Annotated in this window: 47 protein-coding genes (1 of these 47 cut by a window edge); 25 read left to right on the forward strand and 22 right to left on the reverse strand. The window is 70.5% G+C overall.

Going from position 1 to position 55,065, the window contains the following annotated elements; translation table 11 throughout:
• The 6 genes from AC06FD_RS19130 to AC06FD_RS19155 form a co-directional block, all read right to left on the reverse strand.
• Nucleotides 1-685, reverse strand: partial view of an MlaA family lipoprotein gene (locus AC06FD_RS19130; protein ID WP_259208114.1) — the 5' portion only. 317 nt of this gene lie to the left of the window's left edge; only the first 685 of its 1,002 coding nucleotides appear in the window; it begins with the start codon at nt 683-685; its stop codon lies beyond the left edge, outside the window.
• A gap of 1 nt (nt 686) precedes the next feature.
• Complete coding sequence (locus tag AC06FD_RS19135) at nt 687-998, reverse strand: STAS domain-containing protein (RefSeq protein ID WP_478078654.1); 312 nt, start codon at nt 996-998, stop codon at nt 687-689.
• Nucleotides 988-1,644, reverse strand: coding sequence for an MlaC/ttg2D family ABC transporter substrate-binding protein (locus tag AC06FD_RS19140; RefSeq protein ID WP_478048627.1), 657 nt, complete (start codon nt 1,642-1,644; stop codon nt 988-990). The genes AC06FD_RS19135 and AC06FD_RS19140 overlap by 11 nt, the downstream gene beginning before the upstream one ends.
• On the reverse strand, nt 1,644-2,168 hold the full coding sequence (gene mlaD, locus AC06FD_RS19145; RefSeq protein ID WP_259208120.1) for an outer membrane lipid asymmetry maintenance protein MlaD: 525 nt from the start codon (nt 2,166-2,168) through the stop codon (nt 1,644-1,646). The genes AC06FD_RS19140 and mlaD overlap by 1 nt, the downstream gene beginning before the upstream one ends.
• Before the next feature lie 95 nt (nt 2,169-2,263).
• On the reverse strand, nt 2,264-3,013 hold the full coding sequence (locus tag AC06FD_RS19150; protein ID WP_259208123.1) for an MlaE family lipid ABC transporter permease subunit: 750 nt from the start codon (nt 3,011-3,013) through the stop codon (nt 2,264-2,266).
• On the reverse strand, nt 3,013-3,801 hold the full coding sequence (locus AC06FD_RS19155) for an ABC transporter ATP-binding protein (protein WP_259208125.1): 789 nt from the start codon (nt 3,799-3,801) through the stop codon (nt 3,013-3,015). Before AC06FD_RS19155 ends, AC06FD_RS19150 begins: the two co-directional genes overlap by 1 nt.
• A 215-nt stretch (nt 3,802-4,016) precedes the next feature.
• Here AC06FD_RS19155 and recC point away from each other — a divergent pair, with 215 nt between their 5' ends.
• The 3 genes from recC to recD are packed head-to-tail and all read left to right on the forward strand — an operon-like array spanning nt 4,017 to nt 12,921.
• Entirely contained in the window at nt 4,017-7,364 is a 3,348-nt protein-coding gene (recC, locus tag AC06FD_RS19160; RefSeq protein ID WP_478078675.1) for an exodeoxyribonuclease V subunit gamma, read from the forward strand.
• The gene (gene recB / locus AC06FD_RS19165; protein WP_478078655.1) at nt 7,361-11,014 is read left to right on the forward strand and encodes an exodeoxyribonuclease V subunit beta; all 3,654 of its coding nucleotides are present in this window, start codon (nt 7,361-7,363) and stop codon (nt 11,012-11,014) included. The genes recC and recB overlap by 4 nt, the downstream gene beginning before the upstream one ends.
• Nucleotides 11,011-12,921: an exodeoxyribonuclease V subunit alpha gene (recD, locus tag AC06FD_RS19170; RefSeq protein ID WP_478048630.1), complete on the forward strand. Its 1,911-nt coding sequence runs from the start codon at nt 11,011-11,013 to the stop codon at nt 12,919-12,921. Before recB ends, recD begins: the two co-directional genes overlap by 4 nt.
• Before the next feature lie 13 nt (nt 12,922-12,934).
• Here the strand turns inward: recD and AC06FD_RS19175 are convergent, their stop codons facing one another.
• Nucleotides 12,935-13,330: a hypothetical protein gene (locus AC06FD_RS19175; RefSeq protein ID WP_259208133.1), complete on the reverse strand. Its 396-nt coding sequence runs from the start codon at nt 13,328-13,330 to the stop codon at nt 12,935-12,937.
• A 473-nt stretch (nt 13,331-13,803) separates the two neighbouring features.
• Between AC06FD_RS19175 and AC06FD_RS19180 the strand changes: the two genes are divergently transcribed.
• The 7 genes from AC06FD_RS19180 (at nt 13,804) to AC06FD_RS19210 (ending at nt 17,507) form a co-directional block, all read left to right on the forward strand.
• On the forward strand, nt 13,804-14,361 hold the full coding sequence (locus AC06FD_RS19180) for a helix-turn-helix domain-containing protein (protein WP_394164725.1): 558 nt from the start codon (nt 13,804-13,806) through the stop codon (nt 14,359-14,361).
• A gap of 135 nt (nt 14,362-14,496) precedes the next feature.
• A complete protein-coding gene (locus AC06FD_RS19185) occupies nt 14,497-14,991 on the forward strand; it encodes a DUF2589 domain-containing protein (RefSeq protein ID WP_259208135.1) in 495 nt (164 codons plus the stop codon).
• Between the two features lie 68 nt (nt 14,992-15,059).
• A complete protein-coding gene (locus tag AC06FD_RS19190; RefSeq protein WP_259208137.1) occupies nt 15,060-15,698 on the forward strand; it encodes a DUF2589 domain-containing protein in 639 nt (212 codons plus the stop codon).
• A 100-nt stretch (nt 15,699-15,798) separates the two neighbouring features.
• Entirely contained in the window at nt 15,799-16,056 is a 258-nt protein-coding gene (locus AC06FD_RS19195) for a hypothetical protein (protein ID WP_259208138.1), read from the forward strand.
• A gap of 19 nt (nt 16,057-16,075) precedes the next feature.
• Complete coding sequence (locus AC06FD_RS19200) at nt 16,076-16,501, forward strand: hypothetical protein (RefSeq protein ID WP_259208141.1); 426 nt, start codon at nt 16,076-16,078, stop codon at nt 16,499-16,501.
• Nucleotide 16,502: 1 nt separating this feature from the next.
• A complete protein-coding gene (locus tag AC06FD_RS19205) occupies nt 16,503-16,694 on the forward strand; it encodes a hypothetical protein (protein WP_259208143.1) in 192 nt (63 codons plus the stop codon).
• A 54-nt stretch (nt 16,695-16,748) separates the two neighbouring features.
• Nucleotides 16,749-17,507, forward strand: a complete 759-nt coding sequence (locus AC06FD_RS19210; protein WP_478078656.1) for a hypothetical protein — start codon at nt 16,749-16,751, stop codon at nt 17,505-17,507.
• Nucleotides 17,508-17,570: 63 nt separating this feature from the next.
• Here the strand turns inward: AC06FD_RS19210 and AC06FD_RS19215 are convergent, their stop codons facing one another.
• The 11 genes from AC06FD_RS19215 to AC06FD_RS19265 form a co-directional block, all read right to left on the reverse strand.
• Complete coding sequence (locus tag AC06FD_RS19215) at nt 17,571-18,071, reverse strand: lysozyme (protein WP_259208146.1); 501 nt, start codon at nt 18,069-18,071, stop codon at nt 17,571-17,573.
• A gap of 63 nt (nt 18,072-18,134) precedes the next feature.
• Entirely contained in the window at nt 18,135-19,343 is a 1,209-nt protein-coding gene (locus AC06FD_RS19220) for a hypothetical protein (RefSeq protein ID WP_478078657.1), read from the reverse strand.
• A 91-nt stretch (nt 19,344-19,434) separates the two neighbouring features.
• Nucleotides 19,435-20,241, reverse strand: a complete 807-nt coding sequence (locus AC06FD_RS19225; RefSeq protein ID WP_478078658.1) for a hypothetical protein — start codon at nt 20,239-20,241, stop codon at nt 19,435-19,437.
• On the reverse strand, nt 20,238-21,170 hold the full coding sequence (locus AC06FD_RS19230) for a 2OG-Fe dioxygenase family protein (protein ID WP_478078659.1): 933 nt from the start codon (nt 21,168-21,170) through the stop codon (nt 20,238-20,240). The genes AC06FD_RS19225 and AC06FD_RS19230 overlap by 4 nt, the downstream gene beginning before the upstream one ends.
• Nucleotides 21,171-21,402: 232 nt before the next feature.
• Nucleotides 21,403-21,597, reverse strand: a complete 195-nt coding sequence (locus AC06FD_RS19235) for a hypothetical protein (RefSeq protein ID WP_259208160.1) — start codon at nt 21,595-21,597, stop codon at nt 21,403-21,405.
• A gap of 37 nt (nt 21,598-21,634) precedes the next feature.
• The gene (locus tag AC06FD_RS19240) at nt 21,635-22,069 is read right to left on the reverse strand and encodes a hypothetical protein (RefSeq protein ID WP_478078660.1); all 435 of its coding nucleotides are present in this window, start codon (nt 22,067-22,069) and stop codon (nt 21,635-21,637) included.
• A 187-nt stretch (nt 22,070-22,256) separates the two neighbouring features.
• Nucleotides 22,257-24,299 carry an FUSC family protein gene (locus AC06FD_RS19245; RefSeq protein WP_259208164.1) on the reverse strand — a complete coding sequence of 681 codons (2,043 nt, stop codon included), beginning with the start codon at nt 24,297-24,299 and terminating at the stop codon, nt 22,257-22,259.
• Between the two features lie 3 nt (nt 24,300-24,302).
• The gene (locus AC06FD_RS19250; protein WP_449335597.1) at nt 24,303-25,760 is read right to left on the reverse strand and encodes an efflux transporter outer membrane subunit; all 1,458 of its coding nucleotides are present in this window, start codon (nt 25,758-25,760) and stop codon (nt 24,303-24,305) included.
• Nucleotides 25,757-26,671, reverse strand: a complete 915-nt coding sequence (locus AC06FD_RS19255) for an efflux RND transporter periplasmic adaptor subunit (protein ID WP_394164719.1) — start codon at nt 26,669-26,671, stop codon at nt 25,757-25,759. Before AC06FD_RS19255 ends, AC06FD_RS19250 begins: the two co-directional genes overlap by 4 nt.
• Nucleotides 26,668-26,877, reverse strand: a complete 210-nt coding sequence (locus AC06FD_RS19260; RefSeq protein ID WP_259208170.1) for a DUF1656 domain-containing protein — start codon at nt 26,875-26,877, stop codon at nt 26,668-26,670. The genes AC06FD_RS19255 and AC06FD_RS19260 overlap by 4 nt, the downstream gene beginning before the upstream one ends.
• A gap of 84 nt (nt 26,878-26,961) precedes the next feature.
• Nucleotides 26,962-27,417 (reverse strand): MarR family winged helix-turn-helix transcriptional regulator, encoded by a 456-nt coding sequence (locus AC06FD_RS19265; protein ID WP_259208173.1) that lies wholly within the window; start codon nt 27,415-27,417, stop codon nt 26,962-26,964.
• A gap of 161 nt (nt 27,418-27,578) precedes the next feature.
• Between AC06FD_RS19265 and folE the strand changes: the two genes are divergently transcribed.
• From folE to AC06FD_RS19285, 4 genes are all read left to right on the forward strand, one after another.
• On the forward strand, nt 27,579-28,181 hold the full coding sequence (gene folE, locus AC06FD_RS19270; protein ID WP_228884867.1) for a GTP cyclohydrolase I FolE: 603 nt from the start codon (nt 27,579-27,581) through the stop codon (nt 28,179-28,181).
• Between the two features lie 94 nt (nt 28,182-28,275).
• Entirely contained in the window at nt 28,276-29,745 is a 1,470-nt protein-coding gene (locus AC06FD_RS19275; protein WP_259208178.1) for a DUF3375 domain-containing protein, read from the forward strand.
• The gene (locus AC06FD_RS19280; protein WP_449335601.1) at nt 29,732-30,433 is read left to right on the forward strand and encodes a DUF4194 domain-containing protein; all 702 of its coding nucleotides are present in this window, start codon (nt 29,732-29,734) and stop codon (nt 30,431-30,433) included. The genes AC06FD_RS19275 and AC06FD_RS19280 overlap by 14 nt, the downstream gene beginning before the upstream one ends.
• An 18-nt stretch (nt 30,434-30,451) precedes the next feature.
• Entirely contained in the window at nt 30,452-33,823 is a 3,372-nt protein-coding gene (locus tag AC06FD_RS19285) for an ATP-binding protein (protein ID WP_478048636.1), read from the forward strand.
• A 416-nt stretch (nt 33,824-34,239) separates the two neighbouring features.
• Here the strand turns inward: AC06FD_RS19285 and AC06FD_RS19290 are convergent, their stop codons facing one another.
• Nucleotides 34,240-35,016 (reverse strand): sulfite exporter TauE/SafE family protein, encoded by a 777-nt coding sequence (locus AC06FD_RS19290; protein WP_259208184.1) that lies wholly within the window; start codon nt 35,014-35,016, stop codon nt 34,240-34,242.
• 116 nt (nt 35,017-35,132) lie between these two features.
• On the opposite strand from AC06FD_RS19290, the gene AC06FD_RS19295 reads away from it, so the two are divergent.
• The gene (locus AC06FD_RS19295) at nt 35,133-35,522 is read left to right on the forward strand and encodes a YchJ family metal-binding protein (RefSeq protein WP_478078661.1); all 390 of its coding nucleotides are present in this window, start codon (nt 35,133-35,135) and stop codon (nt 35,520-35,522) included.
• Here the strand turns inward: AC06FD_RS19295 and AC06FD_RS19300 are convergent.
• On the reverse strand, nt 35,501-36,754 hold the full coding sequence (locus tag AC06FD_RS19300; RefSeq protein ID WP_394164742.1) for a GGDEF domain-containing protein: 1,254 nt from the start codon (nt 36,752-36,754) through the stop codon (nt 35,501-35,503). The two genes, AC06FD_RS19295 and AC06FD_RS19300, sit on opposite strands and share 22 nt — an antisense overlap.
• Nucleotides 36,755-36,977: 223 nt before the next feature.
• Between AC06FD_RS19300 and egtB the strand changes: the two genes are divergently transcribed.
• The 10 genes from egtB to AC06FD_RS19350 all read left to right on the forward strand — a co-directional run bounded on the left by egtB (nt 36,978) and on the right by AC06FD_RS19350 (nt 53,569).
• The gene (gene egtB / locus AC06FD_RS19305) at nt 36,978-38,279 is read left to right on the forward strand and encodes an ergothioneine biosynthesis protein EgtB (protein WP_478078662.1); all 1,302 of its coding nucleotides are present in this window, start codon (nt 36,978-36,980) and stop codon (nt 38,277-38,279) included.
• The gene (gene egtD, locus AC06FD_RS19310; protein WP_478078663.1) at nt 38,276-39,250 is read left to right on the forward strand and encodes an L-histidine N(alpha)-methyltransferase; all 975 of its coding nucleotides are present in this window, start codon (nt 38,276-38,278) and stop codon (nt 39,248-39,250) included. The genes egtB and egtD overlap by 4 nt, the downstream gene beginning before the upstream one ends.
• 60 nt (nt 39,251-39,310) lie before the next feature.
• Nucleotides 39,311-39,472 (forward strand): hypothetical protein, encoded by a 162-nt coding sequence (locus AC06FD_RS19315; protein ID WP_478078664.1) that lies wholly within the window; start codon nt 39,311-39,313, stop codon nt 39,470-39,472.
• A 138-nt stretch (nt 39,473-39,610) separates the two neighbouring features.
• On the forward strand, nt 39,611-43,735 hold the full coding sequence (locus AC06FD_RS19320) for a DUF4132 domain-containing protein (protein ID WP_478078665.1): 4,125 nt from the start codon (nt 39,611-39,613) through the stop codon (nt 43,733-43,735).
• An 82-nt stretch (nt 43,736-43,817) separates the two neighbouring features.
• Complete coding sequence (locus tag AC06FD_RS19325; RefSeq protein WP_478078666.1) at nt 43,818-44,939, forward strand: ATP-binding protein; 1,122 nt, start codon at nt 43,818-43,820, stop codon at nt 44,937-44,939.
• Entirely contained in the window at nt 44,936-47,317 is a 2,382-nt protein-coding gene (locus AC06FD_RS19330; RefSeq protein ID WP_478078667.1) for a DUF5682 family protein, read from the forward strand. The genes AC06FD_RS19325 and AC06FD_RS19330 overlap by 4 nt, the downstream gene beginning before the upstream one ends.
• Complete coding sequence (locus tag AC06FD_RS19335) at nt 47,314-48,438, forward strand: VWA domain-containing protein (RefSeq protein WP_478078668.1); 1,125 nt, start codon at nt 47,314-47,316, stop codon at nt 48,436-48,438. Before AC06FD_RS19330 ends, AC06FD_RS19335 begins: the two co-directional genes overlap by 4 nt.
• Nucleotides 48,435-50,483 (forward strand): hypothetical protein, encoded by a 2,049-nt coding sequence (locus AC06FD_RS19340; RefSeq protein WP_478078669.1) that lies wholly within the window; start codon nt 48,435-48,437, stop codon nt 50,481-50,483. The genes AC06FD_RS19335 and AC06FD_RS19340 overlap by 4 nt, the downstream gene beginning before the upstream one ends.
• A 65-nt stretch (nt 50,484-50,548) precedes the next feature.
• On the forward strand, nt 50,549-52,765 hold the full coding sequence (locus tag AC06FD_RS19345) for a lytic murein transglycosylase (RefSeq protein ID WP_478078670.1): 2,217 nt from the start codon (nt 50,549-50,551) through the stop codon (nt 52,763-52,765).
• A 30-nt stretch (nt 52,766-52,795) separates the two neighbouring features.
• Entirely contained in the window at nt 52,796-53,569 is a 774-nt protein-coding gene (locus tag AC06FD_RS19350; protein ID WP_478078671.1) for a GYF domain-containing protein, read from the forward strand.
• Nucleotides 53,570-53,576: 7 nt separating this feature from the next.
• Here AC06FD_RS19350 and AC06FD_RS19355 read toward each other — a convergent pair whose 3' ends face one another.
• Complete coding sequence (locus AC06FD_RS19355; RefSeq protein WP_478078672.1) at nt 53,577-54,767, reverse strand: benzoate/H(+) symporter BenE family transporter; 1,191 nt, start codon at nt 54,765-54,767, stop codon at nt 53,577-53,579.
• A gap of 32 nt (nt 54,768-54,799) precedes the next feature.
• Nucleotides 54,800-55,065, reverse strand: a 266-nt coding sequence (locus AC06FD_RS19360; protein WP_478078673.1) for a hypothetical protein, incomplete at its 5' end; no start/stop codon positions are given.

Genomic DNA, 55,065 nt, shown 5'->3' on the forward strand with positions numbered 1-55,065 from the left:
CGAAGAACGGCAGTTCCACGTAACGCGAGCCGCGCCAGCCCCAGGCACCCAGGGTCTGGCCGAAGTCCTCACTGCGACGCGGCACCATCGCCTTGCTGGCCGGGTCGAACAGGCCGCCCACGCCCAGCGTGGAGTTCATCAGGAACCGGCCCAGGCTGTCCCAGGCATCGCCAGGGCGACCCTGCAGCAGCTGGTTGGTGATGGTCACCGGCGCACGCAGGTTGCTGAAGAAGTTGGTCACCCCGGTACGCGCGAAGCGCGGCACCACGTGGGTGTAGGCAGTGGCCAGCGGGCGGGCCACGGCACGGTCGACCACGTTGTTGAAGCTGTGCACCTTGCGGTTGAACGGTTCCCACGGATCGTAGGCAGGACGGCCGGGTTCGCTGCCGGTGGCACCGGGCGCGGGGCCACCGTACAACGCGGCGAAGTCGTCTTCGGCATCGGTCGGCGCCGACTCGCCAGCGGCCTGCGCCACCGGCGCGGCAGTGCCGTCGGTGGCCACGGCCGCGGCGGGTGCCGCCGCGCCGTCATCGACCGGGGGCACGGTGGCGGCGGGCGCGTCCTCGACCGGGGTCGAGGCGTCCACCGCAACGCTGGCCGGGGCGGCTTCACGCGCGGGTTTGCCGGCGCAGGCGGTGAGCGCCAGGGCCAGCACGAGGAAGGGGAGGGTGCGTATGACGTTCATGTCAGCTCGCCGCAGTAGAGGCATTGAAATCCAGGGAGGGCGCCAACCGGTAGGCCGCGCCGAGTTCGTTGAAGCCGGCGGGGGCGCCGTTGAAACGGGGGTCGCTGCCCTGCGCACGCAGCCGCGCGGCCAGCTCGGCGAGCAGCGCCAGGCCGGCACTGTCCACCCGCGGTACCGCGGTCAGGTCCAGCACCTGCACGCCGCTGCTGGCCTGCAGCGCCGGCCACAGCGCGGTCACCGCCGCGCGGTCGAGCACCCCGCTGAAGACCAGCGCGGTGTCCTGCCGGCGGACGCTGGCCGGGTTACTTGCCACTCGGGGCGGCCTGCATGCTGCCGTTGCGCAGCTCGGCGGCCACCTGCTGGATCGACTTCTGGCGCAGCGGGGCGTCGAACTGGGTCTTGAAGGTCTGCACGTAGGAGATGCCTTCGATGGCGACATCGAAGATCTTCCACTGGCCGTTGACGTTGCGCATCAGGTAATCGACCGGGGTTGCTTCGCTGCCGGCGCGCACCAGTTCGGTGGACACCTTGACGCCGCGGTTGCCCGGCAGCGGGGCTTCGGACTTCAGGCGGAAGCTGGGCTTGCCCTGGATGTCCAGCAGCGCCGAACCGTAGCGCTGCATCAGGTTGTCGGCCATGGCGTCGGCGAACAGCTTCACATCGGCGTCGGAGGCCCCGCGGCCGTGCACGCCCAGCACCAGGCGGGCGGCGTAGTCGCGGTCGAAGGTCTTGGTCAGCTCACCGTTGATGAAGCTGCGCAGCGCGGCCGGATTGCTGCGGAACTCGCCGCGACGCTGCTGCAGCGTGGACAGGATGCGGGTGCTGGCATCCAGCACGACCGTGCCGGCCTGGCCCTGCGAGGCGCTGGCGGCGGCCGGTGCGGCCTGGGCGAAGCTGAGCGAAGGGACGCTGGCGAGCAGGGCCGAGGCCAGCAGGACCGGGATCAGTTTGGTTTTCATTAGTGGGCTTCCGTAGCCGGTGCTTCCGCACCGGGAGCATCCTGGGGAGCGGCGCCGCCGGCATTGGCCGGGCCACTGAACATGTACTTGCCGACCAGCTGCAGCAGATCCACCGCCGGCTGGGTGAACACGATCTCGTCGCCGGACTTGAGCACGTCCGGATCACCGCCGGGCTGTAGTCCGATATAGCTCTCGCCGAGCAAACCGCTGGTGAATATGCCCGCGGAGGTGTCGGCCGGCAGGTCCTTGAACTTGCCGTCCAGCGTCAGGGTGACGATGGAGTCGAACTTGGTCGGGTCCAGCTCGATGCTGGAGACCTGGCCGACCACCACGCCGCCGATCTTGACCGGGGCCTGCTTGCGCAGCTGCCCGATCTGGGTGAAGCGCGCCTTCAGCTCATAGCCGTCGCCGCCCAGGCCCCACCGTTGGTTGGTGGAAGCCATGGCGAGCACCAGCAGCGAGGCCAGCGCCAGCAGCAGGAAGGCGCCGACGGAAAATTCGAGTCTGGGACCGCGGATGGCCATGGGGTTATCTCACTGTTCTTTGTCAGGTGCCCGGACAGGTGCCCGGGCGGGGAGTCGTTGCGAACCGATGGCGTGCACCGGCCTGCGCCAGGCGGTTACCGGAACATCATGGCCGACAGCACGAAGTTGAACATCAGCACCAGCAGCGAGGCGTTGACCACCGCGCGGGTGGTTGCCACCGAGGTGCCCTCGATGGTGGGTTCGGCGTGGAAACCCACGTACGAGGCCACCAGTGCCGCGGTACCACCGAAAATGGCCGACTTCAGCATCGCCACGCCGAAATCGTCCCAGAAATCCACGCTGTTGCTCAGCGCCGACCAGAACACGCCGTTGTCCAGCCCCAGCACGTGCACGGCTTCGAAGTAACTGGCGCTGATCGCCAGCGAGCAGAAGATGCCGGTCAGCAGTGGCACGGTCAGCACCGCCGCCCAGAAGCGCGGCGCGACGACCTTGGCGACCGGGTCGATGGCCATCAGCTCCAGTGCCTTGATCTGGTCGGTGGCGCGCATCAGGCCCAGTTCGGCGGCGATCGAGCTGCCGGCCCGGCCGATGAACAGCAGCGCGGTCAGCACCGGGGCCAGTTCGCGGTACAGCGACAGGCCGAGCAGGGTGGACAGCGCGTCGGCCGCACCGAAGGTGGTCAGCGTGCGGTAGCCCTGCAGGGTCAGCACCAGGCCGACGAACGCGCCGCCGACGGCGATGATCGGCAGCGAGCGCGCGCCCACCTTGTAGATCTCGCGGGTGAGCTCGGCCAGGAAGTCGGCGGTGGGCAGCGAGCCGCGCAGCACCGTCAACGAGAACAGGCCGGCGCGGCCCAGCGAGCGGGTGGCGTCAACGAACGGCATCAGGCAACCCTCGCGCGCGGCGCGGCATCGAACGGAATCGGACCATCCGGCTGGCCATGCAGGAACTGACGCAGCAGCGGGTCCTGGCTGGATTCCAGCGCGGCCGGGCTGCCCTGGAAGACCACCCCGCCATTGGCGATCGCAATCACCTGGTCGCAGATCGGCAGGGTCTCGTGCACGTGGTGGCTGACGATGATGCTGGTCAGGCCCAGGCTGTGGTTGAGACGCTGGATGAGGCTCATGATCACCCCCGAGGCGATCGGGTCCAGCCCGGTCAGCGGCTCGTCGTAGATCATCAGCGGCGGGTCCAGGGCCAGCGCGCGGGCCAGCGCCACGCGCCGCGCCATGCCGCCGGACAGCTCGCGCGGCCAGGCATCGGCGGCGGCCAGCAGGCCCACCGCGTGCAGCTTCATCTGTACCAGCCGGCGCAGCACCGGCGCCGGCAGGCGGGTATGGGTGCGCAGCGGCAGCGCGACATTCTCGGCCACGGTCAGGTCGGTGAGCAGGCCATTGCCCTGCAGCAGCACGCCCACGCTCTTGCGCATCTCCAGCAGCGCGCTGCTGCCGGTGGGGATCGGCTTGCCGAACAGGGTGACCTGGCCGGCGACCGGGCGCAGTTCGCCGGTGAGCGCGGCCAGCAGCGTGGACTTGCCGCTGCCCGACGGGCCCAGCACGGCGGTGATGCTGCCGCGCGGCACCTGCAGCGAAACGTCGCGCAGGATGCTGCGACCGCCGCGATCGATGCGCACGTTGGTCAACTGCACCAGAGGTTCTTCGGAAGCCGTCATGGACGCCATTAACAAAATTCCAACGTTGTAAGATCGTGGTGAACGGCTGAACATAACCGAACTGGACCGTGCAGTATTGTCGCACGTCGCCAACCGCCGGCCTGCGACGCCGCTCGCAACACACCGTGTCGAGCGCCGACATGCCTGCCCTGCGCAGCCACCCCCGGTGCCTGGCCGCCCTCGTGATCGACCGCCCGCTGCGGCACACTGGCGCGATGACCGATGCTGCATCCGACTTCCGCCTGTACCACTCCAACTCCCTCGACGTGCTGGCCGCCCTGCTCGCCAGCGCCGTGCGCACGCCCGTGCCGGGCCAGTCGATCCTGGTCCCGGAGGTGGTGCTGATCCCGCAGGTGGCGATGCGGCGCTGGCTGCAGTCCAGCCTGGCGGTCGAGTATGGCATTGCGGCCAACCTGGACTTCCTCACCCCCGGCGAGTTCGTCGCGCGGGCGCTCAATGCCAACGTGCCTGGCGAGCATGACGACCTCACCGCCGCCGCGCTGCGCTGGAAGCTGTATGCGGCACTGACCGACCCGGACCTGCTGGCGCAGGCGCCGATGCGCGCGCTGCAGGCCTACCTGTCCGTGGCCGATCCGCTCAAGCCGTGGGCGTTGGCGGGCGAGCTGGCCGCGGTCTTCGAGAAGTACCAGGCCTGGCGTCGCGACTGGCTGCTGCGCTGGGAGGCCGGCGCCGACGCGCACGACCCACAGGCGATCCTGTGGCGGCACATCGCCAGCGGCCACCAGTACCGGGCACGCCGCATCGATGCCTACCTGTCGCGTTTCGAAGGTGCCGGCCAGCCGCTGCCACAGGGCCTGCCGGCGCGGGTATTCGCCTTCGCCACGCTCAACATCTCCCCGGACGTGCTGCGGGTGATGGCCACCCAGGCGCGGGTGGGCACGCTGCACTTCTACCTGCCCACGCCCACCCAGGCCTACTGGGGCGACCTGCAGACCCTGGGCGAAAAGCTGCGCAGCGGTGCGCCGGACCCGTTCGGCGAGGCGGCGGGCGAGAACCGCCTGCTGCAGGCCTGGGGCGCGGCCGGCCGCGACTTCATGGCGGTGCTGGGCAGCTACGAAGTGGTGCACCCCTCCGGCGAGATCGCCGCCTACGACGATCCCGAAGACGATGTGCGCCCGGACATGGCCCACGGCGGGCTCGCCGACAGCCTGTTGCACCGCCTGCAGCGCGATCTGTTCCACCGCCGCGGGCAACCCGCCGGCGCGCGCCGCGACAGCCTGCGGCGCGACGATCCCAGCCTGCAGGTGCATGCCTGCCACACCCGCCTGCGCGAACTGCAGGTGCTGCACGACCAGCTGCGCGGCCTGCTCCAGGACCCGCGCTTCGATCCACCGCTGCAGGCGCGCGAGATCGCGGTGCTGGCCCCGGACATCGACCCGTACGTGCCGTACCTGGAAGCGGTGTTCGGCGGCCGCAGCGGTGGCGATGAACACATTCCCTATGCGCTGGCCGACACCAGCCCGCTGGCCGGCGAGCCGCTGGCCGACGTGTTCGTGCACCTGCTCGGCCTGCCGGTGTCGCGCTTCGGCTTGAACGAAGTGCTCGACCTGCTGGCCAGCGCGCCACTGGCCGATGCGGCCGGGCTGGACGCAGCGGCCTTCGACCGCCTGCACGACTGGCTGCAGGCCGCCGGCGCGCGCTGGGGGCTGGATGCCCAGCATCGCCAGCAGCACCAGGCGCCGCGCGATGACGCGTTCACCTGGCAGTTCGCGCTGGACCGCCTGCTGCTCGGCCATGCCAGCGGCGGCGAGGGTGACATCGCCGGGGTGGCGCCGTGGCCGGAACTGGAGGGCAGCGCGCTGGATGCGCTGGACCGCCTGCTCGCGCTGCTGCGGGTGCTGGCCCGCTACCAGCAGGCGCTGGGCAAGGCATTGCCGCCGGCGCAGTGGCGCACCCGCCTGCTGGGCATGCTGGATGCGCTGTTGCCCGAACCGCCGCAGGCGGCCAACAGCCAGCGCGCGCTGGAGCGCCTGCGCAAGTTGATCAACGAATTCGCGCGCGACGCGGCGCAGGCCGGTTTCGCCGGCGACGTGGCGCCGGAGGTGGTGCGCGCGCATTTCGCCGGGGTGCTGGCCGAAGCCGACACCCGCGCGCCGCTGCTCACCGGCGGCATCAGCTTCGGGCGCATGGTGCCGATGCGACTGCTGCCGTTCCGGGTGATCTGCGTGCTGGGCCTGAACGATGGCGACTTCCCGCGCCGCGATCCGGCCGCCGGGCTCAACCAGCTCACCGCCGAACTGGGCACCGACAAGCGCCGGCATGGCGACCGTTCGCTGCGCGAGGATGATCGTTTCCTGTTCCTGCAGCTGTTCGCATCGGCGCAGGACGTGTTCTACCTGAGCTATCTCGGCGCCGATCCACGCGACGGCAGCGTGCGTGAGCCGTCGGTGCTGGTCAGCGAATTGATCGACGCGGCGGCGGCCTATCACCAGGTGCCGGCCGATGCGGCCCGGCAACTGACCGTGCGGCATTCGCTGCAGCCGTTCGCCCCGGCGGCCTTTGGCGGCGGCGACGAACCACGGCGCTTCAGCTACCGCCAGCAATGGCACCCGGCCGCCGGCTCGCTGGGCGGGCAACGACGCGCGCTGGCGGCGTGGTTCGATGCGCCGCTGCCGGTCCCGGAGACGCTGCTGGACGAGGCCGAACTGAGCCTGGATGCGCTGCGCCGCTTCCTCACCGACCCGGCCAGCCAGTTTCTTTCGCAGCGTCTCGGCCTGCGCCTGCCCGAGGATCTTGGCGATGCCGATGACGTGGAGCCGTTGGTGATGGCCACGCGCGGCAGCGACACCCTGTTGCTGCAGCAGGCGGTGATCCAGGCCACCCTCGAGGACGACGCCACGCCGCTGTATCCGCGCCTGCGCGCCCGCGCCCTGCTGCCGTCCGGTGCCCTGGGCGAGCGCCAGTTCGAGGTACTGCAGGCACAGACCCGCCCGTATGCGCAGGCGCTGGCGCAGTGGCAGGCCGGCACCCGCGCCGACAGCCGCCGCTACGAGGTGGAGATCGACGGGGTGCGCCTGCATGGCCGGGTCGAGGGCGTGCATCCACAGGGGCTGGTGCGGTTGCGCCCCGGCCCGCTCAATGCCCGCGCGGCGATCCGCCACGGGCTGGACTGGCTGCTGGCCAACGCGGCCGGGGATGCGCTGCCGCTGGTGCAGTTCCACGATGCCGGCGACAACGGCCTGGGCCCACACGAACGCGCGCCGCTGGGCAGTGCGCAGGCCCAGCAGGTACTGCGCCGGCTGCTGCAGCTGCGCCACGAAGGGCTGCGTGCCCCGTTGCTGTATGCGCCGTCCACCGGCTGGGCGCTGTATACCGCCGTGGAGGCCAAGCGCGACGCGGAGGGGCGCGCGAAGTGGTACGGCAGCGACCGCAGCTGGGGCGAATCCAGCGGCGCTGCCTACCAGTTGGCGCTGCGCGGGCGCGATCCGTTCGCCACCTCGGACACCTATCAACAGCTCCTGCACAACAGCCTGGTGGTGTTCACCGCGGTGTGCGAAGGCCGCGTCTTCGCCGGCCTGGAACCACAAGGCCTCGCACGATGAACACACCCGACCTGCTGGATGACCCCTACCTGGCGCTGCCGCTGGAGGGCGTGCGCCTGATCGAGGCCAGCGCCGGCACCGGCAAGACCTTCACCTTGGCCACGCTGTTCACCCGCCTGGTGGTGGAAAAGGGGATGCGCATCGGCCAGATCCTGGCGGTGACCTTCACCGACGCGGCCACCCAGGAACTGCGCAAGCGCATCCGCGAGCGGTTGGCGCTGGCCGCGCAGCTGGTTGAACGCGCACCCGGCGAGGACGACAGCCCGGAGGTGGCGCTGACCCGGTTGATCCTGCAACGGCAGCTCGGGTTGGGCGAGGAACGCCCGGCCGCGCTGGCACGCCGCCTGCAGACCGCCGCCGATGAAATCGACCTGGCCTCGATCTTCACCATCCACGGCTTCTGCACCCGCGTGCTGCGCGAGCACGCGCTGGAGAGCGGGCATACGTTCGATCCGCCGACCCTGCTGCCCAGCGAACGCGCGCTGCACGATGAACTGGCCGCCGACCTGTGGCGCGTGCATGCCAACGATGCGGCCACCGTGGATGCGCTGACCCGGTTGTGGTCCTCGCCGGAGGCGCTGGCCGCCGATATGGGCACGCTCATCAAGCCACTGCCGCTGTTGCCGGCGATCCCCGCCGGGCTCGACCACGACCCGCGCCCGGCACACGCCCAGGCCGCGCACCAGCTCGCCGCGGCCTACCGCGACCATGGCGAGGCCTTCATGGGCGAGCTCTGCGCGGCGGTGGAGAACAAGGTGCTCAACGGCAACAGCTACAAGCTGGCCTGGCTGGAGCCGTTGGCGGTGCAGCTGCATCGCTGGGCCGGGGCGGCCGACCCGGGCACGCCGCTGGAGGCCGACGTGGAGCGGCTGCGCCGGCTGGGCGTGGAGGAACTGGCCGCGCGCACCAACAAGGCGCACGCCGGCAAGGCGCCGCAGTCGCCGCTGCAGCACGCGCTGGCGGTGTACGTGGCGACCGCCGATACGCTGGCGCAATGGCAACGTGGGCAGGCCATCGCGTTCCTGCACGCGTTGCGCGACGAGGCCCGGACGCGGCTGGACGAACTGAAGCGGATCGGCCGCGTGCAGACCTATGACGACCTGATCGATGGCGTTGCCGATGCGCTGGAAGGGCCGCACCGCGCGGTGCTGGTGCAGCAGCTGCGCGCGCAGTACGCGATCGCGCTGGTGGATGAGTTCCAGGACACCGACGATCGCCAGTGGGGCATCTTCCAGCGCGTGTTCGGCGATTCGCCGGAAACCCGCGCGGCCGGCCTGGCCCCGGCGCTGTTCCTGATCGGCGACCCGAAGCAGGCCATCTACGGTTTCCGCGGTGGCGACATCCACACCTATCTCAAGGCCAAGCACCAGGCCGATGCGGCGCCCCCGCTGGACCGCAACTTCCGCTCGCGCCCGGCGGTGCTGCAGGCCATCCAGGCGCTGTACGCCAACGCCGGCGCCGACGCCTTCCTCGAGGCGGACATCGGTTTCGAGCCGGTGCAGCCGGGCAGCACGCGCATGGACGCCGATTTCCTGCGCGATGGGGTGCCCGCGCCCGGCTTGACCGTGCGCGTGCTGCACAACCCCGACGGCGGCGCACTCAAGGCCGATCCGTCCCGCGCCCAGGCCGGCGATGCCTGCGTGGCCGCCATCCACCAGCTGCTCAGCGAAGCCCGCCAGGGCCGTGCGCTGTTGCGCGGGCAACCGGTGCAGCCGGGCGACATCGCCGTGCTGGTGCGCTCGCACCGCGAGGCCACGCGTATCCAGCAGGCGCTCAGCGCGGTGGGTATCCCGGCTGTGGCCGCCGGCAAGCAGAGCCTGTATGCCACCGCCGAGGCGCACGACCTGCGCCTGCTGCTGCTGGCCCTGCTGCAGCCGGCCGACGAAGGCCGCCTGCGCGCAGCGCTGTCCACGGTGCTGCTGGGCGAGGATGCGGCGGCCATCGATGCGATGGAGCGCGAAGGCGATGCGCAGCGCAGTTTCCAGATCCGCCTGCTGCTGTGGCGCGAGCGCTGGCAGCGCGGCGGCCCGTTCGCGGTGATCGCCGACCTGTGTGCCGAGCATGCCGAGCGCCTGCTGGGCCTGCTCGATGGCGAGCGCCGGCTGACCAACTACCTGCAGCTGGGGGAACTGCTGCAACAGGCCGCCGCGCAGACGCTGGGCATGCACGGCCTGCTGGACTGGCTGCAGGTGCAGATGGCGCACGCCGACCAGGACGACGAGCAGCAGCTGCTGCGGCTGGAGTCGGATGCACGCCGCGTGCAGATCATCACCCTGCACAAGAGCAAGGGCCTGGAGTATCCGCTGGTGTTCCTGCCGTTCGTGGGCATCGGCGGCCAGGGCCCCAACACCGACGCCCATTGCACGGTGTATGCCCACGGCCGCCGCGAGCTGCACTGGAAGCTGGACAAGGACCCCGCCTGGGAGGAGGCCAGCACGCGCAACACGCAGGAGCAGCAGGCCGAAGACGCGCGCCTGCTCTACGTGGGCCTGACCCGCGCCGAGCACGCGCTGTGGATCGCCGCGGGCGACCTGGCCGGGCTGGCGAAGACCCGTTTGGCGCCCATGCTGGCCGACCTGGAGGCGCTGCGTGCGCACCCGGCAGTCGCCGTGGTCGAGACGCCGCTGGAGCCGCGCCCGCCGCAACTGGCGGTCGAGCGCGACGGCGAACTGCCGCCGGTCCGCGCGCTCACCCGGCGCATCCCGCACGACTGGTGGGTGTACAGCTTCACCCAGCTGGCGCATGCCGACGCCGGCCACGATACCGACGCGGCGGCCACCGAAGTCCCCGCGCCGGCGGCCGACGAACCGGCCGGGGTGGACCTCAGCCTGGAGGCGGATCCGGCGGTGCCGGTGAGCGAAGAAGAGATCGACCCGCGCTTCATGGGCAGCCGCTTCGGCAACGTGCTGCACGATGCGCTGGAGAACACCGACTTCGCGTGCTGGGCAGGCTGGCAGCCGGGACAACCGGCGCCGGAGGAGCAGGCGCAGGTGCTGCGCACCTCGCTGGCCGAGGAGGGCTACCCGGATGAGGACCTGGAGGATGGCGTGGCCGTGCTCACCGCGCTGGTCGGGCAGACCCTGACCGTGCCATTGCCCGAAGGCGGCGCACTGCATGCGCTGCCGCCGACCGCGCGCCGGGCCGAGATCGAATTCCACTTTGCGATGCAGCCCACCGCGGTGCCGCAGCTGCTGGAGCTGCTGCACGCCTACGGCCTGGTCGGCGACCGCCGCGGCTTTGGTACGCGGCGCAGGCTGGAAGGCCTGATGACCGGCAAGATCGACCTCACCTACTGCAGCGGCGAGCGCTGGTACGTGCTCGACTACAAGTCCAACCGCCTGCCGGGCTACGACCCGGCGCGGCTGGAGAGCGCCATGCGGCACAGCGAGTACGACCTGCAGGCGCTCATCTATACCGTTGCGCTGCACCGCTGGCTGCGCTTCCGGCTGGGGGCCGGCTACGACTACGCGCGCGACATGGGCGGGATCCGCTACCTGTTCTGCCGTGGCCTGGATGCAACGCGGCAGGACAGCCCCGGGCTGTACAGCCAGCGCTTCGATCCCGCCCTGGTCGACGCCATGGATGCGCTGTTCGCCGGCGGCGAACACGCCCAGGCCCGCATGGCTGCACGCGCACGGGGGGAGGCATGAGCCTGCTTGCCGCGCTGAAACAGCGCAACGCCCTGCGTACCCTCGACCACGCGCTGGCGCTGAGCCTGCGCCGGCTGCGGCCGGACACGCCCGATGCGGTGCTGGCCGCCGCCGCACTGGCCTCGCTGGCGGTGTCCCAGGGCCATGCCGGGCTGGACCCGTGCCAGCCGCAACGCCTGGTCGAAGGCGACGCCGACTGGCCCGCACCGGCGGACTGGCTGGCGCAGCTGCGTGCGTCACCGTGGGTGGACGTGCCCGACAGCCGCACCGCGCCGGCTGCCGATGCACCGCTGGTGCTGGAGAACGGCCTGCTCTACCTGCGCCGTTACCGCGAATACGAGCGCCGCCTGGCCGAAGGCCTGCAGCGCATCGCCAGCCAGCCACTGCCCGCGGCCGACCCGGATGCATTGGCGGCATTGTTCGCGCAGCTGTTCCCGCAAGCCCGCGAAGGCATCGACCACCAGGCCCGTGCCGCTGCCGTGGCGCTGCGTCACCCACTGGTGCTGGTCACCGGCGGCCCCGGCACCGGCAAGACCACCACCATCGCGCGGCTGCTGGTGCTGCTGGCCGCGCAGGCGGCACAGGCCGATACGCCGTTGCCCCGGGTGGCGCTGGCCGCGCCCACCGGCCGCGCCGCCGAACGCATGGCCGAAAGCCTGCGCCTGGCCGTGCAACGGCTGCGCCTGCTCGGCATTGCGCCGGCCCTGTGCGACGCCATGCCCACCACCGGAACCACCCTGCACCGGCTGCTGGGGGTGATTCCCGATGCGCCGCGCTTCCGCCATCACGGCGACAACCCGCTGCCGTTCGAGGTGGTGGTGGTGGACGAAGCGTCGATGATCGACCTGCCGCTGATGACCAAACTGGTCGAGGCGATCGCCTCGGGCACCCGGCTGGTGTTGCTGGGCGACCCGGACCAGCTGCCGTCGGTGGAGGCTGGCGACGTGCTCAGCGCGGTCCTGCGCGCCAGCGGCGACGGCCTGGGCACCCGCGCCGATGATGCGCAGGCACTGCGCACGCTGTTGGCCCCCGCCAGCCTGCAGCCCGTGGCCGCGGCGACCCGGTTCGACGGCCGGCGCGTGCAGTTGCAGCGCGGCTACCGGCAGACCGATGCGCTGGACCTGGCACCGCTGGCGCATGCGGTGCGCCACGGCGACGCCGATACCGCGCTGGCGTTGCTGCGGGGTGGCACGCTGGCAGGCGTGCACTTCCACGAGGACCAGAGCGACCCGCTGCAGCAGCACCGCGCGCCGCTGCTCGCGCACTGGCGCGGGTTGGGCGAGGCCGCCGACCCGGGCCAGGCCCTGGCCAACGCAGGGCGCATCCGCCTGCTCACCGCCGTGCGCGAAGGGCCGCAGGGCGCACGCGGACTCAACGCGCGCATCGAAGCATTGCTGGCCGGCGTGCCGCGCCCGGGCATGGCGCCGGGCTATTTCCACGGCCGGCTGTTGCTGGTCACCGAAAACAGCTACCGCCACCGCCTGTTCAACGGGGATATCGGCATCTGCCTGGCCGACCGCCACGGCGCGGTGACGGCCTGGTTCCCCGGCGATACGCCGGACCAGCCGCGGGGCTTCCATCCCGGTGCGCTGCCCGCGCATGAAAGCGCGTTCGCGATGACCGTGCACAAGGCCCAGGGCTCGGAATTCGACACGGTCTGGTTGCAGTTGCCGCGCCGCGACAACCGGGTGCTGTCGCGCGAGCTGGTGTACACCGGCATGACCCGGGCCCGCCAGTCGCTGCATGTACTGGGCAGCGCCGAGGTGATCGGCGCGGCCCTGAAGCGGCACGCCAGCCGGTTGTCCGGGCTGGCGGCGCGATTGGGCGAGGACACCGGCGAGGCCGGCGAGGCCGCGCCTGACGCTGCCCCGGCGGCGCCGACGCCGGCCCAGGGCCAGCTGTTCTAGCCCCGCATCCGGTTTACTCCGGGATCACCACGGTGCCATCGGGGAACACGATGGCGCCGTCACCGCTGACATCGAAGAAGCCCAACTGGTGGGTATGGGCCAGCACCTGCACCAGGCCATGCGCGTTCTCGGCCACTTCATCGGCGAAGGAGGCGTAGATCACGTGCTGGCCGACGCTGTAGTCGGTCACTTCCGGGCGGTCGTCCTCGTCATCGGCCAGCGGCCCGTCCATCGGCGGGAAGTGCTCGACGAGCGCGGCGAAGAACGCCTGCAACGCCGGCACCGACACCGCCGGATCGTCGTACTCGTGGGTTTCGTTCCATTCGGTCTGCGCGTCGTACCACTGCAGGAACGCCTCCGCATCGCGCGGGGCCACGGCGGGGTCGAACACCATCAGGTCATAGCTCATAGGGATCTGGTCGAACATCACGCAGGAAAGAGGGCATCAGCATAGCCCCGATCCGGTGGCGATGAGCGCAGGCAGCGCGCCGTGGCCCAGTCAGCCATGTGATCGACAGCAAATCCGTACTGAGTAGCGCGCCTCACATTGTGAGTGCGGGCGGTCACACATCATCGCCGGTCGCTGCAGTTTCACACGCATGCGTCGATCCAGTATCGCCACTTGCACGCCGGTGCGAAAGCGCCCTGCAACGCTGTGACAAGCATCTGCAACGCAGCGCCAAGTCCACCGGCAACGCTCCGGTTACACCGGTAGTGGAGGAACTGCGGTGTCGTACTCGACGCGCTTTGCAGGGGAAATCCAGTGCGATCACGCCTGACCGGTTCGTGCCTGGGGACGCCTGCGGCTGGCTTCGTCGATGCACCGACTCGGCTTATCAGCAGAAGGAAGGGGGCAGGGCTATGGACGTTTTCGAGCGAGGTTTGGAGGTTTTCGTCAGTCCGCCTGGCGCGGGCAGTGGCGATGTCGACGATGGTGATGGACAGAGCCTGGCGTGGAGCCTGGCATTGCTGTCGCACATGTGCCAGTGCACGTGCCAGCCCGGTGCCACGGTGGCCGACGGCGACCTGGCCTGGGAGGCGCTGCTGGCACGCACGCGGATCCGCCCGCACGGTACCGCCGCCACGCGGCTGGTGGAGCGGGCGCGGGAGTGGATAGAACAGCATGCCGATGACGAGGAGGTTTCCGTCGATCGGCTGGCCGCAGCGTTGAACATGTCGCGCACCAGCCTGCATCGCAAGCTGGTGGCAAGCATCGGCCACCCGCCCGGCGAGTTGATCCGGCTGGTGCGCCTGCGCCTGGCGCGGCGCCTGCTGCGCGAGGGCGAGGGCAATGTGTCGGACGTGGCCTACGCCGTGGGCTTCGTCAGCCTGTCCGGCTTCAGCCGCGCGTATCGGCACCACTACGGCGAGCCGCCGTCGAGCATGCGCGGTGCGTGCTGCGCACCGCCGCCGCGGCGCTCGCCTGCAACGCGCGGCTAAGCGGTCGCAACGCATCGCCGCACGCGCGCACGGCGCGGCGGGTATCACTAACCCCGTGGAAGCAACACCAACCGACATCGACCCGTATCGATGGCAGGTCCCACGACCAGGAGCGAAGGTGAGATGAGCGGAACCATGTCATTCCACACGTTGATCGAAGCATTGGCCGGGGCGGTCATCGAAGCCCAGGACAGCATCGAGATGCACCAGATTTCCCACCTGCGCGATTTCTTCGACGAAGACAACCGGCCCAGGAGCGTCACCATCCGCATGCCCTCCCTGCACCCGCAGGCCGAGGAAGGCGATGAGGACCTCTACCGCGCGCCGCTGTTGCCGCTGGTGTCCACCAACAACCTGCGCATCCGGGAGGTGGAGATCAGCTTCAACGCGGACCTGGCGGAACTGGGCCCCGAGGATCTGGATGTGCCTGCGCCGGGCGCTCCGGATGCCTGGGAGACGCCGCGGCCGGCGGCGCGACACGTAGGACTGGATACCGGCCGCGGCAAGGGCGTGGGCAACGTACACGTGCAGTTGCGCGTGGAGGGAACCGAGCCGACCGATGGCGCGGCGCGGTTGATGAACCACCTGGCGCAGAGCCAGGGGGTGTTCAAGACCATCAAAGCCACCTGATCCACCACCACGGCGGCGTCCACGCGCTACGGCCGTCGCTGCCTGCCAACCACTAGGAGTGCATCACCATGCCTGACGAACTCGTCAATATCTCCAGCCAGTTCAAGGGTCTGCCCATGGCCGACCTGATCGGCGGCCCGCTCACCGCAGCGTGCGATTCGCAGATCAAACTGGCCCAGGCCACCGCCAGCTTCATCCGCTCGGTCGGCTTCCTGCCGCCGGACCCGGCCAACACCGATCCCAACGCGGTCGGCGGCACCCGCACCGCGCTGTTCCGCTTCAAGCGCCCGGTCGACAACCTCGACCCGGCCACCAAGGAGGCCCAGCCGTTCTCCGAGGAAGAAGTGGAGCTGGAAGTGCCGCTGCTGGCCATCGTCAAGGTGCCCAACCTGAGCATCTACAGCGTGGACATCAACTTCGAGATGGAAGTGAAGTCGTCGTTCTCGGCCAAGGACAGCCAGGACTACTCGGCGGCGATGCAGGCGGAAATGAAGGTGGGCTGGGGCGTGTTCTCGGCCAAGGTGAACATCCAGGGCTCGGTGGCCTCGCACAAGGAGAACACCCGCACGTCGGACAATTCGGCCAAGTACACCGTGGCCGTGCACGCCGAGGACAAGGGCATGCCCGAAGGCCTGGCCCGGGTGATGGACATCCTGCAGACCGCCTCGGCCCCGCGCAAGATCGGCGCCCCGGTACCGGTGGCCTGACATGGGCGTTGCGCCCATCGCGGTGAACGCAATCGTGGAATGACCCGTCGCGTCGCCAAGACGCGGCGGGTCCGGCATGTCCAACGCAGGGAAGACCGCCATGTTCGATCTGAATGATGTCAAGTTCGTCAAACGCATCGTGGTAGGCAGCAACAACCCCACCCAGATGCTCACCGATGCCGACCTGGGCCAGGCCCAGGACCTGCTCAACCGCTGCCTCAGCGATACGCCGAAGGGCGCGATCCTGGGGATCGAACGCAGCTTCACCATCCTGCAGATCGGCGAGCACCAGGTCGTGCTGCAGTGGCTGGCCTACCACGTCGGCTTTCCGCGCCGTCCGGTGTGGTTGGCCGAATGAGCGGCACGGGAGCCTGTCGATGGCCGACCATCCGCTCGATGACCTGATCCATACCCTCGCCCGGGCATTGGCGGACAGCCGCCACCGCTGCGCGCATGCGCACCTGCAGCGCCTGCAGGCCCGCCTCGGCGCGGGCCAGACGCTGGTGGTGCGCAGCCTCGTCGATGGGCAATGGCTGCAGCACGACGTACCGCTGGCCGAGTTGATCGTGCCGCGCGGCATCCTGGCCACCACGCTGGAAGTGCAGCTGGATTGCGAGGTCGAAGAAGTGGCCGGCGCCGATGGCCTGCCGGCGAGGATCGCGCTGCACCCGTGCACCGGAGAGGCCGAACACCGCTTGACCATCTGCCTGCATGGCGGCACCCCGCTGCACGGCGAACTGCTGCTGGACGGCCAGAGCCTGCGCCGTTTCAGCCTCGATCCCCCCTCGACCGCGGAGGCATGACATGGCCCGACCCGACCGCCTGCGCCTGTTGCTGTCCGACGACGACGCCCACCAGGTACGCCAATGGCTGGGCCCGCTGCTGGCCCGCAAGCGCGCCGCGGCCGCCGCGCGTGCCCGTCGTCGCCGCCAGCGGCTGCTGGCCACGCTGTGGCTGATCGCGCTCGGCGTGGCGTTGATGACGCGTTATTTCTGAGCCGGGTGCGGGCAGCTGCCCGCGCCTGGCGTTTCAACCACCAAGGAGTACACGATGAGGACATACGATTGCCGCCGGGCGTTGGGGTGGCTGGTTCTGCTGGCCCCGCTGTTCGCCCATGCACAGGCCCATCCCGACGCCGCAACGGCGGCCACGTGGGTGGGGGTGGATACCGCCGATGGGCGGCCGTCATCGGTGCGCCTGGCCTTGCAGCCGGCCAGCGACACGGCCCAGATCGTGTTCGGCGAGCCGCGCAACTGCCGTCTCGACGCACGCCTGTCCCACCAGGGCGACGGCCAGTTGCAGTACGACCTGGTCGGCGCCAACGGCGGGCGCTGGTGCAACCGGCTGTATCCGGGCCGCGTGCAGCTGCAGGTGGGCGAAGGCCAGGCCACGCTGCAGGTGCGCAGCGACGCGGCAGCCTCGGAGGTGTCGCTGTGGGCCGGTGGCCAGGTCCCCGCCGCGGCCCGCCTGCCGGCAGCGCTGGCAGGGCGCTGGGCCACCCAGGTGCAGGGCGCGGCGAACCTGCCGGTGAGCCTGCAACTGACGCTGGCGGGCAGCGAGCCGGGCGACCTGGGCAGCAGCCTGGCCTACGCCAGTCCGCGCAACTGCCGGGTGCCGCTGCGCCTGGAAGGGCGCACCGCGGAGGGCGCGTGGTACTCGGTGCGGCCCGGCAACGGCGGTGCCGCCTGCGATCGCCTGGTGGGGCGCTGGATCGTGGTGCAGACCCTCGATGACACCCCCCGCCTGCGCATCGAGCCGGCGATCGGCGAATGCGCGCCAGGCTGCGTCCTGCAGCGCGTGACGCCCTGAGCCCACCTGCAGGCGCACCCGATACGCCGCGGCACCCCATCGGGTGCCGCGGCGTTCTGCCGTTTACCAGTGTGCGTAGGTGCCGCTGCTGTACATGCGCCACTCGGCGCCGCGGCGGTTGACCAGGCCCTTCATCACCTTGCCCTGCGACCGCGTCCACGCCATCCAGGCCGCCTCCAGCGTGGCAAAGGTGGTGCTGGCCTGGGGGTTGTTGACCAGCTTGAGCACCGAGGAGCGGGCGAAGTTGCCCACCCCGATGTTGAAGCTGAGGATCACCAGTGCATCGAACTGGCACTGCGACACCGTCGCGGTCACGCCACGGTTCACGGCCTGCTCGAACGGCGCCAGGTCCTTGCGCAGCAGCGCCTCGGCCTGTTCCAGGGTGATCCCGCGGGCAAGCCCGTCCCACTCGGCGCGGGCGATCAGGTGCCCGTAGCCGACGGTGGCGCCGGCCACCCAGTGGTCGACCGGCTTGCCGGTCTGGTCGTCGTAGGGTTGCAGGCGCTGGCCTTCCACCTGCTTGAGCCATTCGATCCCTTGCGGGCTCAACGTCATGCTGTTCATTGCGGATCCTCGTTGGTCTGGGCGCATCCAGGAGAGGGCGCCACGCCGTGGGCCGGCGTGGGGTCAGCTGCGGTTGGGCAGCTTGAAACCGATATAGGTGCCCGAGCTGAGGCCCATCAGCCCCAGCAGGGTGGGACTGAGCTCGGGCATGCTCAGGTTGTTGTAGACATCGGACAGGAAGATCACGCCCAGGATCAGCGTGAAGGCGAAGATCTGGAAACGATCGAAACGGTAGCCCTGCGCATCCGAGAGCAGGTCATGCAGCAGTCCGCGCGACGCCATCTCCGGCGCAGGGGCCTGCAGCGCGCGCAGCTCGCGGTCGATCTGCATCACCCGTTGCCGCGCGGCCTGCTGGCGCTCGCGCGGGTCGCCGCCCGCGCCCTCGTTGCCGTCCTGCCACATGCCGCGCGTGCCGATCTCGCGCACCCGCTGCTGGCGTTCGTCCAGCAACGCGTGCTGGCGTGGCTCCGGCGCGGGCGCGCCGCCGGCATCGATCACCGCCTCGCTCAGTGCGGTGCCGGCACTGATGCCCAGCAGCGCCAGCAGCGATGGGTGGATCGTGTCGGTGGCATCGGTGATCAGCCAGATGGCGGTGTAGGACAGGTAGATCAGGAAGAACCACACCGCCATCTGGAAGCGGCCCAGGTCATACGGCCCCAGACCGCCTTCGGCCGGCTTGCGGATGATGCTGGTGGTGCGTGCCAGTTGCACGAACACGGCCAGCGTCACCACCACCAGCAGCAGCGCGATGCCGCCGTACACCGGCGAAATCACCGTGAGCATCACCCGCCGTCCGTCGCCGTACACGGTGTCGAACGGCGCGCCATCGACCGGGCCCACGCTGAAGGTGACCGGCCGGCGCAATCCCTCGGGCGCGCCGAGCAGGTCGGTCCACACCGCGCGGCTGTCCTCGTTGACGCGCAGGTGGAACAACAGCCGGCCGCGGGTCACGTCGATCGCTTCGGGTGGATTGCCCGGCAGCGCGCGCCCATCGATGAACGGCACCAGCCGGCGCGGATCGTTGTCGGCGGCCCAGTCGGCCAGCCCCTCCACGCGCACTTCCACGCTGTAGTCCAGCTCCAGGTGACCCTGCAGCTGGGTCACCTGCGGGCCGTTGGCGGCGTGGGCCGGCGCATGCGGCGCACACAGGCCCAGCAGCACCGCACCGAGCATCGCCAGGATGCGCAGCACCGCCAGGCGCAGGAAGCCGCGGTAGCGGCGTTGGTGGTGGTCCGCGACAGCCGCGGACGTTGGATCGACGGGCAAGGCCATGAGCGTGCTCCATGCGGAGGGGACGCACGCCGCGGCGCGCCGTGCAGCACAGGTATAGGGCCAGCCCGGGACGCCGGTTGGTTGGCGTGTTTCAGGGGTTTGCCGGCGCGTTCCAGCGACGCGGCGTCGGTCGGCGGGGCGACGCCGCGTGCCGGCTGCGTGGCGGCGTGGGCGCGGCCACGATCACCATGCTGGCCGCGCTGTACGGGAACACGCCCAGGTCGGAGACATCGTCCGGCCCCGACTCGGGAAACACATGGCGACGACGGCCGGCGATCACCCGTTCCACCGTGATCTGGTCTTCCAGCGCGCCCATGCGCAGCGGTTGGGTGAACACCTCCACGCTCACCCCCATCCGGCCATGGCCCTGCACCGGCTGCGCGAACACCAGGTCGACCGATCGCCCCGGGTCGATCACATGCCAGCCGGAGGCGTCCTGGGCGAACGCGAAGCGCGCGCTGCGGCCATCGCGGGCTGCCTCCAGGTGGAACGGCTGCAGCCCGATCGGGAGCGCCACCGGTCGCGCCTGCAGCAGCGTGTTCTGCAGCCATGGCGCCTGCAGCCCGTCGTCCAGCGCCAGGTCGACCTGCACGTCGAGTACCGCGAAGCTGAGTTCACCGACGTTGCTGATGGTGACGGTGTGGCGGCTGTCGATGCCGTCGGCCGTGGTGCCCTCCAGGTCGCTGGCGATGCTCAGCGAGGCCAGTGCGCGCTGGTGTTCCCACAGCACCGGGCGGGCCGACAGCCACGCGTCCAGGGCGATCACGAACGAGACCCCGGCGATGGTCAGTGGCAAGGCCTGCTCGGCGACCAGGTGCAACAACCGCAGCAGGCGCGTGCGCCATACCGAGGCTGGCCGCACCGGGCGCGCGCGGCTGCGCGGGGCGCGGGCGCTCATGCCGGTCGCTCGGACAGCACGTGCGCATCGATGCCCAGGATCATGCGCTGGCCTTCGCCATGCGGGTCCTCGGCATGCAGCGCCGACACCTCGTGCCACAGCGGCGAGCCGGCATCGGGCTGGAACAGCCCCTCGCCTTCGCCCAGCGTGTGCTCCAGCAGCAAGGGGCCGGCACTGCCGCGGTAGACGCGGGAGGCACCGCCATGCACGCCACGCCGACGGATCACCAATGCCGACAGGATGTAGTCCGCGCCATCCTGGTGCAGGCCATCGGGCGCCGGCTCGGCGGCGCCAGGCCCGCGCGCGATCGTCAGCATCTGGTGCAACACCAGCTGCAGGCGCGTGGCCGCGCAGCGCTGGTGGATGGTTTCGGCGATGCCGGCGACCAGCCGCAGCGTGTCCGGATGGTAGGTCAGCGCCGCTGCGATCGGCGCGAACACCCGGTGCGGTGCACGGGCCGCCGCAGTGGGCTGCGCGAAATGCGGGTCGTCCAGCGGCTGCAGCTGCCAGCAGGCGGTGGAGACCCGCCGTGCGTCGTACTTGCGCATCGCCCGCCGGCGGTGCGGCTGGATGCGCTCCAGCGCGGCGCGCAGCACCGAGGGCAGGTGGTCGCGCACGGCGTTCCATACCGCGTCGGGCGCGGCGTCGTCGTCCTCCAGCAGCGCGCGCTGCGCAGGCGCGAGGATGCTGGCGTGCCGCTGCAGCACCTGGCGGCGACGCCGGGCCACGTCGTAGGCATCCCACGGCAACTGCGCGGCGTAGGCGGCCACGCTGTCCAGGAACCCGCGCTGCAGGCCCAGCTGCTCCATGCGGAACAGCTGCGGCAGCATTGCGTGCCGGCGTGGACGCGCCAGCGTGCAGGCCAGGCAATGCACGGCGCGCAGCGCCGGTGCACGGGAGGAGGGAACAGCATCGGCGTCGGCGTGCATGCGCGGTCTCCGCAGGGGAAGGGCACCGCGGTCGCGGATCGGCCGGATGCACCTGCTGTATAGCGATCGCCCCGCGCCGGCAACGCGCGCGCCGTTGCAGCGTTTTGTCAGCCGCTGCCAATGCGCTGCGCGCACGCCGCACACGCAGACGCCACCGTGCACGCGCGCGGTGGCGAGGGGGTCTGCATCAGGGGGGGCCGGGCGACGCGCGCGTGCTCAGCACCGCCGGCGCTCAGGGCACCGTGCTGTCGCCACGGTGGGCCAGGTGCAGCCGCGCGTGCAGGGCCTGCACGCGGTCCTGGTCCAGGCCGGTCACGGTATGGCAGGTATCGGCATCGACGCCGAAGCCGAAATAGTTGAGCGCGTTGAGGACGCCGATCGCCTCGTCATGCTCCAGCAGCAGGGAAAAATGCCCGGTGTCTCGCATGATGGCTCCCATGGCCCCCGGCGACGGAGGCAGGCGGTCAGTTCTGGTTATTGTAGTAGGTGATCCCGCCCGTGGGCCGGAATGCCGTGCCGCAGTCGGCGACCGCGTTGTTGAAGATGACGATCGTGCCGCTGGCGGCATGCCAGTACTTGGTGCGAGCGCCACCGGCCAGCGCGACCCCGGCGGTGCCGGTCAGGATGGCCTGTACGAAGCCCTCCAGCGCGGCGGCATCGACCAGGGTCGGGCCGGGAAAGGCCAGTCCGGCCTTGATGTTGCCGGTGACGAACTCGGCCTGGTGCCCGGCGAAGGCATGCGCGGCGATCGCGGCGGACGCCTGCTGGGCATCGGCTGCCGTGGCGGTGGTTGCCACCACGCACTGTGCCTGCGCGGGCAGGATCGCTGCCAGGCACAGGATCAGGCCGAACCACAGGGACAGCGCGCGGCGTTGCAGGACGTGCAGTGGACGGTGCATGGGCGTACTCCTGGACAGGACAACCGGTGCGGCAACGACCATCGTGGGCGTTGCCGGCAGTGTCTGCCGGCGTGGTCCACGCGCGGCGATGCACTGCGTCTCCTGTATAGGCGCGCACCCGCAGGCGCCTTGCGCGGTGTGTTGCGCCGGCACCACCGCGCGTTGCGGATCGCGATGGCGCCTGGCGTCAGCCGGCGGCGATGGCGCCGTCGGGTGCGGCGCTGGCCACCACTGGCGCCTCGGGGAACAACGCAAAGCGCAACCCCATCACGCCCATCAACGCCTCGTCGCGGGCCTTGCCCGGCGCGACCGTCTGCACCCGCTTCAGCGAGGCCTCCAGCTTGGCCTGCAGAGCGGTCGGTGCCGGCAGCGGCCCCCGATGGGCCACCTGTGCACGGTAGTGCGTGGCCACATCGTCCAGGATCGATTCGATCGCCGCCATGCTGGTGGGTGGCAGGTCGTGCCGGGCGCGCCGCAGCTGCAGGATGTTCAAGCCGATGCGGGCTTCGGTGAGCATGTCCACCGAGGCGATGTCGCTGCCTTGCGGGGTGGCCGCCAGGCGCGGGGCAAGCAGGCCGAGCAGGTCCAGCATGCGCGCGGCGAACTGCTGCCGGTCCTGCTGGCCATGGCCTTCGGCGGCCTCGGCCAGCGTGGTCCAGCCCTGTCGCACCAGCCGGCGCGCGGTCCATTCGGCGCCCACCGAACGGAACAAGCGGGTCATCACCACGGCAAAACCGATGCCGATGAACATCGCCACCGAGGAGTTGATGAAGGTCTGGATGTTGGCGCTGTAGGTGTTCTGCACATTGAGCAGGGCCACCAGGTTGACCATCAGCGGCAGCCCGATCAGCGCGGTCTGCGGCTTGTGCAGCAGCAGGCCCACCGGCAGGAACACCACCGCCAGCACCAGCGCCAGGCTGCCGACATCATGCACCGCGGGGAACACGCCGAACAGGTACACAGCGGCCACCAGGCTGGCCACGATCGCCCACAGCAGGAAGGACAGCATGCTCGGCGCCGGGTCGTCCTGGGCGGCGAAGAATGCCGCGGCCACGGCGGCCATCATCGCGCCATTGCCGCCGCCTTCCCAACCGAGCGCGATCCACAGCGCGCAGTAGGTCATCAATGCGACGCCGGCGCTGGCGGCGGAGAACAGCGCCATGCCGTAGTCCACGTGGCGTGCGTCGCCCACGCGCTTGGCGCGGATGCGGTAATGGGCGATGTCGCGCGGGGCACTGCCGTGTTCGATCGCGTCCTGCAGGGTGGCGCAGTCCTGCCAGAGGTCCACCAGCTCCTCCAGGCGCAGCAGCAGGGTGACCAGCAACAGGTGGTCCAGTTCGCCATCCACCGCCGGCTTCAATGCCAGGATGCGCTCGCGCAGCGCCGCATACGCACTGGCGCTTGAGCGGCCCGGCGTGTCCAGCCAGTCGGCGATGTCGGCCACCAGCGCCTCGAGCCCTGGCGGCAGCGCACGGCCTCCGGCCCGCAACGCGCCCAGGCGGTCGGCGATCGAGGACAGCACCGGCAGCATCAGCAGCATCCGCTCGCGCAGTCGTTCCATCGAGATCGCCGCACCGGCATGGCGCGGGTCGTCGCGGCGCAGGAATTCGATCAAGGCCTCGAACTGCACCAGGTCGGCTGCCAGACGGTTGCGCGGGGCATGCGCCTGGCCGCGCAGCAGGATCTGCCGGCACCACTGCGCCGCATCGCCCATCCAGTTGCCGATCCGCGAGCGCAGCATCGGTCGCACCGAGGCAGGGAAGAACAGCGAGGCAAACAGCACCGCCACCACCGTGCCCAGGATGATCTCCTCGCTGCGCGCCACCACCGTGTCGAAGATGGTGTCCGGCGAGGTCACCGCCGGGAAGCCGATGAAGGCGGTGGTATAGCCGGCCAGCAGGAACGCGTAGCCGCGCGGGCCGCGGTTGAGCAGGGCGATGAACAGGCAGGCGGACAACCACAGCGACATCGCCGCGCTCAGCAGCAACGGCGTTTCCACCAGGTGCGGCAGCATCCACAGCGTGGCCGCGCCGGCGAGCAGCGTGCCCAGGATGCGGTAGACGCCCTTGGCGCGGGTGGGGCCGAGCATCGGCTGGGTGACGATGTAGACGGTGGCCATCGCCCAATACGGGCGTGACAGGTTGCCGGCCAGGCCGATGTACAGCGCAGCCAGCGCGGCCAGGAAGGTCTTGACCGAAAACAGCCATGCCTGGCGATCCAGCAGCAGCATGGCTTACCTCGCTGCCGCGCGCGGGGCCACGGCGTCGGCGTTCCAGCCGCCGCCAAGCGCCAGGAACAGCTGGATCTGGTCACGCGACACCTGCGCCTGCGCGGCGGCCAGCGTTGCATCGGCCGAGACCAGCGTGCGGTCGGCGTCCAGGCTGGCCAGGTACGGGGTACGCCCGCCCTGGTACAGGCGCCGGTTCTGGCTGGCGGCCAGTTCGGCCTGCTGCTGCGCGGTCTGCAGCGATTGCAGGCGCTGCAGGTCGTGCGCATAGCGGCTGAGCGCGGTCTGGGTTTCGCGCAGCGCCTGCAGCACGCTGTGGTCGAACTCGGCCAGGGCGGCATCGGCACCGGCTTCGGTGGCGTGGATGCGCGCGTGGGTGCCTGAGGACGGCAGCGTCCAGGAAATCAGCGGGCCGATCGACCACTGCTGGGTCAGCGGCTGGCCGAAATCCTCCAGCAGGCCGGCCGCGCCGAGCGAGGCGCCCAGGCGGATGTCCGGGTACAGCTCGGCGGTGGCCACGCCAATGCGGGCGGTGGCCGCGGCCAGGCGGCGCTCGGCCTGGCGCACGTCGGGGCGGCGTGCCAGCAGCGCACGGCCATCGCCCACCGGCAACGGCTGGGCCAGCGTGGGTGCCTGGCTGCAGTCGGCCACGCCATCGGGCAGCTGCCCCGGGGTGCGGCCGAGCAGGGCGGCCAACTGGTATTCGGACGCTTGGCGCTGCGCCCGCAGCGGCGGCAGCGCCGCCTCCAGCATCGCGACCTGGGCGTTGGCGCGGGCCAGCTCGGGCGGCGTGCCACGGCCGGCGTTGATCAGCCGCTGGGTGACCTCGCGGCTGCGCTGCTGCAGTTGCAGCGAGTGCTCGGCCACGTGCAGCTCATGGTTGGCATGGCAGATCTCCACGTAGCTGCCGGCGACCTGCGCCACCAGCGACACCCGGGCCAGGTCGAGCGCGGCGGCCACGCTCTGCTCGTCGGCGTGCGCGGCCTCGGAAGCGCGCTTGAGCTTGCCGAACAGGTCGAACTGGTAGGACACCGCGAACTTGCCGTCGGCCAGGTTGATCGGCGGCAGTTCGTGTTCCAGCAGGAAGGATTCGGCCGACAGCTGCGCGCGGCTCACCCCGGCCTCGGCCTCGTACTCGAAACCACCGGCATCCAGCGCCTGCTCGTAGACGGCGGCGGCGCGGCGCAGGTTGGCATCGGCCACCTTGAGTTCCACGTTGTCGCGCAGGGCCTGCTGCACCAGTGCGTTGAGGGTGTCGTCCTGGTACAGCTCCCACCAGCGCGCCGGCAGCGCGGCGCCGGCGGCCACCTGCGGGTTGCCGGTGTCGATGAAGGCCGCGTTGGCCTCGGGCCGCTGGAAGGCCGATCCTTCGGGCACGGCGTAATCCGGGCCCACGGTCTTGCACGCGGCCAGGGTGGTCAACGCCAGCCCCAGCGCGATGCGGTGCAGGGCAGGGCGGCTCACAACGCCGCCTGTGCCGGTCGCACCGGCGTGGGCGTGGGCCTGGCCGTATCCGGCTGGATGGTGACCGTGGCGGTGCGCCCGGCGATCAGGTTCACGCCCGCCGGCACCGTGTCGATGTGGATGCGCACCGGGATGCGCTGGGCCAACCGCACCCAGTCGAAGGCCGGGGTCACGTTCGGCAGCAGGCTGCTGCCTTCGCTGCGGTAACGGTCCTCGATGCCGGCGGCGATGCTCTGCACGTGGCCCTGCAGCGGCTGCGCCTCGCCCATCAGGCGGATGTCCACCTTCTGCCCGGGATGCACGCCGCGCAGCCGAGTCTCCTCGAAGTACCCGTCCACGCGGAACGAGCCGGTATCCAGCACGGCCATCACCGGGCGCCCGGCGGTCACGTAGTCACCGGCACGCACGGTGCGGTCATTGACGTGCCCGTCGCTCGGGCTGCGCACCTCGGTGCGGGCCAGGTTGAGCCTGGCCAGATCGACTGCGGCCTGCGCGGTGGCCATCGAGGCCTGCGCGGCGAGCAGCTTGGCGCGGCGCACTTCGGCGTCCTCCGCGGCGACCAGGTCCTGCAGGCTGCGGTCACGCGCGATCTCGCGGCGCAGCTGGTCCAGCGTGGCGCGGCGTTCGCCGAGGGCGGCCTGGGCCTGCTCCAGCGCGATCTGGTAGCGGGCCCGATCGACCACGAACAACACCTCGCCGCGCTTGACCGGCTGGTTGTCGGCCACCTTCACCGCTTCCACCAGCCCGGACACATCCGGCGCCACCTGCACCACGTCGGCGCTGACGTGCGCATCGCGCGTCCACGGTTCGTCCATGTAATACGCCCACAGGTGGCGCAGCACCAGCACGGCGGCAACCACCGCCACGACGGTCAGCACGACCGGGAAAGCACGCTTGAGGATCTTGTTCACGATTGCATCCAACGCATCAGGGAAAACAACCCGCCGAGCACGATCACGTACACGGCCAGGTTGAACAGGGCGGGGTGCCAGATGTGGCGGTAGGCGCCGGTGCGCTGCAGGACAAGGCGCAACCCGCTGATGAGCAGGTAGGCCAGCAGCATCAGCCCGAGCAGGGTCGGGACGAACACACCATAGAGACTGAATTCACCGTACATCGAGGCAAAGGGTTCACTGGGGGAGCGGAAAGGGGGACGCCCGGCGCCGCAGCACGGCACCGGGCGGTACAGCGGCGCATCGGTTTACGTCACGCGGTCGGCCGCATCGGCCAGCAGCTGCCACAGCTTCAGCACGGTGCGCAGTTCATCCATGGACAGCGCGCCGAACACGTCCTCGCGCAGGCCGATCAACGCGGTCTCCAACTGGCTGACCAGGGCCTCGCCCTTGTCGGTGAGCCACAGCAGGTTGGCGCGGCGGTCGCTGGCGTCGCATTCGCGGCGGACCAGGTCGCTGGCCGACAGCTTGTCCAGCAGGCGCACCAGCGACGGGCCTTCCATGCCCAGCTGCTGGGCCAGCGTGACCTGGCGGATACCGCCGCCGGCCCGGCCGATCATCAACAGCGGCATCGTGCAGGCGGCTGAAATGCCATAGCTGCCCAGGGCCTGGTCGGCCAGGCGCTGCCACTGCCGCCCTGCATAGAGCAGGCCGGAGCTGAGCTGCATCTGCAGCTGGGTGCGTTCGTCGAGGGTACGTTTCATGGCAGATCGATAGGATACTACTAATTTCCATCCTATCAATACCCCCAGCCCAACCGCAGCCCAATGCCTGGCGCGCGCTGGCCGGCCCCGGGCCCGGCGCGGGGGGACGCCCGAGGGGTCTGTCGGGTACGATGCTCGCCCCCCTTCGGGTGCTGTATGTAATGAGCAAACAAGACAACGACGCCACCCCGGTCACCCAGGCCGATGCCGAATCGGCCGTGCGCACCCTGCTGCGCTGGGCCGGTGAAGACCCCACCCGCGAAGGCCTGCTGGATACCCCGCGGCGCGTGGCCGAGGCCTACGGCGACTGGTTCAGCGGCTACCGGGACGACCCGCGCGCCTACATGGAGCGCACCTTCGAGGAAGTGGCCGGCTACGATGAACTGATCGTGCTGCGCGACATCGAGTACGAAAGCCACTGCGAACACCACATGGCGCCGATCATCGGCCGCGTGCACGTCGGCTACCTGCCGGCCGGCAAGGTGGTGGGGATCAGCAAGCTGGCGCGGGTGGTCGAGGCCTATGCGCGTCGCTTCCAGGTCCAGGAAAAGATGACCGCGCAGATCGCCCAGTGCATCCAGGACGTGCTGCAGCCGATCGGCGTGGGCGTGGTGGTGGAAGGTGCGCACGAGTGCATGACCACCCGCGGCATCCACAAGCGCGGCGTCAGCATGGTCACCTCCAAGATGCTGGGCAGCTTCCGCGAGGATGCGCGCACCCGCGCCGAGTTCCTGCGCTTCATCGAAGTGGGCGGCAAGCGCTGAACCTGGCGCGCGCCCGGCACCGCGGTGCCGGGTCGTTCCCCTTCCTGCCGCGCGGCGTCTGGTCGCGCGGTGTTCTTCCGGATGTCCTGGCTGCATGAAGCACCGCGAACGCATCACCCGTTACCGCGCCCTGCGCGAACAGCCCCAGTGGAAGCTGCTGGCCGCCGCCAACGCCCCGGAGATCATCGGCCTGCTGCAGAGCCTGCTGATGGACGGGGAGCGCACGCTGCCGGCCGCCGCCCTGCACGAACGCCTGCAGCGGGCGCTGGACCAGCTCAACGGCGACGAACTGTCGCGTGAGCTGCCGCGTACCGCCCAGGCCTACATCGCCCATTGGCTGGCCCAGGGCTGGCTGGAGCGGCGCCTGCCCGAGGGCGCCGACCAGGAACAATACGAACTGTCCACCCAGGCCCTGCAGGCGATCCGCTTCGCCGACAGCCTGGAGCAGAGCCGCGTGGCCGCGACCGAAAGCCGGCTCGCGCTGGTGATCGAACAGCTCTCGCAGCTGGCCGCGCAGACCGAGTCCAACCCGGATGCACGGCTGTCGGCGCTGCGCGACGAACGCGACCGCATCGATGCCGAGATCGCCCGGGTTGGCGAAGGCCGGGTGGTGGCGCTGGATGGCAAGCGCGCGCTGGAGCGCGCGCGCCAGATCATCGGCCTGGCCGACGACCTCACCGAGGATTTCCGCCGCGTCCGCGATGACTTCGAACGCCTCAACCGCGAGTTCCGCGAGCGCATCATCGACGATGAAAGCGAACGTGGCGACGTGCTGTCCCGGTTGTTCGAAGGCGTGGACGTGATTGGCGACAGCGACGCCGGCCGCAGCTTCCAGGCCTTCTGGCGGCTGCTCAACGATGCCGAGCAGAGCGCCCAGCTCGACGCCGCGCTGGAGGCAGTGCTGGCGCGCGGCTTCGCGCGCAAGCTGGACCGCAACGAGCGCGCGTTCCTGCGCGGCTTCACCGCCACCATGCTCGACCGCGGCGGCCAGGTCCACGACGTGCTGCAGCACTTCGCGCGCAGCCTGCGTGGCTTCGTGCAGAGCCGTGGCTACCTGGAACAGCGCCGGCTCAACCAGCTGCTCAAGCAGGCGCAATCCGAAGCGCTGGCGCTGCGCGATGCGTTCTCCGCCCAGCGCCCGATCGGCCGCGACCTCCAGCTCACCACCAGCCGCCTGCGCTCCTGGTCGCAATGGAAGCTGCACGACCCGCGCAGCGCGCAGGTGGATGGCAGCGTGCAGCGCAACGACGCGGCCAGCATCAGCCTGGAAAGCGTCGGCGACCTGGTGGCGTCCTCGGAGATCGATTTCCGCACGCTGCGCCGCGACCTGCATGAACTGCTGGGTGCGCAGCCGAAACTGAGCATCGCCCAGGCCCTGTCGCAGCGCGAAGCGCCGCAGGGGCTGGGCAGCGTGATCGGCTACCTGTCGCTGGGCACCCGCCACGGCGTGGTGGTCGAAGGCGAGCAGGAAACCGCCCATTGGCGTGGCGGCGATGGACAGTGGCGACGCGCCCGCATCCCGCTGGTTTGGTTCACCCAGGAGAAACGCCATGAACTGGCATGAAGAGTCCCACGATGCCGCCCCGGTCGACGCGGTGGCAGACGATCACGACGCCGAACCGGTCGTGGTCACGCCGCTGCCGCGGCGTAGCAATGACGTGTTCTACCTGGGCGACACCGGCCGGCTGCCCCTCGATGGGCGCCGCGCGCTGTGCCAGCTGCTGATCGGCCCGAGCATCGACCAGTTGCGCCACGCCAAGCTGTGGCCGGCGTTGATCCGCAGCGAGGCGGCGATCCGCTCGGCGCTGTCGGACCTGTTCCTGGAACTGGTGCTCGACCGTGACAGCGGCGTGGCCTTCACCCGCCAGGCCGATACCGAGGACATCGACGCACCGGTGCTGCTGCGCAGCTCGCCGCTGACCTTCATCGACTCGGTGCTGTTGCTGTACCTGCGCCAGCAGCTGGCCGAAGCGGATGCGCGCGGCAACCGCGCGGTGGTGGCCGACACCGAGATGGCCGAAGCGCTGGCCATCTACGAGAAGAACCTGTCCACCGATCGGGCCGGCTTCAATCGCCGCGTCGCCGCCGCCGTGCAGAAGATGAAAGAGAACCACATCCTGACCCGCCTGGCCGGCCAGGACGACCGACACGAAGTGTCGCCGGCGCTGAAGCTGCTGTTCTCCGCCGAAGACGTCTCCGCGCTGTCCGCCGTGTACCGCCAGTTGCGCGACACCCCCGCTGCAAACGCCTGAACGGACCACCGATAACGCATGGCCATTTCCAAGCACACCCCCGCCCTGTTCACCGACGGGCTGCCGGATCCGCGGCTGCAGCAGTTCCGCATGCGCCGCCTGCAGGTGCACAACTGGGGCACCTTCAACGGCCTGACCGAAGTGCCCATCGCCGAGCGCGGCTTCCTGTTCGTGGGCCGCTCCGGCTCGGGCAAGTCGACTCTGCTCGACGCCATGTCGGCGATGCTGGTGCCGCCGTCGATCGTCGACTTCAACGCCGCCGCGCGTGAAGCCGAGCGCAGCGGCCGCGACCGCAACCTGGTCTCCTACGTGCGTGGCGCGTGGGCCGACCAGCAGGACCGCGGCACCGGCGAAATCGCCACCCAGTACCTGCGCAAGGGCGCGACCTGGACCGCACTGGTGCTGGAATACCGGGCCGGCGATGGCCGCGTGGTCAGCCTGGTGCGCCTGTTCTGGATCGCCGGCAACGGCGCGGCGGCCGCCGACGTGCGCAAGCACTACCTCATCGCCGAGCGTCCGTTCGATATCGCCAAGGACCTGGGCGGCTTCGACCTGGACCTGCGCAAGCTCAAGCAGCGCCTGGGCGACGTGCACCATTTCGACAGCTTCGTCGGCTACGCAGAGCGCTTCCGCCACCTGCTCGGCATCGACAATGAGATGGCGCTGCGCCTGCTGCACAAGACGCAGTCGGCCAAGAACCTGGGCGACCTGAACGTCTTCCTGCGTGACTTCATGCTGGACACGCCCAAGACCTTCGATGCCGCCGAGCGCCTGGTGAGCGACTTCGCCGAGCTCGATGGCGCGCACAAATCGGTGGTCACCGCGCGGCGCCAGGTCGAAACCCTGTTGCCCGCGCGTGCGCTGCATGCCGAGCTGAAGGCGATGAACCTGCAGCGTGCCGACGAGGAGACGCTGAAGCTCGGGCTGGACAGCTTCCGCGAATCGCGCCTGCAGCAGCTGCTGGAAAAGCGCCTGCAGGAGATCGATGTCCGCCACCGTGGCCTGCTCGGCGAAGAAACCCAGCGCCGCCAGGGGCTGGCCAACCATGAAGAGCACCTCGCCGAACTCGAGCTGCAGCGACGCCAGCAGGGCGGCGAGCGCATCGAGGAACTGGAGCGCGAACACGGGCGTGCCCAAGCCGAGCGCGACCGCCGCCAGGCAAAACGCGAGCAGGCCCGCCAGGCCGCGCAGACGCTGGGCGACGCGTTGCCCGACGACGCCCACGGCTTTGCCGAACTGATTGCTCGCGCGCAGGGCGAACTGGACAACCGCCAGCAGGCGGCCGCCGCGCTGGACGATGCCATTACCGAGCGGTTGTCCGGCAAACAGGACGACACGCGTCGCTTCGGCGATGTCCGTGCCGAGCTGGAGGCGATGGAGCGCAACCCGTCGAGCATTCCCGCGCCGCTGCAGAAGCTGCGCAGCCGCATGGCCGAGGAAACCGGCGTCCCCGAGGCGGCACTGCCGTTCGTGGGCGAGCTGGTCCAGGTCCGCCAGGAGGAGGGCGCCTGGCAGGGCGCGATCGAGCGCGTGCTGTTCGGCTTCGCGCAGTCGCTGCTGGTGGACGACAAGCATTACAACGAGGTCAATGCGTGGGTGAATCGCACCCAGCTTGGCATGCGGCTGACCTACTATCGCGTGCGTCGCAATGACGATGCCATTGCGCGCCAACCGTCGGCACGGTCGCTGCTGCACAAGCTGGAGTTCCGCGACAGCCCGTTCGAGCCGTGGCTGCGCCGCGAGCTCGGCAAGCGCTACGACTACGAGTGCGTCGAGGCAAAGCAGCTGCGCGACGTGGAACGGGGTATCTCGCGCGAAGGCCAGGTCAAGCACCCGGGCGACCGCTTCGAGAAGGATGACCGCAACGCGATCGGCGATCGCCGCCGCTGGCTGCTTGGCTTCAGCAATACGGAAAAACTGGCGGTGTTCCGCAAGGAAGCCCAGGAGCTTGCCCAGCGCATCGCTGCCTGCGACGAAGACGTCGCCCGGCTGCGCAGCCAGCGCGATCGTGACAACGACCGTCGCCTGGCCTGCAACCAGCTGGTGAACTTCGTCTGGGAAGAAGTGGATATCGCCACGGCGGTCCAGCGCCTGCAGGACATCGAGTCCTCGCTGCGCGAACTCAAGGAAGGCAACGCCGACCTGGCCCGGCTGGCCCAGCAGATCGACCAGGCCCGCGCGGATATCGCGCAGGCACGCCGCACCTACGAAGACACCCGGGTCGAGCTGGCCCAGCACGCCCGCGAGCGCGACAAGCTCGATGCCCAGCGCCAGCGCAGCCGTGCGCTGGTGCTGCCGGCGCTCGGCGCCACCCAGGAAGCGGGGCTGCAGCTGCGCCTGGAGCGGCTGGGGGGGCTGAGCCTGGAGACGCTGGAAGCGCACATGCGCGAGATCAGCAAGGGCATCAACGAGAGCCTCGCCGCCTCGCAGCAGGACGTGCACCGCGTCGAGACCCAGCTGGTGGCCTGCTTCCGTCGCTTCGCACAGGCATGGCCGGAAGAGTCCGGTGACTTCACCGCGTCGGTGGCCTCGGCCGAGGACTTCCTCGCCCGCCTGCAGCGCCTGGAGCGCGATGGCCTGCCGCAGCACGAAGAGCGCTTCTTCGACCTGTTGCAGAACCAGAGCAAGAACAACCTGCTGGCCCTGCAGCGGCACAGTGCCGAGGCACGCAAGTCGATCGGCCAGCGCCTGGACGAGGTCAATGCCTCGCTGGAGCAGGTGCCGTTCAACCGCGGCACGCTGCTGACCATCGAGCTCAGCGACCGGCGCCTGCCGGAGGTGCTGGAGTTCCACCAGCAGCTGCGCGAAGTGCTGTCGCACCACCAGACCGAAGAACGCGAGGTGGCCGAAGCGCAGTTCGCGGTGCTGCGTGAACTGGTCAAGCGCCTGGGCTCACAGGAAGGCGAAGACCGGCGCTGGCGCGAGAACGTGCTCGACGTGCGCCTGCATGTGGAATTCATCGGCGTCGAGCTCGATGCCGCTACCCGCCAGCAGGTCGAGATCTACCGCAGCGGCGCCGGCAAATCCGGTGGCCAGCGGCAGAAGCTGGCCACCACCTGCCTGGCGGCCGCGCTGCGCTACCAGCTCGGCGGCGCCGAAAGCCAGCTGCCCAGTTACGCTGCCGTGGTGCTCGACGAAGCCTTCGACAAGGCCGACAACGAGTTCACCGCGCTGGCGATGAACATCTTCGAGAACTTCGGTTTCCAGATGGTGGTGGCCACGCCGCTGAAGTCTGTGATGACGCTCGAACCGTTCATTGGCGGCGCCTGCTTCGTCGAAATCAGCGGCCGCCACGACTCCGGCGTGCTGCTGATCGAGTACGACGAGGAAGCCAAGCGCTTGAAGCTGCCCGAGCGCAGCCGCCAGCAGGACGCCGAACCGGTCGCCTGACCGGTCGGCACGCCTGCGCCGCACCGGCACAGGCAATCGCGCGCCCACAACGGCAACTCCCGCGCCGGCAACGGAAATCCTGAGCCGGCACCGGAAAACCCGCGCCGGCACCGCAATCCCGCACCGGCACCGGAAATCCCGCACGGACAACGGAATCCCGCACGGGCACCGGAAATCCCGCACGCGCAATGGAATCCCGCACCGGCACCCGAATCCCGCACGCGCAACGGAATCCCGCGCCGGCACCGGAAATCCCGCGCCGGCAACGGAAATCCTGCACGGGCAACGGAATCCCGCACCGGCACCGGAAATCCCGCATCCGCACCAGAAATCCCGCACCCACGTAGAGCCGACCGTTGGTCGGCTGCTCCATCACCGGTCGCCAACCCCGGCGCCCCGGCACTCCGCTCTACGCGTTACCCGGCAAACGTATCCCAGCCCATCCGCGCGATCAGCACCACCACCAGGCCGACGAACAATTTGCGGATGAAGGGCGTGCCGCCCCGCAGCGCCAGTCGCGTGCCCACCACCGAGCCGATGATGTTGGCGGCGGCCATCGGCAACGCGAACAGCCACAGGATGTTGCCGGTCGGCACGAAGAACGAAATGGCGGCCACGTTGGTCGCCAGGTTCACCACCTTCGAGGCGGCCGAGGCACGCAGGAAATCCAGGCCGAAGAAGCGCACGAACAGGAAGATCAGGAAGCTGCCCGTACCCGGCCCGAAGAAGCCGTCGTAGAACCCGATCACCGCACCGATCGCCAAGGCCGTGACCAGCTCCTTGCGCCCGATCTCGCGCGGCCGGTGCAGCGCGCCGAAATCCTTCTTCCACAGCGTGTAGCCGAGCATCGCCACCAGCAGGACCAGCACCAGCGGACGCACCGCATCCTTGGGCAGCAAACTCACCGCCGTGGCGCCGGCAAAGGAGAACACGAAGGCGGTGCCCGCCGCGAACAGCACCGGTCGCCACGGGAAGCGCACGTTGCGCGCATAGCGGAACGCGGCCGCAGCGGTGCCGAACATCGAGCTGAACTTGTTGGTGCCAAACAGCATCGCCGGGGTGTGCTGCGGCAGCACCGTGAACAGACCGGGCAACTGCACCAGCCCGCCGCCGCCCACGGCCGCATCGACCAGGCCGGCGATGAAGGCGATCGCCACCAACCACAACAGCTCAGGGGGAACCAGCTCGAACACGGCGACACCGCAACGCAAGGCGCGCCAGCATACGCCTGGCCCCCAGCACCCGGTAGAGCCGACCGTTGGTCGGCTGCCCCGACATCGGCACAGGCCAAACGCGCGACAATGCCCGCATGAGCAATCCCGACCCCTGTCCCTGCGGCCGCCCCCTGGCCTACACCGCCTGCTGTGGCCTCTATCACGCCGGCGCCCACGCCCCCGACGCCGAGGCCCTGATGCGCTCGCGCTACAGCGCCTACGTCAAACAGCTGCCGGACTACCTGCTGGCCAGCTGGCATCCGTCCACGCGCCCGGACGCGCTGTCGCTGGACGAACCGGCCCACCAACGCACCCAGTGGCTCGGCCTGACCCTCCACCAGCACACCGTCTCCGACCTGGACCACGCACAGGTCGACTTCACCGCCCGCTACAGAATCGGCGGCGGCAGCGCGGTCAAGATGCGCGAACACAGCCGCTTCGTCCGCGAAGACGGCCGCTGGTTCTACCTCGACGCGCTGCCCTGAGCCGCCTCGCGGCTGCGCACCGCCACCGGCCGCTGCTGGCCGTGGGCGCGCACGCAGTTGCGCCCGGCATCCTTGGCCGCGTACAGCGCCTGGTCGGCCGCCTTGATCACCGCCTGGGCGTCGTCGCCCGCGCGGTGGTCGGCCATGCCGATGCTCACCGTCACCTGCACCACCGTGCCGCCGCCGCCGCGGCCACGCTGCAGGCGGCCCACCGCGTCGTCCTGCGCGCGCGCGGCGCGGTCGCGCAGCTGCAGCCGGGTGGCCTCCACCGTCGCCCGGACCGCCTCCACCGCCTCCACGCAGGCCGGGGCGGGGCGGTCCAGGAACACCAGGGCGAATTCCTCGCCGCCGTAGCGGAAGGCCCGCCCGCCGCCGCCCACCTCGGCCAGCCGCGTGGCCACCAGCTTGAGCACGTCATCGCCATTGTCGTGGCCATGGGTATCGTTGAAGCGCTTGAAGTGGTCCACGTCCACCATCGCGATCGTGTAGGTCGCGCCCACCCGTTGCAGGCACTCGTTCAAGGCGCGGCGCCCGGGCAGCCCGGTCAGCTCGTCGCGGTAGGCCATGTGGAAGGATTCCTGCAGCATCGCCGACACGATCAGCAGCAGCGCGGTGCTGGCCAGTGCCGGCAGCAGCGCCGGCGACAGGAACACCCGCGGCAGCATCGCCCATACCACCAGCAGCGCGATCAGCATCGCCGTATGCAGCGGCCGCGGCTGCCGCAGTGCCTGCACGCCCAGGCCGACCAGGGCCGCCACGAACACCAGCGTGGGCAGCTGCGCCAGCCGGCTCCAGCCGGTCGGCAGCCACGCCCAATGGTGGTCCGAGAGCAGGTCATGCATGCCCTGCGGCCCCTGCGCGGCAAGCAGGGCGAACACGCCTACCGCCGCGCCACTGACCACCCCGCGCAGCAGCAGGTCCTGGCGCAGTCGGCCGCGCTCGGGCCACAGCCCATGCAGCGCGAACAGCAGCGGCAGCCACAGCGAGACCGAGTGGAACAGCAGCGGTGTCAGCGCGGTGACCGCACCGGTGTTGAGGAAGCTGCCGACCAGGCCATGCAGCATCGCGAACGCCAGCGCGATCGCCAGCAGCAGGCACACCGCGCGCACGCGGTTGTAGATCAGGCCCAGGCCGATGCCCAGGCAGGTCAGCACCAGCGGCAGGATCCGGTGCACGGGGCTGCCCACCTCATCGGCCGGCGTGGCCCACCACAGTCCCAGCCCCACCAGCATGGCGGGCAGCAGGAACAGGTAATGGCCAGGCTGGCGTAGCAGGTGGTTGCGCAAGGACGGTTCCACGGGTGTGGGCCGGCGCGCCATGGCTGCACGTGCAAACCGGACCACACAGGCGATGGTCTTCCCGATAGCGGCCGCTGCGTATTCAACTTGAGTGCGTCACATGATCTGAGCCTTGCCATGACATGCCGCTCACCGCGGCTGGCCGATCCTGAGCGCGATGAATACCGCCGTCGCCTCCGCACCGCCGCCCGCCACAACGCATGACGCAGCACTGGCCGTCCGCTACGCCGGGATCCGCGCGCGCAGCGTGGCGCTGGCCGCCCCGCTCAGCCCCGAAGACGCCATGGTGCAGAGCATGGCCGACGCCAGCCCGAGCAAATGGCACCTGGCCCACACCACCTGGTTCTTCGAACGTTTCGTGCTGGGCAGCCGGCCCGACCACGCCCCCTTCGACGCCGACTGGCACTACCTCTTCAACAGCTATTACCAGAGCATCGGCCCGGCGCACGCGCGGCCGCAGCGCGGCCTGCTGTCGCGCCCGTCACTGGTGCAGGTGCTGGAGTACCGGGCCCGGGTCGACCAGCAGGTCATCGCCCTGTTGCAGGCCGACGCGCTCGACCCGCAGGCGCGCCACCAGCTGCTGCTCGGCCTGCATCACGAACAGCAGCACCAGGAACTGCTGCTCACCGACATCAAGCACGCGCTGTGGAGCAATCCCCTGCAGCCGGCCTACCGCGACGACCTTGCCCGCCACGAGGCGCCCGCCATTCCACTGGAGTGGCGCGACGCCCCCGAGCAGATCGTCGAGATCGGGGCGCCGGCCTGGCCCACGCACCCTGCCTTCGCCTACGACAACGAATCCCCCGTGCATCGCGTGCTGGTCCCGGCCCACGCGCTGGCCAACCGTCCGGTCAGCAACGCCGAGTACCGTGCGTTCATCGAGGCCGGCGGCTACCGCGACGTCACCCTGTGGATGAGCGAAGGCTGGGCGCTGTGCCAGGCCGAAGGCTGGCAGCACCCGCTGTACTGGGACGACGCGCTGGAACGCGAGTTCACCCTGGGCGGCTGGCAGCGATTGGATCGGCATGCGCCGGTCTGCCACCTCAGCTATTTCGAGGCCGACGCCTATGCGCGTTGGCAAGGCGCGCGCCTGCCCACCGAGTTCGAATGGGAAGCCGCCGCCGCCGGCCAGCCAGCGCACGGCCATTTCGCCGACGCCGACCGGCTGCATCCCGGTGGCGCCAGCGCGCCAGGGCAGGGCACCGACACCGCCTTGTTGCAGCTGTTCGGCGACGTCTGGGAATGGACCAGCAGCGCCTACGGCGCCTATCCGGGCTTTCGCCCCTTTGCCGGCAACCTCGGCGAATACAACGGTAAATTCATGAACGGCCAATGGATCCTGCGCGGCGGCAGCTGCGTGACCCCCGAGGGGCATGTACGTGCCAGCTACCGCAACTTCTTCGCACCGTCGGCGCGCTGGCAGTTCTCCGGCCTGCGCCTGGCGCGGGACCCGGCATGAGTACGGTAAGCGACGCGCTCGAGGCGCTGACCGACCTGCAGCCGGACCGTGCGCGGATCACCGCCGACATCCTGCAGGGGTTGTCCCAGCGGCCGCGCCAGTTGCCATCCAAGTACTTCTACGACGCACGCGGCTCGGCCCTGTTCGAACAGATCACCCGCCAGCCCGAGTACTACCCCACGCGCACGGAACTGCACCTGCTGCAGGACTGCGCCGCCGATATCGCCAGCGTGGTCGGCCCGCGCCTGCACGTGGTCGAACTGGGCAGCGGCAGCGGCCGCAAGACCGAACTGCTGCTGCACGCGCTGGCCGACCCGGTGGCCTACACGCCCATCGAGATCTCGCGCGCCGCCCTGCTGGCCAGCATCGCGCGGCTGGCCGTGGCCCTGCCGGACATTGAAATGCTCCCGGTCTGCGCCGACTTCACCGGCCCGGTGCAGGTGCCCGAGCCCCAGCGTGAGCCCGCACGCCGGCTGGTGTTCTTCCCCGGCTCCACCCTGGGCAACTTCGCCGCGCCCGAGGCCGTCAGGCTGCTGCAGGCGATGCGCCAGACCATGGGCGCTGATGGCATGGCCCTGATCGGCATCGACCTGCACAAGGACCCGGCGCTGATCGAAGCGGCGTACAACGATGCCGCCGGCGTCACCGCCGCGTTCACCCTCAACCTGTTGGCAAGGCTCAACCGCGAAATCGGCAGCGACTTCGACCTGGACGCCTTCCAGCACCGCGCCCGCTACAGCGTGGAGCGGCTGCGGATCGAGACCGAGCTGGTCAGTACCCGCGCGCAGACCGTGGACGTGGCCGGGCAACCGTTCGACTTCGCCGAGGGCGAGGCGATGACCGTGGAATACAGCCACAAGTACACCGAGGCCGCGTTCGCGGCGCTGGTGGCCCAGGCGGGCCTGCAGGTCTGCACGCGCTGGAACGCCCGCGATCCCGCCTTCGAGCTCGCGCTGCTGCGCCCGGTCTGACGCACTCCCGCCGCGGCGCACTGGCTGCTCACCACCGCGCGGGATCCGCAGGCCATCGCCGTGGCGATCGAACAGCACAAAAAGACCCCCCAAGTTCTGGGACGATGCCCGCTTCGTGACCACCGTGCTGATCCAACCCGGCGTGGACGCAGTGTCGCGCCCGCGCTCGATGCCATTGCCGTGAGCGAACTGATCCGCGACCTGGAAGCCCTGCGCGCCTGAGCCGCCTCTCCGGCGCACGCTGCACCGCCGGTAGTGCGCTGGCGGTCATGCGGGGGCTGCCGTTCGCCGATATGCTATGGACGCATGGAAGCGGTTGCGTTGTGGCCACCGCGCAGGCCAGGGAGTAGTACGGACGTGATGCGTCGATTCGAACTCGTGGAAGGTACCGCCAGCAAGTTCTGGGAAGTGGAGCAGGACGGCAGCGACTTGAACGTGCGCTGGGGGCGCATCGGCACGCAGGGGCAAAGCCAGACCAAGTCCTTCGCCGATGCCGCCAAGGCCGCGTCGGCGCTGACCAGGCTGGTCAACGAAAAAACCGGCAAGGGCTACAGTGAAACCGGTGCCGCGGCCACGCCCGCGATCGCTGCCACCGCGCCAGCCACGGCCGCGCCGCGCGCCGCCAGGGCGCCCCAGCCTGCCGCCGCTGCACCTGCACCTGCACCTGCACCTGCACCCAGCGTTGCCCCTGCGGCCCCCACGCCGGTGGCCAACGCCGATGAAGAGGCGGCAACGGCCTTCGAGCATATCCGCCAGGCGCTGCTGACCGGCGCGCTTGCACCGGGCGAGTCGCTCACCGTCACCGGCCTGCGTCGCCGCGCCGGGGTCAGCGAGGTGGGCGCCCAGCTCGCCTATGCGGCGCTCCGGGACGCGGGGATGGTCAGTCGCTGGAGCACCCAGATTGCCAAGGATGCACCGGCCGCCGCGGCCAACCCCGGGGCGGACTGCTTCACCGCCGTTCCGGTGGCCGCGGCGGACCTGCCGCATGACCCCAGCCTGCCGCCGTGGCTCGCCCAGGGCGCGCCGGTGCGCATCACCCCGCAGCACCTGGCGTTGATGTATGCCTCGCGTCGCTTCCCGGCCCGATTGCCCGCGCACGACCCGGCCGCCCTGTGGCAGGCCTTCGCCACCCAGCTCAACGTGGATGTCGATGAGGTGCGTAGCGACCCGGCCCTGCTGCCGGCCCTGCGCAGGATGGTCGAACGACTGCGTGCCCAGGTGCCTGCGCCGGACCGCGATGCCGACCTGATGCTGCTGGTGATCGCGCTCAACAACCACTACGGGCACGAAGCACTGTTCGCCGACACGGTGCATTGGCTGGTGGCCAGCCACGGCCTGGAGCAGGTGGTGGCGATGCTGCTGGATGCGCAGCACATCCAGATCGCCAGCGAGTACGACCATTCCACCCAGCGGCATACCCTGCGCTTCCATGGCCAGGTCGATGAGCCGTTCGGTTCGCGCTGGAGCGCCCCGCTGGGTGCGGCCGAGGATGCGCTGCGCAGCCATCTGTCGGTGGCCGACGAAGCGGTGTGGCAGGCCTGCGTGGAGCGCATCGGTGGTCATCTGCCGCACGTGGTGGCCTGCCGGCAGCCGGCGTTGCTGTTGCTGCTGCCCGACGCACCTGCGCTGGCCCACGCGCTTCTGTTGGCGCCGGGCGCCGCTGCGGCGCTGCACGAAAGCGCCCATTGGCTGATGACCATCGCCACCGATCCGGCCGCCTGCGCGGTGGCCATGCGCCTGCGGCCCAACGAAAAATTCTGGAACCATGCGCGTTTCGCCGCCACGGTGCTGGTGGAACGCGGCGTGGCGGCACTGCCGTTGCTGGCGACCGGCGCCATCGTCGAAGAAGCCGGCGATGCGCTCGCCCATATCGGTCTCCCCGATGCGGTGGACGCGTTGGCGCGTGCGGCCAGCAGTTCCAAGCATGCGCTGGCCCGGCTGGGGCTGGCGGTCAATCGCTGGCCGGAGGCCGCGCTGGTGGCCATCTCGCGCGTGGTCGCCGCCGGTGGCAAGGACGCCGGCCTGCTCACCCCGACGCTGGTGCAGCTGCTGCGCGCGATGGGCGAGCGCGTCGTGGCCGTGGAGCCGTGGATCGAGCCGGCCGCGCTGGCCGTGATCCAGCGCCAGCGGGCCCTGCTTGGCGGACCGCAGGAGACGGCAGGGCACGACGAACTGCCGCCGGTGCTCGCCGCCGCGCCCTGGCGCCAGCCGCGTACGCGCCAGGCGCAGGCCGTGCTGGACGTGCCATTGCTGCCGGTCGAGCCGGTGGAGCACTGGGCGCCGGGCACACGCGACGCGGCGATGCAGCTGGGCAACTGGCAGGCACAGCGCATGCAGGAGTGCCGCCAGCAGCCAACGCGCGCCGCCGACGAGATCGGCTTCACCCTGCGCGATGAGGCGCTCAAGGCGCTGAACGCCCAGGCTGCCGCGGCCATCGTGGTGCGCGATACCGCGCAGCTGGTGAGCCTGTGGCGGGACATGGTCGCCGTGCGCCGCCGCAGCCAGTATTACTGGTTCTGCCTCTACCCCGAATACATCGACGCCCTGCCCGAGGGCATGGCCGCGCCGTTCTGGAATGCGATCGCCGGCGAAACCGAAAGCGGCAGCATCTCGCGCATGGTCGCATCGCATGGCCTGGCGGTACTGCCCGCCCTGATCACCATGGTCCGCAGCAAACCCACCGACTGCATGGCCGATGCGCTGCATGTCGGTGCGGTGGAACTGGCCCTGCCGGCCGCACGCGCGTTCGCCAGGCTCAAGACCGTGCGCGACATCGGCCGTCAGTGGCTGCTTACTTACCCCGAACACGCCGCTGCCGGCCTGCTCCCCGCGGCCTTCGGCAAGGCCGGCGAGCTGCGCGACAGTGCCGGTGCCGGCGTGCGCCTGCTCGCGGCCCAGGGCCATGAAGCGGTGTTGCGCGAGGTGGCCGCGCGGCATGGCCGCGACGACGTGATGCAGGCGCTGCAGCAGGTGCTCGACGACGACCCGCTGCAGCGCTATCCCACCCGGCGCAGCAAGCTGCCCGAGTTCTGGGCGCCCAGCGGCTGGCGACGGCCGCTGTTGCACAACGGCAAGGCGCTCGGCGAGGAGGCCATCGACCTGCTCGGCGAAATGCTTACCTTCCCCACCAACGAAGAGGTCTACGCCGGCATCGGCCAGGTGATCGCGGCCTGCCGCCCCGACAGCCTCGCCGACTTTGCCTGGGACCTGTTCGGTGCCTGGCTCAATGCGGGTGGGTCCGGCAAGGAAAGCTGGGTGCTGACCGCGCAGGGCCTGCTCGGCAACGACGACACCGCCCGCCGCCTCACGCCCTTCATCCGCACCTGGCCGGGCGAGGCCGCGCATGCCCGTGCGGTGTTGGGGCTGGATGTGCTGGCGACCATCGGTACCGACGTGGCGCTGATGCAGATCAACGGCATCGCGCAGAAGATCAAGTTCAAGGGCCTGCAGGACAAGGCCCGCGAGAAGATCGCGGCGATCGCCGAGGCACGCCAGCTCACCACCGAAGAACTGGAGGACCGTCTCGCCCCGGACCTGGACCTGGACGAACACGGCACCCTGCGCTTGGAGTTTGGTCCGCGCGCCTTCAAGGTCGGGTTCGACGAAGCGCTCAAGCCCTACGTGCGCGAGATCCTCGCCAGTGGCGACGGCCCGCGCCTGGAAGATCTGCCCAAACCGAAGAAGAGCGATGACCCCGCGCTGGCCAAGGCCAGTGTCGAGCGCTTCAAGACGTTGAAGAAAGACGTGCGCACCATCGCCAGCCAGCAGGTGCTGCGCCTGGAGCTGGCCATGTGCGCGCGCCGGCGCTGGACTCCGGCCCTGTACCGCGCGTTCCTGGTCGAGCACCCGCTGCTGCGCCACCTGGTGCAGCGCCTGGTTTGGGGCGTGTACGCGGTCAGCGACGGCCAGTCGCATGGCGGCACCCTGCAGGCCTGCTTCCGGGTGGCCGAGGATGGCAGTTTCACCGACGCCAACGACGATCCGTTCGACCTGCCCGAGGGCGAGGCGGTGCGCATCGGCGTGCCGCATGCGCTGGAGCTGTCGGCCGCCGATGCCGCCGCGTTCGGCCAGGTGTTGGCCGACTACGAACTGCTGCAGCCGTTCGCGCAGATCGGCCGCGACACCTACACCCTGCGGGCCGACGAACACCCGCAGGACAAGCTGCTGCGCTGGAAGGGCGCCAAAGTGCCCACCGGCCGCGTGCTCGGCCTGGTCAACAAGGGCTGGCGTCGCGGCATGGCCCAGGACGGCGGCGGCATCTGGTACTTCACCAAGCCGCTGGCCAACGGCAAGGTGATCGAGCTGCTGCTCGATCCGGGCATCATCGTGGGCATGGTCAACGAATACCCCGAACAGGAACTGGGTGACGTGCAGTTCGGCTCCCCCGGTGCCTGGGGCGACATGCAGCAGGCCGACCCGTTGTCCGGCCTGGACCCGATCGCCGCCAGCGAACTGATCCGCGACCTGGAGGCGCTGCGCGCCTGAGCCCTGCGGGCCGCACCGCCGGCGTGGCCCGCCTCCCACCCGAACGCGCGCGCCCGGCGCGTGCGTGCAACCGGATACCCCGATGGCCCCGTCCTCCGTTTCCCCCGCGCCCACCGCCGCGATGCAGCGCCCGCCCGCCGAGGTGCTGCATGCCGACGAACTGGCCCGCCTGCGCCAGCACGACCGCGATGCCCGTCCACCGGGCTGGGCGCTCAGCCTGCGGGCCGCGCGCGCCTTCATCCTGGGCGATCCCGCGCTGGGCATCCAGGCCAAGGTCGTGGCCCCGGTGGCCAGCATCGAACGCATGCTGGTCACCCTGGCCACCGGCCGCGGCCTGATGCTGGTCGGCGAGCCGGGCACCGCCAAGTCGCTGTTGTCCGAACTGCTGGCCAGCGCCATCTGCGGCGTGTCCACCCTCACCATCCAGGGCGGCGCATCCACCACCGAAGACCAGATCAAGTACGGCTGGAACTACGCGCTGTTGATCAACGAAGGCCCCAGCCCGCGCGCGATGGTGCCCGCGCCGCTGTACCAGGGCATGCGCGATGGCCGCATCGTGCGCTTCGAGGAAATCACCCGCGCACCGCAGGAAGTACAGGACTGCCTGCTGGGCATGCTGTCGGACCGGGTCATGGCCGTGCCCGAGCTCGAGGGCGAGCACGCCATGCTGTATGCCCGAGAGGGCTTCAACATCATCGCCACCGCCAACACGCGCGATCGCGGCGTCAATGAAATGAGCGCCGCGCTCAAGCGCCGCTTCGATTTCGAAACCGTCGCGGCGATCCTCGATTTCGACCTGGAACTGCAGCTGGTGCAGCAGGCGTCGGCGCGCCTGCTCGAGCGCAGCGGCATTCCGGCCACGCTGCCTGTACCGGTGCTGGAACTGCTGGTCACCACCTTCCGCGACCTGCGCAGCGGCCACGTGCCGGACGGGCAGGGTGGCGACACGCCGATGGATCGCCTGTCGGCCGTCATGTCCACCGCCGAGGCGGTCAACGTCGCCCATGCAGTGGGCGTGCGGGCCTGGTTCCTGGAGCAGCGCGAAGGTGCACCGGCCGACCTGGTCGACTGCATCGCCGGCACGGTGGTCAAGGACAGCGCCGAGGACCGCGCCAAGCTGCGCCGGTACTTCGAACACACCGTCGCGCGCCGCCAGGGCCCGTCCTGGCGTGCGTACTACGAGGCGCGCCACCGCCTGCCGTGATCGATCAGCCCGACATCATCGGCGTCCGCCACCACAGCCCGGCCTGCGCCCGGCTGGTGGCCGCGCGCATCCGCCGCCAGCGCCCGGCCTTCGTGCTGATCGAAGGCCCGGCCGATTTCAACCCGCGCCTGGAGGAGCTGTACCTGGACCATCGCCTGCCGCTGGCGATCTACAGCCATCGGTCCGACGACAGCACCCACCACGGCTCGTGGACCCCGTTCGCCGAGCACTCGCCCGAATGGCAGGCACTGGTGGTGGGGCGCGAAGTAGGCGCGCAGGTACGCTTCATCGACCTGCCCGCGTGGGACGACGCCTTCGCGGCGCTGGAAAACCGCTATGCCGACAGCGCCGACCATGCCCACGAAGCCCGCGCCGACGCCTACGAACGCGCGCTCGGCGAGCGCCTGGCCGTCCAGGGCCGCGATGCGCTGTGGGACCACCTGTTCGAGCAGGACGACGCCGGCGATGGCCTGCACGAACGCCTGCACACCTACTTCGTCCACCTGCGCGGTGATGACCGCGGGTCGCTGGGCAACCAGCGACGCGAACAGATGATGGCCGCCTGGATCGCCTGGGCAATGCGCCAGCCGGCGCACGACGGTCGCCACGGCGTGCTCGTTGTCTGTGGCGGCTACCACGCGCCCGCGCTGCAGCAGCTGTGGGCGCAGCAACCGGCGGCGAGCACGCCGCCGGCGGTGCCCACCCCGCAGGACGGCAGTGGCGGGGCGGTGCGGCATGGTTCGTTCCTCGTGCCGTATACGTTCAAGCGCCTGGACGCTTTCGCCGGGTACGCCTCCGGAATGCCCTCGCCGGGCTGGTACCAGTGGCAGTGGGAGCACGGCGTGGATGCCGACGCCCACATGCTCGGCCAGGTGATGGCGCGGCTGCGTGGGCGCGGGTTGCCGGCGTCCACCGCCGACCTGATCGCTGCACGCCTGCGGGCTGAAGGCCTGGCGCGGCTGCGCGGGCATGCCCGTCCGCAGCGCGTGGACTGGCTCGACGCGCTGGCCGGGGCGCTGGTCAAGGACGCACTGGACGCACCGCTGCCGTGGACCTACCGCGGCCGACTGCGTGCCGGCACCGATCCGGTCCTGGTCCAGATCATGGACGTGCTGACCGGCGACAGCACCGGGCTGCTGGACCCGCTGACCCCGCAACCGCCCTTGCTGGCCGACCTCGCCGCGCAACTGCAGGCGCACGGGCTGGCGCTGGGCCAACGCTGCCAGCTGGACCTGCTCGACCCGCACGACCGCCAGCGCAGCGTCCTGCTGCATCGGCTGCTGCTGCTGCAGGTGCCCGGCATCGTGCGTACCCACGGCCCGGCGCAGGCCATCAGCGACACGTTCGACGAGACCTGGTCGCTGACCCAGCCGGTGGAGCAGCACGCCGCGCTGATCGAAGCCGGCGCCTGGGGCGCCACTGTCGGCGATGCCGCCCGCGCCCGGCTGGAAGATGCACTGCGGCATGCCGATCGCGGCATCGCCGGACGGGTCCCGCTGCTCAACCGCGCCGCATGGGCGGCACTGCCGGCCGTCAGTGCCGCCGTGCTCGACGACCTGGCCACGGCGGTCGCCAGCGAAGCGCGTTTCGAGGTGCTGGCCCCGGCGCTGGGCGAGCTGGACCTGCTGCGCCGCCATGGGCACATGCTGGGCATGCAGGAGGCGCCGATGCTCAACGCCCTGCTTGGGCCCGGCTTGGACCGTGCCCTGTGGCTGCTCGAAGCGCCTGGCCAGGTCAGCAGCGCCGACACCGACGCCCACCTGCGCGGCCACCTGGCGCTGCGCCAGATCCTCATCGATCGCCTGGCCGATCACGAGCCCGGCGACGCCGCCACGTTCGCCACGGCCCCGGCCCGCGCGCTGGCGGTATGGCAGCGCAAGCTCGCCAATCCCCAGGCGGCGGCCGTCAGCCGCGGCGCCTCGCTCGGTGCGCTGGTGGGCCTGCGCGAGCGGGTGGGGGCGGCCACGCTCCCGTTTGCCGACGAGGCCATGGCCCTGCTGCAGGGCCTGGCGCCGGCGCAGATGGGCGATGCCCTGGCCGGCCTGTTGGCGCTGGCGCGCGACCGCCTGGCCAGCGAGCCCGGCTTCACCGCCGCGCTGGACGGCCTCATCCAGGCCCTGCAGGCAGACGACTTCATCCTCGCCTTGCCGGCGCTGCGCAGCGCGTTCGCCTGGCTGCCCGCACGCGAGCGCGGCGCGCTGGCCACCCGCATGCTGGCCCTGCATGGCGCCGACCACCTGTCCGGCCGCGTGCTGACCGCGGCGGTGCCGGGGCAGGCGCCTGCCGACGCCCTGGCCCGTGCCGCCCAGCGCGAAACCGCCGCGCTGGACGCGCTCGCGCGCTGGGGCATCACCCCCGTGCAGGACGCCGCGTCATGAGCCTGGACATCCCCGATCCGCTGCAGCGCTGGCGCCTGCTGTTGGGCGAACCGGCCGAGCCGGCCTGTGGTGCGCTCGGCGCGCAGGCCCAGGCCGCCGACGCCGCGCTGGAGTGGCTGTACGGCCGTGATAGCGACCGCGCGCTGCGTGGCGAACGCAGTGGCGGCGGCGGTGCATCGCAGCTGTCCACGCCGGACTGGATCAACGACATCCACCGGCTGTTCCCGCGCGAGGTGATCGAACGCCTCGAACGCGACGCCGTGGAGCGCTATGGCATCGACGAAGTGGTCACCAACCTGGAGGTACTCGAGCGCATCGCGCCCTCCGAGAGCCTGCTGCGCGCAGTACTGCATACCAAGCACCTGATGAACCCGCAGGTGCTCGCCGCCGCCCGCACGCTGGTGGCCGAGGTCGTGCGGCGCATCATGGAGCGGCTGGCCACGCAGGTGCACCAGGCCTTCAGCGGCACCCGCGACCGCCGCCGCCGCTCGCGCCGGCAGATCGCCAGCAACTTCGATTTCCGCCGCACGGTGGCGGCCAACCTGCATCGCCTCGACCCGGCCAGCGGCAAGCTCTACGTGCAGCAGCCGATGTTCTTCAGCCGCAGCCGTCGCCAGGCCGAGCCGTGGGACATCATCCTGCTGATCGACCAGAGCGGCTCCATGGTCGACTCGGTCATCCACAGCGCGGTCATGGCCGCCTGCCTGTGGCAGTTGCCGGGCATGCGCACCCACCTGATCGCTTTCGATACCCAGGTGGTCGACCTCACCGCCGATGTCGCCGACCCGGTCGAACTGCTGATGAAGGTGCAACTCGGCGGCGGCACCGACATCGCCCGCGCCGTGGCCTACGCGCAGGGCCGCGTGGTCAATCCCTCGCGCAGCGTGGTGGTGCTGGTCAGCGACTTCTACGAAGGCGGTGCCGATGGCGACCTGGTGCGGCGGGTCAAGGCGCTGGTCGAATCCGGGGTCAAGGTGCTGGGGCTGGCCGCGCTGGACACGCAGGCCGAGCCCAGTTACGACCGCGAAACCGCGGCACGCCTGGTCAAGGTCGGCGCGCACATCGCGGCGATGACGCCGGGCGAGCTGGCCGCATGGCTGGCCGAAAAGGTACTGGCATGAACCTGCGCCAGGACCTGCTGGAACTCACCCCGGCCGCGTTGATGGCGCTGGCCAACCCGGGCTTCGTCAAGCGCGCGCAGAAGGACCTTGCCGCCGGGATGGCACCGGCGCTCGACATCGACGCCAGCGGCACCCTCACCGCCACCTACGACGACGGCTGCGTAACGCGCCTGCCGGTGGGCTGCACCCTGCGTGATGCCCAGTGCAGCTGCACCGCCACGGCCATGTGCCGCCATCGGGTCACGCTGGTGCTGGCCTGGCAGGCGCAGGTGGCCGCCACCCTGCCGCCGCCTGCCACCGACCTCGCGCTCGACCACGGCCAGGCCGCATCCGACGCGGCCTGGAGCCCGGCCCAGTTCGACCTGCCGAGCCTGGCCGCCGTGCTGCCCCCCGGGGTGATGGACCAGGCCGAGCGACTACGCCAGGACGGTCCGGTGATCACCGTGTCCCCGTGGGCCGGCGCGGCCAGCCCGCCCGGCGCGCAGCTGCCGATGTGCAGCGTGCGCTTCTTTGCCCGCGGCTCCATCGCCCACGCGCGCTGCGATTGCCGCCAGGGCGGCAACTGCGCCCACGTCTTGCTCGCAGTGATGGCCTTCGCCCAGGCCGAGCGCCTCGGCCCGCTGCAGGCACCGCACACCCTGCAACTGCGCACGGCCGACGCCGCACCCGACGCCGCCAGTGGCTGGGACACCGCCGCGCAGGCGTTGCAGGCCGACATCGACGCGCTGCTGCTCTCGCTCTGGCTCGACGGTGGCGCACAACCGCTGATCGCCGTGGCCGCGCGCATCCAGGCGCTGCGCACCCGCGCCCAGGCGCAGGGCTGGTGCTGGATCGATGACGCGCTGGCCGAGCTGCGCCAGCTGCTGCAGGCACGGCAGGCGCGCAGCACCCGGTTCGCGCCGCTGGCCCTGCTCGACCTGGTGGTGGGGCTGTGGGCCCGTCTGCAAGCGGCCGCGCAGCTGGCCCGGCAGGTGGCGCCCGCGCTGCCCGCCGCGCAGGTGCTGGGGATCGGGGTCAAGGGCGAGGTCGCGCTGGACCGCGTGCGCCTGGTCTCGCTTGGTGCCGCGCTGTGGGGCGACGAACGCGAGCAGGGCGCCACCGTGCTCTGGGCCGACCCGGATACCCAGTCGGTCACGGTGATGGCACGGCAGTGGCCACGGGAGGCGCAGGCACCCATCCCGCTCGGCGAACGCCGCATCGCCGGGCATCCACTGCGCCAGCTGGCCGCCAGCCAGGTCGTCACCCAGCGCGCCACGCGCAGCGCCAACGGCACCGTCAGCGTCGCCGCCCAGCGCCAGCACACTGGCCTGCTGCCGCTGTCGCCCCGTGCCTGGGACGAACTGGGCGCACCGTTGCGCCAGCCCGATCCGGCGGCCCTGGCCGCGCACCTGGCCCGGCAGCCGCCGGCATTCACCCAGCCGCGGCTGGCGGCAGCGGGTGTCGCCGGCGGTGCGCCGGCGGCTTTCCATGTCGTCCAGGTCGACGCGCTGCAGCCGGCACGGGTCGACTGGGATCCGATCACCCAGACCCTGCATGCCGACCTGGTCGCACGCGACGGCCAGGGCATCGGCCTGCTCCTGTTGCATCCGCACCGCGCCGCCGCACCCGATGCGGTGGACGTGCTGGCCCGCGTGCTCGACGGCCACTACGGCGCGTTGCGAGCGGTGGCCGGCAACGTCTGCCTGCAGGGCGGGGCACTGGTCATGCAACCCACCGCGCTGCTCACCGACACCCAGGCGGTGGTCCCGCAGGTCCACCCGCCCGTTGCAGCGCTGCCCTTGCGCTCGGTGGCCGCCGCCGCATCGACGCCGCTGCTGGACACCCTCGAACACCTGTCGCTGCTGCTGCAGCAAGGCCTTCGCCACCAGCACGGCGGCGACTGGGAGCGCGTGCAGGACCAGGCCCACTGCCTGCGGCTGGCCGGTTACCGCCAGGCGGCTGCCCAGCTCGGCCAACTGCGCGCGGCGCTGGTACCCGCGCGGCGGCCGACGCTGCTGCAGCACGTGTCGGCGCTGGCCGTGCTGGTGCGGGACCTGTCTGCATGATCCCTGCCTGGCCACGCATTGACCTATGCTGCAGGCATGCCTTCTTCCGTTGCCCCCAGGTGATCATGCCCGCACGCCGTCCCCCGGCCCGACTGCCCGCCATCCACCGCCTTGGCCTGCGCCTGGCCGGCATCGCGCTGGCGCTGCTCGCAAGCACCACCAGCGCGGCCGCGCAGGACAGCTTCGATCGCTGCCTGGCCACCCTGCAACCGCAGGCGCTCAAGCAGGGCATCAGCGCGACCGGCTTCAGCCGCCTCACCGCCGGCCTCACCCCGGACCTGAGCGTGCTGCCGCTGCTCGATGCGCAGCCGGAATTCACTACGCCGCTGTGGGATTACCTGGCCGCGCTGGTGGACAGCCAGCGTGTCGACGATGGACGCGCCTTGCTGGTCCAGCACCGCGATCTGCTGGACCGCGTGTCCGCCCAGTACGGCGTCGACCCTGCCACCATCGTCGCGGTCTGGGGCGTGGAGAGTGACTACGGCCGCGTGTTCGGCAAGCGCCCGCTGCTGCAGTCGCTGGCCACGCTGTCGTGCAACGGCCGCCGGCAGCCCTTCTTCCGTGGCGAACTGCTGGCCCTGCTCAAGCTGCTCGACGCCGGCGACCTGCAGGCCGATGGCCTCACCGGTTCCTGGGCCGGGGCCTTCGGGCATACCCAGTTCATGCCCTCCACGTATGCGCGCATCGCGGTAGACGGCGATGGCGACGGTCGCCGCGACCTGGTCGCGAGCATCCCCGACGCGCTGGCCTCCACCGCCAACTACCTGGCCAAGGCCGGGTGGCGCACCGGCCAGCCGTGGGGCATCGAGGTCACGCTCCCGCCCGGTTTCAACGCGGCCGTGGCCGGCCGCACCCGGCGCCAGCCGCTGGCCAGTTGGCGCGCGCTCGGCATCGTCCCGGTCGGCGGCGGCGCCCTGGCGCCGGCGGGCCTGCCCGCCGACAGCAACGCCGCGCTGCTGCTGCCCACGGGCGCCAACGGCCCGGCCTGGCTGGTGTTCCGCAACTACGACGCGATCTACGCCTACAACGCCGCCGAAAGCTACGCCCTGGCCATTGCCACGCTGGCTGATCGCCTGCGTGGCGGCAGCGGCACCGTGGCGGCCTGGCCCACCGACGATCCCGGCATCGGCCGTCGCGAGCGCCGTGAACTGCAGACCCTGCTGCTCGCCCGCGGGCATGACATCGGTGCCGCCGACGGCATGGTCGGCACCGCCACCCGTCGCGCCATCCAGGTTGAGCAGCAGCGCCTGGGCTGGACCACCACCGACGGCCGCGCCGGCCAACGCATCCTCACCGCCCTGCGCAGCGCCCCTCCCATCAAGACCCCGTCGACCGCCATGCCCGCATCCACCGTGTTCACCCTGCCGCCCAACCACGCCCGCCTGATGCAGTCCCCGGCCGGTCCCAGCGCCGCGCTGCCCAAGGTCGATGGCCTGAGCCTGGGCACCATGCAGGGCTTCCCCGCGTGGAAGGTCGAGACCCCGTTCGCCACCGCCGCCATCGCAGTGTTCGGTGGGCAACTGCTGTCCTACGTCCCCAAGGGGGGCCAGGACGTGTTGTGGCTGTCGCCCACCGCGCAGGCACTGCCCACCCCGATCCGCGGGGGCAGCCCGGTCTGCTGGCCGTACTTCGGCCGCCAGGGGCAGGGCACCGACGTGCCCTCGCACGGCTTCGTGCGCACCCTGCCGTGGACCCTGAAGGACGCGCGCCGCGATGCCGATGGCACCGTCGTGCTCACCCTCGCCCCGCCCACGCTGGATTCTCTGGGCCTGCGCCTGCAGATGGAACTGCGCATCGGCCGCACCCTCGAGCAGCGCCTGGTCACCGAGAACACCGGCGGCCAGCCGGTCAGCTTCACCCAGGCCCTGCACAACTACGTCCGGGTCGGCGATGCCACCCGCGTCGACGTGCAGGGGCTTGATGGCCTGACCTACCTGGACAAGTTCGAGGACTACGCCACCCCGCGCGTCCAGCAGGGCGACTGGAACCTGCGCGACCCGCGCGACCCCGGTCGCAGCGATCGCATCTATACCCAGGCCGGTGGCCACTACATCCTCAAGGATCCCACCCTCAAGCGGCGCATCGAGATCAGCACCCAGGGCAGCCGCACGCTGGTCGCCTGGAACCCGGGCGAAGCGGGGGCGGCCAAGATGGCCGACGTCGGCAGCGGCTGGCGCAATTACGTCTGCCTGGAAGCGGCCAATGCCGGCCCGGACGTGGTCACCCTGGCCCCGGGCGCACGCCATGTACTGCAGCAGACCCTGCGCCTGCTGCCACTGTAATTCCATCAACGGCCTCTCAAGGAAAGAGTCATGACCGAGACCCAGTGGTACTACGCCGATATCGGCCAGCAGCGGCAGGGCCCGCTGCCCACAGGCGCATTGCGACGCCTGCACCAGGAGGGCACGGTCGATATCGATACCGTGGTCTGGTGCGAGGGCATGCCGCAGTGGAAGCCGCTGCACAGCGTGGCCGAGCTGTCCCGGGCAGAGCCGGAACCGCCACCGCCACAGGTGCTGGCACCGGCATGGGAACCAGCATCGGCATCGGCGCATGATCCCTACGCCGCCCCGGCCTCCAGCCTGGTGCCCGGCAACGGTGGCGGGTGGGCCGCGCCGGATGCCAGCCAGCAGGCCTACGCCGCGTTCGTGGGCAGCAATTTCCCGGTGTACCGGCGCAAGTGGCGGCTGGACCGGCCCGGCCACAACGCCAGCGGCTGGCACTGGCCCGCGTTCCTGTTCGGGGCCTTCTGGATGCTGTACCGGCGCATGTATGCCGTGGCGGCCGGCTGGATCGCAGCCCTGGTCGGCCTGTCCTTCCTGGAAGCCCTCGTGAATGCCAGCAGCGCGCTGTCCACTGCGATCACCTTCGGTGCCAGCGCCACCGCCGGCGCCCTGGGCAATCATCTCTACCTGCGCCACGCCGACCGCATCATCGCCCAGGCCCGCGCCACGCACCGCGACAACGCGCAGGCCCTGCACGCCGAGCTGGCCGCCCGCGGCGGCACCCGCTGGTCGGCGGTGGTGCTGGGGTTGCTTGCCTACGTCGCCGTGCTCGGTGGCCTGAGCTTCCTGTTCGACAGTTGATCCCGGCTCAGCCCTGGCGCGTGCGTGGGCGCAGCGCCAGCAGGCAGATCGCGCCGGCCACCAGGCCCCAGAATGCCGACCCGATCCCGGCCAGCGACACCCCCGAGGCGGTGACCAGGAACGTCACCAGCGCCGCCTCGCGGTCGGCGTCCTCCCGCAGTGCCATCGACAGGCTGTTGGCGATGGTCCCAAACAACGCGATGCCGGCCACGCAGGCCACCAGTTCCTTGGGGAAGGCGGCGAACACCGCCGCCACCGTCGCCCCGAACAGACCCACCACGATATAGAAGGCCCCGGCCGCCACCGCGGCCGTATACCGCCGGGCCGGGTCCTCGTGCGCCTCGCGGCCCATGCAGATCGCCGCCGTGATCGCCGCCAGGTTCAGCCCATAGGCGCCGAACGGTGCCAGCAACGTATTGGCCACCCCGATCCAGCCGATCACCGGCGAGATCGGCGTGTCGTAGCCCGACGCGCGGATCACCGCCACCCCGGGGATGTTCTGCGACGCCATGGTCACCACGAACAGGGGCAGCGCGATGCCGATCACCGCCGGCCACGACAGGGTCGGCCAGGTGAACGCCGGCGTGGCCAGTTCAAGACGCACCGCCTGCAGGTGCAGCAGCCCCTGCGCCGCCGCCACCAGGATGCCCACCAGCAGGGTGGCGATGACCGCATAGCGTGCGAACAGGCGCCGACCCACCAACCAGGTGACGAACATCGCCAATGCCATCCCCAGCTGCGTCTGCATGGACACGAAGACATCCAGGCCGAACCGAAGCAGTACGCCGGCAAGCATGCCCGCGGCCAGCGCCATCGGCACCCGGCGCATGACGCGCGCGAACAGGCCGGAGAAGCCGGCGATCATCCCCAGCACCGCAGCAAGCACGAACGCACCGATCGCATCGCTGTAGCCCACTGCACCGGCGCCCACCACCAGCATTGCCGCCCCCGGGGTGGACCATGCCGTCACCACCGGCACGCGGTAGCGCAGCGACAGTCCGATACAGGTGATGCCCATGCCCAGTCCCAAGGCCCACATCCACGACGCGATCTGTGCCTGTGTCGCGCCCACCGCGCGTGCGGCCTGGAACACGATCACTGCCGAACTGGCGAAGCCCACCAACACCGTGATGAAGCCGGCCATCAGCGCGGGCAGCGACGCATCGCGCAACAACGAACGCTTGGGGAGGGCAGACATCGCATGCATTCCTGACGACAAGGGATGCATTGTTAGCAAGCCTTCGGCAGCACGCGCAACGCGCGTGCTGCCGCGCTTGTCGATGAGCAGCACGCACGGATGACGCGTTGATGAAAAAGATCGACGAAAACGCTTGACGAATTTTCAGAAGTCTTTAGTATTCGCTCCCTCGCTGTGACGCGGTCTTCACCCCGGTGAACACCCACCCGCAGCGACGGCAACACGCTTCGAAAGAAGGTGTTGACGGAAACGAAAAGCCTGACATAATAGGCGGCTCGCAACGACGAAAGCCTCTCGA

Source organism: Stenotrophomonas sp. Steno-Z1 (assembly GCF_056393175.1).

Bases quoted from the DNA above. Each gene is read 5' to 3' on its own strand.
- AC06FD_RS19140 (WP_478048627.1), bottom strand. From the start codon at position 1,644: ATGAAAACCAAACTGATCCCGGTCCTGCTGGCCTCGGCCCTGCTCGCC.
- mlaD (WP_259208120.1), bottom strand. From the start codon at position 2,168: ATGGCCATCCGCGGTCCCAGACTCGAATTTTCCGTCGGCGCCTTCCTG.
- AC06FD_RS19150 (WP_259208123.1), bottom strand. From the start codon at position 3,013: ATGCCGTTCGTTGACGCCACCCGCTCGCTGGGCCGCGCCGGCCTGTTC.
- AC06FD_RS19155 (WP_259208125.1), bottom strand. From the start codon at position 3,801: ATGACGGCTTCCGAAGAACCTCTGGTGCAGTTGACCAACGTGCGCATC.
- recC (WP_478078675.1), top strand. From the start codon at position 4,017: ATGACCGATGCTGCATCCGACTTCCGCCTGTACCACTCCAACTCCCTC.
- recB (WP_478078655.1), top strand. From the start codon at position 7,361: ATGAACACACCCGACCTGCTGGATGACCCCTACCTGGCGCTGCCGCTG.
- recD (WP_478048630.1), top strand. From the start codon at position 11,011: ATGAGCCTGCTTGCCGCGCTGAAACAGCGCAACGCCCTGCGTACCCTC.
- AC06FD_RS19175 (WP_259208133.1), bottom strand. From the start codon at position 13,330: ATGAGCTATGACCTGATGGTGTTCGACCCCGCCGTGGCCCCGCGCGAT.
- AC06FD_RS19185 (WP_259208135.1), top strand. From the start codon at position 14,497: ATGTCATTCCACACGTTGATCGAAGCATTGGCCGGGGCGGTCATCGAA.
- AC06FD_RS19190 (WP_259208137.1), top strand. From the start codon at position 15,060: ATGCCTGACGAACTCGTCAATATCTCCAGCCAGTTCAAGGGTCTGCCC.
- AC06FD_RS19195 (WP_259208138.1), top strand. From the start codon at position 15,799: ATGTTCGATCTGAATGATGTCAAGTTCGTCAAACGCATCGTGGTAGGC.
- AC06FD_RS19200 (WP_259208141.1), top strand. From the start codon at position 16,076: ATGGCCGACCATCCGCTCGATGACCTGATCCATACCCTCGCCCGGGCA.
- AC06FD_RS19205 (WP_259208143.1), top strand. From the start codon at position 16,503: ATGGCCCGACCCGACCGCCTGCGCCTGTTGCTGTCCGACGACGACGCC.
- AC06FD_RS19210 (WP_478078656.1), top strand. From the start codon at position 16,749: ATGAGGACATACGATTGCCGCCGGGCGTTGGGGTGGCTGGTTCTGCTG.
- AC06FD_RS19215 (WP_259208146.1), bottom strand. From the start codon at position 18,071: ATGAACAGCATGACGTTGAGCCCGCAAGGGATCGAATGGCTCAAGCAG.
- AC06FD_RS19220 (WP_478078657.1), bottom strand. From the start codon at position 19,343: ATGGCCTTGCCCGTCGATCCAACGTCCGCGGCTGTCGCGGACCACCAC.
- AC06FD_RS19225 (WP_478078658.1), bottom strand. From the start codon at position 20,241: ATGAGCGCCCGCGCCCCGCGCAGCCGCGCGCGCCCGGTGCGGCCAGCC.
- AC06FD_RS19230 (WP_478078659.1), bottom strand. From the start codon at position 21,170: ATGCACGCCGACGCCGATGCTGTTCCCTCCTCCCGTGCACCGGCGCTG.
- AC06FD_RS19235 (WP_259208160.1), bottom strand. From the start codon at position 21,597: ATGCGAGACACCGGGCATTTTTCCCTGCTGCTGGAGCATGACGAGGCG.
- AC06FD_RS19240 (WP_478078660.1), bottom strand. From the start codon at position 22,069: ATGCACCGTCCACTGCACGTCCTGCAACGCCGCGCGCTGTCCCTGTGG.
- AC06FD_RS19245 (WP_259208164.1), bottom strand. From the start codon at position 24,299: ATGCTGCTGCTGGATCGCCAGGCATGGCTGTTTTCGGTCAAGACCTTC.
- AC06FD_RS19260 (WP_259208170.1), bottom strand. From the start codon at position 26,877: ATGTACGGTGAATTCAGTCTCTATGGTGTGTTCGTCCCGACCCTGCTC.
- AC06FD_RS19265 (WP_259208173.1), bottom strand. From the start codon at position 27,417: ATGAAACGTACCCTCGACGAACGCACCCAGCTGCAGATGCAGCTCAGC.
- folE (WP_228884867.1), top strand. From the start codon at position 27,579: ATGAGCAAACAAGACAACGACGCCACCCCGGTCACCCAGGCCGATGCC.
- AC06FD_RS19275 (WP_259208178.1), top strand. From the start codon at position 28,276: ATGAAGCACCGCGAACGCATCACCCGTTACCGCGCCCTGCGCGAACAG.
- AC06FD_RS19280 (WP_449335601.1), top strand. From the start codon at position 29,732: ATGAACTGGCATGAAGAGTCCCACGATGCCGCCCCGGTCGACGCGGTG.
- AC06FD_RS19285 (WP_478048636.1), top strand. From the start codon at position 30,452: ATGGCCATTTCCAAGCACACCCCCGCCCTGTTCACCGACGGGCTGCCG.
- AC06FD_RS19295 (WP_478078661.1), top strand. From the start codon at position 35,133: ATGAGCAATCCCGACCCCTGTCCCTGCGGCCGCCCCCTGGCCTACACC.
- AC06FD_RS19300 (WP_394164742.1), bottom strand. From the start codon at position 36,754: ATGCTGGTGGGGCTGGGACTGTGGTGGGCCACGCCGGCCGATGAGGTG.
- egtB (WP_478078662.1), top strand. From the start codon at position 36,978: ATGAATACCGCCGTCGCCTCCGCACCGCCGCCCGCCACAACGCATGAC.
- egtD (WP_478078663.1), top strand. From the start codon at position 38,276: ATGAGTACGGTAAGCGACGCGCTCGAGGCGCTGACCGACCTGCAGCCG.
- AC06FD_RS19320 (WP_478078665.1), top strand. From the start codon at position 39,611: ATGCGTCGATTCGAACTCGTGGAAGGTACCGCCAGCAAGTTCTGGGAA.
- AC06FD_RS19325 (WP_478078666.1), top strand. From the start codon at position 43,818: ATGGCCCCGTCCTCCGTTTCCCCCGCGCCCACCGCCGCGATGCAGCGC.
- AC06FD_RS19335 (WP_478078668.1), top strand. From the start codon at position 47,314: ATGAGCCTGGACATCCCCGATCCGCTGCAGCGCTGGCGCCTGCTGTTG.
- AC06FD_RS19340 (WP_478078669.1), top strand. From the start codon at position 48,435: ATGAACCTGCGCCAGGACCTGCTGGAACTCACCCCGGCCGCGTTGATG.
- AC06FD_RS19345 (WP_478078670.1), top strand. From the start codon at position 50,549: ATGCCCGCACGCCGTCCCCCGGCCCGACTGCCCGCCATCCACCGCCTT.
- AC06FD_RS19350 (WP_478078671.1), top strand. From the start codon at position 52,796: ATGACCGAGACCCAGTGGTACTACGCCGATATCGGCCAGCAGCGGCAG.
- AC06FD_RS19355 (WP_478078672.1), bottom strand. From the start codon at position 54,767: ATGTCTGCCCTCCCCAAGCGTTCGTTGTTGCGCGATGCGTCGCTGCCC.